Source organism: Prevotella sp. C561, assembly GCF_000224595.1.
Taxonomy (GTDB): domain Bacteria; phylum Bacteroidota; class Bacteroidia; order Bacteroidales; family Bacteroidaceae; genus Prevotella; species Prevotella jejuni.
Genome location: NZ_JH114147.1, coordinates 57,672 through 115,342, shown reverse-complemented (window position 1 = coordinate 115,342; position 57,671 = coordinate 57,672). Strand labels below are relative to the sequence as shown.

Sequence of the window (57,671 nt, the reverse complement as noted above, 5' to 3'; positions counted from 1 at the left end):
ATACCGCAGCAGGTGTGCGTCCTTTAATCGTTATACCCTTATCGGTCACCTGTAAGGTGTAAGCCTCATCATTGGTAAGCGACTTGTCAAGCGCAAGGCGCACCATCGGACCAGCTTTACGACTCTTCTTATAGACTGTTCGTTCACCAAGGATACGTTCTGCTTGCATCTTTTCATTACTCAGTTCCTGTGGAGCCTCTACCCCTGCAACATCTTTCCATTGAAGAGCAAGCTTGGATTTATATACCTCCAACTTCAGTGGACGGGGTACGAGGAGATGCTCTGGGTCGCATACATTCTTCGTTTCGTGATGGCCGAAGAAGTTACGCCAGCCCGATGCGTTACGATAAGCCTTCTTTGCTTGCGTCGGTACTATCAATTTCACACGACTAAGGTCAATACCATCGAAAGCATTGTCAGCACAAACAGGAGGAATGACAGCTGAGAGTCGTACCTCACGCAATCCTCTACAATTAGCGAAAGCAAAGGCCCCTATACGCGTAGTGCCACCGAAGTTCAATCCAGTCAATTGACGACAACCATTAAAGGCCGAGGCCTCTACGACACGTGTAGTTGCGGGGAAAGAGAGTTCACCACCTATTCCGTCGCAAGCAAAGAACGCTTGACTACCGATAGAATCAAGTTTTGTAGGGAGAATGAGAGAAATAAGTCGATGACAAGAGTGCATTGCGTTGCGTGGTATCACCGTACAATTCGTTTTCGAAAGGTCAAGTACTGTCTCGTTTACCTTCACATCTCGTAAGGTTCTAAAGTTCTGTGCATTGGCCATCTGACCTAACAACAGGCAAGCGAAGAGTATTGACACACCCTTACTTGCAACTCTTCTCCAAGAGAGGAGACTATTAAGTCTGTTCCTTTTATTAATAAACTGCAGAGGAGTCTGCCATAGATTTGACCATGAGATTACGCTCATTGTAGCCATTTTCTTGTTTGATTTAATTACGTAATACAATAGATTTTGGTTTTATCATCCCAATAGAGGAGACAAAGATACAAATAAGATTTGAGATAAAAACATTTTCCTTTAACATAACATATAATTCAACAAACTATTATAAACATTGCGAGATATTGAAGAAATTTATTATCTTTGCCCTACTCTTTACTCAAAGAAGTAGGGAAACGGTCTGTAATAGCCGTCAAATATAACCACTACTATTACTTGAAACAGTATAGAAACAAATATAACTAAAAACATAAAAGACATGGAAAAGACGTCTGAAAATCCTCAGCAGATAGAAACACAGGACAATAAGAATGACAAGAACAAAGCAACACCTGCCTATACACAACAACAGTTAGAGGCTAACACGCAGATTAAAGGGTTTCTCGCCATCTATCTCCTTACGGCTATCATTGGTGTTGTCTATAGCTTATTTCTTGGTTTGAAAGCCTATAATATATTAGGAGAAGACCTATCGAGCAATATTGCAATCGCAAATATATTTACCATCCTTACGCTTTGCTACACAGGAGTCTACACCATTTATGCCTTCATCAAACGCAAGGCTAATGCCGTGTTCTATGCTAAAGCCTATGCAGGACTGATGCTCTTTGCTAATATACTGATACTCATCACCTCCCTTACAGAAGGGCACTTGACGGCTGACTGCCTGGTTTATCTCGGTGGTCTCTGCCTCGGAATCATCTGGATGGGCTATTTGTTTGTCTCAACCAAGGTGAAAGAGCTTGTTCACTCAGCCTGTCGTAATGTGCCACAAATGAACCGAGCAGTCATAATAGGCCTGTTCACCACATCAGTCGTGCTATTCCTCTTAGGAACACCAGATTTAGTAATGAACTTTACCACCAAAGCTAAGCAGAAAAAAGAGATGCTTAGCAGGAAGCTACAGCCTAACCAACGTACCAATGGAGTGTTTATCTTTACAATTCCAAAAGGTTTCACCTGTAATAGACAACAGCCTAAAGAAAAGTTACCTATCGAGCCTTTGTTCGAATTACACAATAAATACGTTGGTGGTACGGGCCTAACTGCATTCTATTTATCTGATGAATATACTGAAAAAGTTTATTGGAGTTGGGAAAAGGGAATACTCAAAAGTTTCGATGACGTTTCTCCTCAACTGATTGCAGAGGGTGAGGAGAAGATTAATGGTAATACTTGTACATACCGTATCAGGAAGATTGAGAAAAAAGGAGAAACTATCTTCTGGCGTTACTGCATCCTTATTGATAAGAAGAAAGAGAAGGGTTGTATCATATCTGCCTTCGACAATGGTGTATCTGTCGGTTATATCACCGAACTTATCAAATCTATAAAATTCGAATAAACACCCTTCTGTCTAAGGTAAGAGGTGAGGACAGTGGGAAGGTAACCCCTACTTTCCCTCCTTTACATTATAGCGTAACACGCTGACAACCTGTCCCTATACGAACGCAACAGAACTTTTTGAAGGGTTATAAACCATCCTTACGATTTGTGCTAAGCCCCCGCACCGTACATGTTCAGCCTCCGCAACATGCGTGCTGGGGCTTTGTGCGATGAAAAAGAACTGAAAGGAATGATTATAGTGATGGTCTCAACGTATAGAGGGATGTACCCTCTCTTTAATAATCGTTATCCTACTGTATTTCAGGAGAAGCATGATAAGTTAAGAGTCTACCCAAGCCACAGATACATTCTATGGTTAGTCAACATCCAGCTCTCGACTTAGTCCTCAATAGAGAACGCCACCTACAATAGATAAACAGGATAAGAAAGAAATAAGTACACCTCTTTTAACAAAAAAAGGGACTGATAAACAGCCCCTTTGTAACAATGTTCTATGGTCGGGATGACCAGACTCGAACTGGCGACCACTGGTCCCCCAGACCAGCATTCTAAACCTACTGAACTACATCCCGTACCTTTTAAGCAGTGCAAAATTAGTTACTTTCCACCATATTAGCAAACTTTTGGACTTCTTTTTCTCTATTCCCAAGTTTATTTTGTACTTTTGTCGTAGTATAAATCTGCACTAAATACACATGCAATACATCGTAAGTTGCCCCGAACATATTGATACTTCTATCATGCTTCCAGCATCAAAAAGTATCAGTAATCGTGCCCTTATTATCCAAGCACTCACAAAGGGAGGAATGATGCCTGAGAACTTATCTGATTGTGATGACACTGAGGTTATCATCCGTGGACTTGGTAAACAATCGGAAATCATAGACATCAAGGCGGCAGGAACGGCTATGCGCTTTATGACAGCTTACCTTAGTGCAACGGAAGGAGAACACACGATTACAGGAACGGAGCGTATGAAACACCGTCCAATTGGTATTCTTGTGGATGCACTGCGCTATTTAGGGGCAGAGATTGAGTATGTTGGTGAAGAAAGCTACCCTCCCCTCCGTATTAGAGGTAGGCAACTTGAAGGGGGAACATTGCTGATAGCGGGTGATGTTAGCTCACAGTATATCTCTGCTCTACTGATGATTGCACCTATTCTGACGAAAGGATTGGAACTAAAACTAACGGGTAACATTATCTCTCGACCCTATATAGACCTCACATTGCACCTTATGCATGAGTTTGGTGTAGCTGCCGAATGGTCTGACTTTGATACGATTAGAGTGAAGCCACAGTCCTATCAGCAACGAGCCTATACGATTGAAAGTGACTGGAGTGCTGCAAGTTATTGGTATGAGATACTTGCACTGACAGATGACACCCAGTCAAAGGTAGCTTTACAAGGGCTGAAAGATGGGTCAAGACAAGGCGACTCAACGGTAAGATACATCTTCTCACTACTCGGAATAAAGACGAGTTTTAAGGAGAAAGGCGTTAACGGAATGCCTGAAGCACTCTTAACCCGCCATTCACGTATGTTGAATAGAATGGACTATGACTTTACCAATCAACCAGACTTGGCTCAAACGCTCATTGCCGTATGTCCTGTATTAGGAATACCATTCCATTTTACAGGCTTAGGAACCTTGAAGATAAAGGAGACCGACCGTATTGAAGCCATGAAAAGAGAAATGGAAAAGTTGGGATATATCCTCCATGAGGAAGAGGGGACGGCATTATCATGGACTGGCGAGCGCTGTGAACCCATGACACAGCCAACCATTGACACCTACGAAGACCATCGCATGGCTATGTCGTTTGCCCCATTGGCTATCAAGTTAGGCGAGATACGCATCAACAACCCAGAGGTTGTGTCTAAATCTTACCCTCATTACTGGGCCGATTTACGCAAAGCAGGATTCAAGATACAGCAAGTAGATTAAGCAACTTCTATCAGACTGTATCAAAGAAGCTAAAGAAAGCAAAGGAAGTAAAGAATGAGTATATTTCTTATTGGCATAGGAGCTCTATTTATATTAGCGATTATTGCAGCAATAGCGACAAAGTTCACTAAAAGAAAAGCAGGTGAACCTGATGTTATTATGCCCACCTCTGGCGACTGTTCATCCTGTGATGGGACAGATGACAAATGTGAACAAGTATGTATGATGGAGGCCGCAACAAAAGACATAGAGTATTATGACGATGAAGAACTTGACCGTTTTCGTGGTAGACCATCTAACCAATACACTGATGCGGAGGTGGAAGAGTTTGCTACCGTACTCTATACTATGCAGCCCCATGAGGTGAAAGGCTGGAATAGAAGCCTTATCCTTCGAGAAATCAATCTACCAGATCAAATCAAGGATGAGGTGATAACAATGATAGAAGGTTAAGTTCGTTATCTGTACCTATCGTAGTTTGAAGGCACTTACAATAGTACTGAACATCAAAGGAAACGTGAAGAAAAGAGTAATAAGACATATCATCCCCTCTTTGTTGGCATTCTGCGTACTAACAATTATCAGTTGCTCAACAAAGAATAACACTGCGCAAACGCGTTGGTGGCATGCCTTCAATACCCGTTATAACGTTTATTATAACGGTGCACAAGCCTATATTGACGGTTCGTTGGAGAAGGAGAAGGGGAATAAAGATAACTTCACAGAGCTCATCCCACTCTATACTGTCGGTAACAAGAATCGTCGTGACTTAGGAAAGAGCAACTTTGACAGAGCTATAGAAAAGGCTGAAAAGGCTATTGCAAAGCATAGTATTAAGAAAAGACCAGAATGGACTAAGAGCAGACGGAAGACTGAGAAAGACATAGAATGGCTATCGCGTCGTGAGTATAATCCCTTCTTATGGAAGGCATGGATGCTCATGGGGCGTTCACAGTTCCATAAAGGTGCCTTTGAGGAAGCGGCTGCCACCTTTGCTTATATGAGTCGTATCTACAAAGGACAACCTGCAATCTATGGCAAAGCAAGGGCTTGGTTAGCTAAGTGTTATATAGAACAAGACTGGCTCTATGACGCTGAGGATATCATTCGGAATATGCAACGCGACTCTTTGGATTGGCGAGCTGTGAAGGAGTGGGACTATACCTATTGTGATTACTACCTCCATTCGGGTGAGTTGGAAAAGGCTGTTCCCTATCTCCAAAAGGTTATCAAGCATGAAATGCGTAAGAAGCAGAAGGCTCGTGAGTTGTATTTACTCGGACAGCTGTTGGCCTCACTCGGTAGAAATGAGGATGCCTACAAAGCCTTCCAACGTGTTATTCGCACCAATCCTCCCTACGAATTAGAGTTCAATGCACGCATTGCTCAAACCGAGGTGACCGCTAAGGGACAGACGAAAAAGATGATTAGTAAACTCAAGCAGATGGCTGCTTCGGATAATAACAAGGAGTATCTTGACCAGGTGTATTATGCTATGGGCAACATACATCTTGCTGCTCAAGACACCCTTGCGGCCATTAATGCTTACGAGCAAGGTAATAAGAAGGCTACAAGAAACGGTATTGAGAAAGGCGTACTACAACTCCACCTCGGTGATCTCTACTGGGCTAAAGAGCGCTTCGGAGATGCTAAACGTTGCTATGACGAGGCTATCGGACTGCTTGACAAGGACCGAAAAGACTATGAACAACTCTCTGAACGCTCAAAGATATTGGATGAGTTAGCACCTTATACGGATGCTGTACAACTTCAAGACTCCCTTCAACATCTTGCTAAATGCTCTGAACAAGAACGGAATGCAGCCATTGACCGTGTCATCACAGCCCTCAAGAAGAAAGAGAAAGAGGAACGAGCACTACAAACAACACAGGACAATGGACAGCAACAAGACGTGTATGGCAACTTTGGGAACAATAACCTTGGAACACCTAAGCGTGTAAACAATAGACAACAACAAGGAAATACGTGGTATTTCTATAACCCTACGGCTGTTCAACAAGGTAAGATAACCTTCCAACAACTATGGGGTAAACGCGAGAACATTGATAACTGGCAACGTAGTAACCAAAGCGTTGTGGGGAGAATAGGTAGTACTAACATGCCTACTGACCTCACAGATCAACAAAGAGACTCTATCATGCGCGCTGAGGCACGCCAGGACTCTATCAATCAAACGACCGACTCGCTCAAAAACGACCCCCATAAACGTGAATACTATCTATCACAGATACCTTTCACTACGGAACAGTTGGAAGCAAGTAACAAGATATTAGAAGACGGACTACATCATTCTGGTGTTATCTTTAAGGACAGACTCGACAACCTTCGATTAGCCGAAAAGGCCTTAAGGCGTGTGAGTGACAACTATCCCGACTATGATCAAATGGATGATGTGTACTATCATCTATACTTACTCTACATGCGCAAGAACGAACCACAGCTTGCTGAGAACTATGTTACACGTCTAAGTCAGAAGTTCCCAAAGAGTAAGTGGACCACGCTCCTTACTGATCCTTACTATAAACAAAACCTTCGTTTCGGTGTACAGATAGAAGACTCCCTCTATGCGGCTACCTATGACGCCTTCAAACAAGGCCGATATAGTGAGGTAGCAGGTAATACTCGCATCTCTGAATCACGCTTCCCTATGGGTGCCAACAGGGATAAGTTCCTCTTCATTGGAGGCTTAGGTAAGCTAAACAATGGCGACCCTACGGGCTGTGTCAACGACATGAAGGAGGTTGTGAAGAAGTATCCAAGCAGTCGTATCAGCGAGATGGCGGGTATGATAGTCAATGGTGTACAAGCTGGGAAGAAGCTACGTGGAGGCAAGTTCGACCTTGACGACATCTGGAACTATCGTGCAAACGTAATGAACGATAACGATAGCATACAACAAGCTAAGTTCTCTTCTGAACGTGACATAGACTTTAAGTTCCTGTTAGTGTACCACCCTGACTCACTGAAAGAGAACAAGTTGCTATTTGAATTGGCACGTTTCAACTTCACAAACTTCCTTGTTCGTAACTTTGAGATAGAGGTAGAAGACCTCAATGGACTACATCAGATGCAGGTATCGGGCTTCCGCAGCTTCGATGAGGCTTATCAGTATGCACGTCAATTGTTTGCTTCCAAGCTCGTTGTACAACAGATGGGTAAGTCGACTAAGGGGATTATCATCAGTGATAAAAACCTTAAACTAATAGGTACTACTTATAGTTATAAGGACTATGAGACGTTCTATGCAAAGCATTTTGCACCATTAGTCGTGACGCAAAGATACTTACTCAGTGAGCCAGCTGAGGTTACAACACCACGTGAACGCGACCTACAACAGGAGATTGAACAGAAGCATGCAAATGACCCTGACCTCTATCCAGACACACAGGACGTACCTGTTGACAACACGATGACTATCCCAATGGAGGAGGCAAAGCCTACGAAGACGGAACAGAAGGTGAATGAACAGAATAACAACACCTTTGAAGTTCCCGTAGAGGAGAAGAAGTCGGCTGTAGAAGAGAAGAGGGAAACAACGAAACAGAAGCCCGTTGTTGAGGAGAAGAAGCCTCTACCAGAGGAGAAGAAGCCTGTCTTAGACGACAACAGTACTTACTTTATCCCTGACGAGGAACCTGTAAAGGACGTTACTCCTAAGACACCAGCCAAGACTACGAGTTCAACGACTCCTGTGAAGCCTGTCATCCCGACAAAAGAGACAGCTCCCGTCACTCCGAGCAAGCAGTCTACTCCTGTCATGCCTACCAAGCCAACGACTCCAGTAGCACCTGCAAAGACAACAAAACCAGTGGCTAAGGACAAGCAGACTAAGCCTACCGTAACGAAGACGCAACAGCCTTCTACGCAGAAGCCGCAGACCACTCCTGTGCAGAAGAAGAAGATTTCAGATGACGGTCCGATTATCTACTTCGGCGATGACGTACCTCAACAAAACAAGACAAATAATAAGAATAATAAAAAGAACCAGCCCGTCCAGAACGATATCGAAGATGAATACTACGATTTGGAGGGCTTCTAAGGAAAGGAGATAACAGCTATGAGCAATGGATTGTTACTTTGGGTAGATGATGAAATAGAGTTGCTGAAGGCGCACATCATCTTCCTTGAGAAGAAAGGATACGAAGTGGTGACGGTTAGCAATGGTGCTGACGCCATCGACCAATGCCAAACACAGACCTTCGACCTCGTTCTTTTGGACGAGCAGATGCCGGGTTTGTCTGGTTTGGAGACTTTACAACGAATTAAGGAAATTCAACCTGCCACCCCTATCGTCATGGTTACGAAGAGTGAGGAGGAGGATATTATGAACCAAGCGATAGGTGCTAAGATAGCAGATTACCTTATCAAGCCTGTTAACCCTAATCAGATACTCCTTACACTGAAAAAGAATGTTCATCAGAAGGAGATTGTCACAGAGGTGACTCAAAGTGGTTACCAGCAGAACTATCAGCAGATAGCTATGCAGATAGCCGACTGTCGCACATTCGACGACTGGAAGGACGTGTATAGAAAACTTGTTCATTGGGAACTGGAGTTGAGCAGTGCGGATAGTAACATGACTGAGATGCTGAAGATGCAGAAGGAGGAAGCCAACAACGGCTTTGCTAAGTACATCGCTAAAAACTATCTTGACTGGGTTGCCCCACAGGACAATAAACTAAGTAACAGCTTCTCTAAGCTGACAGGACATAAGAAGAAACCATCCAACAACAACGATAGTCGTCCGCTGCTCAGTACTGACATCTTCAAAAGTAAAGTTTTCCCACTCATAGACAAAGGTGAGAAAGTATTCCTCATCGTCATCGACAACTTCCGACTCGACCAGTGGCGTATTCTCTCAAAGGAGATTGGTGACATGTTTGATATCGATGAAGACCTCTACATGAGTATTCTCCCAACGGCCACACAGTATGCCCGCAACGCCATCTTTAGCGGTCTTATGCCGAAGCAGATAGCTACGATGTTCCCTGATCTATGGGTAGATGAGGACGAGGAAGAGGGTAAGAACCTTAACGAGGAACCGCTTATACAAACACAGATAGACCGTTATCGCCGTCACGACAAGTTCTCTTATCATAAGATTAACGACTCTACTGGTGCCGACAAGTTCATGCAGCAGTATAATAACCTTGCACAGAACGATCTCAATGTACTTGTAGTAAACTTCGTCGACATGCTTTCTCACGCTCGTACAGAGATGAGAATGATACGTGAATTGGCAAGTAACGAGAGCGCATATCGCTCTATTACGCTTAGCTGGTTCCAACACAGCGTGTTAGCAGACGTATTCAAAGAGTTGGCACAGTCGGACTATAAGGTCATTATCACGACCGATCACGGGTCTATCCGCACCACCAATCCAGTAAAGATTATCGGTGATCGTAATACGAATACCAATCTGCGTTATAAGTTGGGGAAGAGCCTCAACTACGATGCACGGCAAGTATTCGCTATCAAGAATCCTCATCTTGCACAGCTCCCTGCGCCAAATCTCAGCACAAGCTACGTCTTTGCTACTGGCGACTCGTTCTTTGCTTATCCGAACAACTATAACTACTACGTCTCTTACTATAAGGATACATTCCAGCATGGAGGCATCTCTATGGAAGAGATGATTGTCCCACTGGTAACATTAAGTCCGAGGAAGCGGTAAGAGGGACCTCCCCCAGCCCTCCGAAGGAGGGGCGAGTCCCCTAAAATACACTTAAGACTGGGACAGAGGATATGTCTTATTAAAGACAAGCATACTGAATAGCATAAACATCGGTTGTATCGTAATTGTTCGCACATCGCAGTCTATAAGGATCACTGAAACCTATAGCTCAATCCAAAAGAACGAACGACTCACAACCAACTATCACATAAACAAAGTAAAAACAAAGCAATATGGAAATTACAATCAAAAGTCTCGACACCATCCATGAGGCTGCAAAAGAATTTGTCAAGGAGATGGGCGAAGGTAAAGTATTTGCTTTCTACGGAAAGATGGGAGCTGGTAAAACAACTTTCATCAAGGCTCTTTGTGAGGTCTTGGGCGTAGAAGATGTCATTACCTCCCCTACTTTCGCTATCATCAATGAATATACTGATGGTAAGGGCGACCCAATCTACCACTTTGATTTCTATCGCATCAAGAAGTTAGAAGAGGTGTATGACATGGGATATGAGGACTACTTCTATAGTGGTAACCTCTGTCTGCTTGAATGGCCAGAGCTTATTGAGGACATCCTACCAGAGAATGTCATCAAGGTTACGATTGAAGAGCAGCCTGATGGGACTCGTAAGCTGTCTTGCTAACGAAAGATAGCAGGTGAGAAAGAACCTTACAAGGGCATGAGATGTCTTTCCTTTCTTCGTGATTGATAGCTTCAAATGCGGAGAAAAGGAAGATATCTTGACGTATTGACGTCGAACGGTGATGCTATGCTCCACAAGACAGCTCATAGAAATCACAGAGATAATCCCCTTGGAAATGCTCGCAGAAGTCGAAAGGAGCTTTCTTGCCCACCAACAACACAGATAGAAAGAGGTCTATTTGTACACATGTAGAGCCTGAGAAGGCGTTTCATCCGACAGATACCACAGCGTTCGTCTACTATAGTTGGTCGCTATGCCCTGTGAAGTCGTGTACCAGAACAAGCCTCTCGGAGCTCTCCTTGTAGACAAGAGATTGTCTGGTTCCATGAGAAAATAGCACTGAGACACTACTACAAGGAGACTGACAAAGAGTGAGAAAACGCTAAACTTGCAGGCATATATTGTCAAGATATTTCAGAGATCACACTCCCCTCTATTCGGAAAGAGGCTGAGCTTGATAGAAGAAGACGCCCTTCAACGTTCGAGAACATGCCCTTCTTGATGCAAGAAGACGCCTCTCTTGGAGCAAGAAAGGCGTCTTCTTCGGTATAGCTTGTAACCTACTGACCAGCTGTATGTTATAAACTAAGTTTTAGGAAACATTCTTCTCCCATCTTGAGAATGTTTGGATTGATGCTGTATAAGGATTTTTTACCACATTACAGGCAATCTCGACATGAAGAGATATGCCTCATTTCATGTCCTATCAAGCTGCAATTAAGAGAGAGAAGATAACAAAAAAGGACAAATCAAAGCGATTTGTCCTTTATTGTTTTGTATATAATAGGGTGTTATCTCTTATTCTGATTTAGTGTCATCGTCCTCCGTAAAGTCAACATACTCGCCCTCGCTGTCTGGTATCACTTGTTTATGGCGTTCCTCTATAGGCCGATTATCGATGATAGTATTCTCTGTTGAGTTTGCTTCCTGCTGTTGGTAGTCGTAAGGATTGAACTGCCGACGCACACGAGTCACCTGCTTATAGAACCTGTAAGCCAACCATAAGATGAAGACCAAGAAGGCTATAAAGAGGAAAAAAGCAAACTTGAAAAGGAAAGCAAAAAATGTCATATCTTTGAAGTTATGCCCCTACTTTTGTGTAGAAGACTGTTGTACGATAGCTGATAATATCACATACCATGCGACGATGATAGCGAATGCCGAGATACCGAAGATGGCCACCAATGGACAACAGGTTATCAAAAAGATATACTTCACCTCATTACCCTTAAAGCCCCAGTGCTTGAACTTCAAAGCAAACATTGGTATCTCTGATACAAGCAGCCATGAACTGATAAAAATACCCGCTATGATAAAGTATAATACCCATGAATGGTTTTCTAACCTATCCCCTACTCCAACAATGAGTGACCCCCAGAAGAGTGCGTTGGCAGGTGTTGGCAATCCGATAAAACCTAAGGCTTGACGCTCGTCAAGATTGAACTTTGCAAGACGCAATGCCGAGAAAGCAGCCATGATAAAGGCTCCGTAAGGCAGATAGTCACGCAGTGGCTCAAGGAAAACAGGATAGGACATCACATGCAACATCGAGAAGATGATAGTAGATGGTGCCAAACCAAAGGTGATAACATCTGCTAAAGAGTCTAACTCCTTGCCGATTGGCGAACTAACATTAAGTAAACGAGCCACCATACCATCAAAGAAATCAAACACTGCTCCTATGATAATAAACAGCAAAGCCATCTCTATGCTGTTACCAAAGGCAAGGCCAGTAGCAATACAACCTGAAATAAGATTGCAACAGGTGATGCTGTTAGGAATATGTTTCTTCATCTTTACTTATTATTAGGCTTCAACTTAGCAATAACCGTTTGGTCGCCTGTTGTCGCCTGACCCATCTTTACACATACCTCAGAGCCTACAGGCAGGAAGATATCAACACGACTACCCAACTTAATAAAGCCGAGATGCTCATCAATATAACAATCCTCACCAGGCTTAGCGTAGGTCACGATACGACGTGCCATCGCTCCTGCAATCTGACGACAGAGTACATCTGTGCCATCAGGAGTTGTGATAATAGTGTCAGCGTGCTCGTTCTCCTCACTTGCCTTAGGTAGCCAAGCTTTGTGATAATTACCATCAAAGTGCTGTACGGACTTTACCACTCCGTCAACAGGGAACCAATTGGCATGCACATTCCACAGACTCATGAAGATGGATATCATCAATCGGCGATCATGGAAGTATTCATTCTCGTCTACTTCTTCAATGACAACGATATGTCCATCGGCTGGAGCCACGACAATACCATCTGTCTCCTCACTACCAAAGTATCGGATAGGACACCGATAGAAGTTTAGTACTATACCATAGACGGTACCGAAGACTACTGCAAATATCCAAAATGGTATCTTAGTTGGAACTGCAAACCAGAGAATCAAGGCGATCAGGACAAGAGCGATGCCTCCGTAGAGTAGCGTATTAGTCCCTTCGTGATGGATTCTAATCTTTTTGAGTTTCTTTTTTATTTTTCCCATGGTCGATAAACGACGTATTTGTTTTGTTGCAAAGGTACTTCTTTTTTGTCATTTCCACAAATTTTCACTCTCAATCTTTTGTTATGTCGCCTTTTCATAGTAACTTTACAGCTCAAAAACGCATAAGTTCAATGGAAGATTTCGTACATTTACACGTCCACACCAACTATTCTATTCTTGATGGTCAGTCGAAGGTCACACGTCTTGTTGATAAGGCTATTGCTGACGGAATGAGGGGTATGGCGATTACTGATCACGGTGTGATGTTTGGCATAAAAGAGTTTGCTGACTATTGTGCTAAGGTCAATAAAGGTAGGAAAGAGAAGGGGGAAGAGCCTTTCAAACCGATTTTTGGATGTGAGATGTACGTAGCCCGTCGTACTATGCACGATAAGGATAAGAGCATGCATGATAATTCTGGCTACCACCTTATCGTATTAGCGAAGAATTATACAGGTTATAAGAACCTTATCAAACTGGTATCCAATGCGTGGGTGGATGGTTATTACTATCGCCCTCGTACGGACCGTGAGCAGCTTGAGAAGTATCATGAAGGGTTGATTGTATGTACAGCTTGTATTGCAGGTGAGGTACCTAACAAGATTATTCATGATGATATCGAGGGTGCAAGAGAGGCTTGTGAGTGGTATCATCGTGTGTTTGGAGATGATTACTACCTTGAGCTACAGCGTCATGAAGTAAAAGATCCAACCTTGATGGCTAACCGTGAGGCTTATCCTCTACAGCAGAAAGCCAACAAGGTGCTCATGAAGTTTGCACAAGAATATGGTATAAAGTTAATATGTACCAACGACTGTCACTTTGAAGACAAAGAGACTGCCGAGGCTCATGACCATCTACTCTGCCTTTCAACGAATGAGGATTTAGACGATCCAAAGCGTATGCGCTACTCTAAACAAGAGTGGTTTAAGACGAAGGCGGAGATGAATGAGGTCTTCTCTGATGTCCCTGAAGCAATGGCGAATACGTTGGAGATTCTTGACAAGGTAGAGACGTATAGTATTAATCACGGTCCTATCATGCCGTTCTTCCCTATCCCAGAGGACTTTGGAACCGAAGAAGAGTGGAGAAAGAAGTTCACTGAAGAAGACTTATACAAGGAGTTTACCACCGACGAGAACGGTGAGAACCCACTAACAAAGGAAGAAGGACAGAAGGTTATCGACCGTTTAGGCGGCTATGAGAAGATATATCGCATTAAGTTCGAGGCCGACTATTTAGCTAAGTTAGCCTATGATGGTGCAAAGAAGCTATATGGCGATCCTCTATCAGATGAGGTTAAGAACCATATCCGATTTGAGTTACACGTGATGAAAACCATGGGTTTCCCTGGTTATTTCCTTATTGTGCAAGACTTCATCAATGCTGCACGACAAGAGTTAGACGTGATGGTGGGTCCTGGTCGTGGCTCTGCTGCAGGCTCCGTAGTGGCTTATTGCTTGGGAATAACACAGATTGACCCGTTGAAATACGACCTTCTGTTTGAGCGTTTCCTCAATCCTGACCGTGTCAACCTACCTGATATTGATACTGACTTTGATGATGATGGGCGCGGACGTGTGCTGCAGTGGGTAATGGACAAGTATGGACACGAGAACTGTGCACATATCATTACCTACTCTACCATGGCTACAAAGAACTCTATCAAGGATGTGGCACGTGTAGAGAAACTACCGTTAGATATGTCTAACGCTCTTTGTAAGGCTATTCCAGAGCGCTTACCTGATGGTATGAAGATGAACTTAACGAATGCTATCAAGTGTACCCCAGAGTTGCAAGATGCTGAGGTTAGCGAAGACATAAGGGAGCGCAACACCATTAAATATGCCAAGATGTTGGAAGGAACAGTGCGTGGAACAGGTATCCATGCCTGTGGTTTCATTATATGTCGTAATCCTATTGATGAGTGGGTACCAATCTCTACGGCAACAGACCCAGACTTTCCAGAGAAGAAAGTACCTGTAACACAATATGACGGTCACGTAATTGAGTCTACAGGACTTATCAAGATGGACTTCCTCGGACTGAAGACTCTCTCCGAGTTAAAGGAGGCTTGCAAGGTTGTTAAGCAGACAACTGGCGACGTGATAGACCTTGAGAAGATTCCTATTGACGATGAATTAACCTACCAACTCTACCAACGTGGACAGACCGTTGGTACTTTCCAGTTTGAGTCGGCAGGTATGCAGAAGTACCTCCGTGAGCTTCATCCAACCGTATTCGAGGACCTCATCGCCATGAATGCGCTCTATCGTCCGGGGCCAATGGACTATATCCCAGACTTTATCAAGCGTAAGCACGACCCATCACTGGTGAAGTATGATATCCCATGTATGGAGAAGTACCTCAAAGACACCTACGGTATCACTGTCTATCAAGAGCAAGTAATGCTCTTGAGTCGCCAGTTAGCCAACTTTACACGTGGTGAGAGTGATGCTCTTCGTAAGGCGATGGGTAAGAAGATGAAGGCTATCGTCGACAAGATGAAGCCTAAATTCATCAAGCAAGGACAGGAGAATGGCCACGACCCACAGATACTTGAGAAGATATGGAGCGACTGGGAAAAGTTTGCCAGCTATGCTTTCAATAAGTCACATGCCACTTGTTACTCATGGGTAGCTTATCAGACAGCCTATATGAAGGCGCATTATCCAGCCGAATATATGGCTGCGTTGATGACACGTCGCTTCAGTCAGATTACCGAAATCACCAAGTTAATGGAGGAGTGTAAGGCATTGAAGATTGCAACCCTTGGTCCTGATGTCAACGAGAGTCGGATTGGCTTTGGTGTAAACAAGCATGGAGAGATTCGCTTCGGACTATCTGCTATCAAGGGAATGGGTGCAAGTGCTGCAGAGAGTATAGTACGTGAACGTGAGAAGAACGGCCCTTACAAGGATATATACGACTTTGCAGAACGTGTCGACTTCAGTAATGTCAACCGCAAAGCATTTGAGAGTTTAGCCTATAGTGGGGGCTTCGATAGCTTCGGATTGCAGCGAGAACAATACTTTGCTATTACTGGGAAAGGTGATTCCTTCTTAGACACCATCGTCCGTTATGGGCAGCTTTTCCAAGCAGAAAAGGCCCAACAACAGAACTCTCTCTTTGCTGGTATGGATGCTATTGATGTAGTACATCCTGTCGCACCAAAGGCTGAGAAGTGGCCAGTCATTGAGAAATTGAATAAGGAACGAGAGTTGGTTGGTATCTATCTATCGGCCCATCCCCTCGATGAATACAGTGTTGTACTGAACAATATGTGTAACACTCACTGTTCTAAGATAGGTCGCAATGCTGACATGACACAATTGGCAAAAGCTGACGAAGTGACATTCGGCGGTATTGTCACATCCGTTAACGAACGCTTCTCACAAAAGACAGGAAAGCCATTTGGCTTTGTCACGATAGAAGACTTTGGTGGAACGGGTGAGTTAGCACTGTTTGGTGACGACTGGGCACGATGGAACAACCTCTTGAAGATGAACTATACCGTTTATATCACAGCCAAGTGCCAACCTCGTTATCGCAACAATCCAGAACTGTTAGAGCTGAAGGTGCAGAAGATTGAGCAACTCTATGACGTGAAAGAGAACCGTTTAGAACGTCTCACCATCTCTATGGATGCGACAGCATTAGACGAAGCCTTTGTTAAAGAACTATCAACAGTCATCGAGCAACATACAGGTAACACACAACTCTACATACAGTTGCGAACGCCTGACAGCACAGTACTTATGCTAAAGAGCAAGAAAGGCGGTGTTAACGTCGACCGTAAGCTGATAGACTTTATCTCATCTAATGAGAAGATGGAGTTCCATATCAACTAAACCGAAAGTGGCACAATCTTTGATAAGAGGTTATAAACAGAAAAGACAATATTTATAAACATATAAAAAGAATAACAATGGAAGTAGTAATTACTAACGAGAATTTAGAGACTTATAAGAATGGTGAGTTACCATTGGTAGTTGATTTGTGGGCAACATGGTGTGGTCCTTGTAAGATGATTGGTCCAATCATCTCAGAACTCGCCGAGGAGTACGACGGTAAAATCGTCGTTGGCAAGTGCGATGTAGAGGAGAATGACGACGTAGCCATCGACTTTGGCGTACGTAACATCCCTACCATCCTCTTCTTTAAGGGTGGTAAGTTGGTAGACAAGTTTGTTGGTGCTGCCTCAAAAGATGTTTTGAACGAGAAGTTCAAGGCATTGCTCTAAGCTAAGCCCGATAAGTATAAAGCCATATCAGACTATCCTCCTACAGGATGTCTGATATGGCTTTTTTCATGCAACAGCATTTCCCAAGTCCTCTTCTATTGCTATACATTATATAGTAAAAGGTTCTGAACAACCATATAATACCAAGGCTCTCAAAAAGCAAAGGGTAATCCTATAGCATGAAATCACACATCACTGACACGCATCATTATACTCATATTTCGTATAAAGTTTCATTTATAAACCGCCTTACGCCTAAGAAAAACGTACAAAACTGAAAGTTTTTCCTTTTATTTTTATTGGTTTCCATATCTTTTCATACCTTTGTAACTGAGATTTGTCGCTTTTTAAAAGTGCAACTGAGTTTGAACCTTTCGTTTCACTTAGCTTCATTAGTTATGAAAAAACTATTACTTATCCTCCTTCTGTTCTGCACTGGACTTCGAGCCAGCGCACAATCCGTATCTGGAAAGGTGCTTGATGAAAACAAGAAGCCTATCCCCTACGCAAATATCATTATTCTTTCAGCCAAGGATTCTACCTTCATTGCTGGTACAACAACCGCTAATGATGGCAGTTTCAACTTCAAGGAGGTTACAGTAGGTAATATCCTTAAAGCCTCCTTTGTAGGTTATGAACCCTTTACTACGGTTCTTTCCAACCAAGATAACCTGACTATCGTTCTGAAAGAAGATGCAAAAATGATGAAAGAGGTGGTCGTCAAAGGCAATGCTCCCCTACACAAGATGACAACAGAGGGTATACAAACGAACATCGAGAATACCATACTAAGCAAACTCGGCACTTGTGAGGATGTCCTTGCACATGTTCCGGGACTAACAAAGAATTCAGCTATCTCACGTCTTACCTACACGAATCTTCCAAGCATCAAGACAATATCTACTCAATTAGCTTTTTCGCCAACAATCGGTATCTGGACGCCTGAGTTCACAGCATTAATGAAGAAGCAATGGCTCACATTACATACAAGTACAAAGACCTATAAGTTGGACAAACCAATCTGGCAATTCAGTTTTAATAACACATTCGATTTTGGCAAAGGCTGGTTACTATCAATGGAGTCCTACCTCGTTACAAAAGGCAATAGCGAAATTAGCTCATTAGCAAGCAATAGAGGTTCGCTTGACATCAACCTTACCAAGTCTTTCCTAAAGGACAGACTCGCACTTCGTATTGGTGGAACAGACTTGTTCCATACCCAAAAAGAAGGAGGAATTAGCTACACAGAGTCTATGGAGACTCAATATATTGGTACATACGACAGCCGTCAGTTTGTTCTAACTGTTACTTATAAGTTCAATACTTCACGAAGCAAATACAAGGGTACAGGTGCTGGACAGGCTGAAAAGAACAGATTATAGCCTTCATTAAAGGCGTAACCTATCAAGCCATCAAGCTACCAATCAACTATAAACGACAAGCCCCTCGCAAGGAGAAAACTACCTACGAGGGGCTTATTTTGTGTCGAAACCAAATTATTCTCATGAGTAGAAAGAATTATTTTCATGACAAAAAATATTTTTCTTCACGACAAGAAATATTTATTTTCATGAAGATAATTCGGTAAGAAGGATTAGGAAGGAGAGAAACAACCTGAGGCACTATATCCTCTGTCGTAGTTTACTATCTGCCGAAAGTGCTCGTTCGTAAAGAGAAAGCATTGGGTTAGATCGTAGAAAACGACGTTTTCGTTCTTATAAAACTATTGGATGGTAATAAATTAGAATTATTCATTTATTCTATCAAAAAACAAAATAGATAGTCGGAATAACTCACTTAAAGTTGTACCTTTGTATCAAGGAGTCCTTCGCCATAGTAGATACTCATGGACGAAGGGCCACAGAAACGATAACAAAACAATATTTAAGATGCCCAATATGGAGAAAAATCGTGCAACACGAAACCGTACTATTGTCTTGTCTGATAGCGAACGAACAGACTTGAAGAAGGATTTATATCAACTTAACACGTCGTCATCGGTCAATGAAGTACTCAATAAAATTTATAATCAAGATTTATTTGAGGCTATAGATTACCTACCCAAACATTTTGTAGACCTGCTTATCATAGATCCTCCTTATAATCTATCGAAAGACTTTGCAGGATTTAAGTTCAAGGCTATGGACGACAAGACCTATATTGAATATGTAAGATGTTGGCTTCCCAAGGTGTTAGAGCTATTAAAACCTAACGGGAGTATATATGTCTGTTGCGATTGGAAAAGTACAAGTGCTATCTATCAAGTCATGAGTGAGTATGTAACCATCAAGAACCGTATTACATGGCAACGTGAAAAGGGTCGTGGAGCGAAAACAAACTGGAAGAATGCTATGGAAGACATCTGGTTTGGTGTCCTCAATGATAAAGACTATTACTTTGACGTAGCATCCGTAATGCAGAAAAGAAGAGTTTTAGCCCCTTATAAAGTAGACGGGAAACCCAAAGACTGGATAGAGACTGAAGACGGAAACTTTCGCCTTACCTACCCATCTAACTTCTGGGATGACATCAGTATCCCTTATTGGTCAATGCCAGAGAATACAGACCACCCAACTCAAAAGCCAGAGAAGCTGATAGCTAAACTCATTTTAGCTTCATGCCCAAGGCAGGGTATCGTGTTTGACCCTTTCCTTGGAAGTGGAACAACATGCGTTGTTGCTAAGAAATTAGGTAGACACTATTGTGGTATAGAAATCAATGAGGAGTATGCCTTATTGTCATCTAAGCGACTACGTATGGCTGAAGAGAACAAAGACATTCAAGGTTACTCTGACGGTGTCTTTTGGGAACGTAACACATTAAGCCTACAAAAGAAATCGCAAAAGGCATCTGCAGAACAATAGAAACACATCATTATTTGTCTAATCTCGCCCTAAAATAACCTAAATAGAGAATTAAAAAGAACGGAGAACAATATCATAAAGGCTCATTGAAAAATCACTTGAAAAAAATAACAAACTGTAGTGATGGCATAAAGATGAAGTTTTCTAAATCAAAAATCATGCGTTAAAACAAGAGACCATAGTAACCTAATTTTACCAAAACCAATTTTCCTGTCACTCCTGTCACCATCTATAAGCATATAACTAATTAATTCCTATGCACTTACACGAAATGTTAAAAATGACAGCAAAGTAAAATTAAAAAATATAGTATATAGGGAGATTGGCTTACGTAAGCAATTTATGGCTAACAAAGGACATTATCATCACACGTTAACAAGACTTTCCATATCATGCCATAAAGCTACATCAAACCTCACAGAGAGATATAAAGATTTACGGAGGGACACTCAGTACCACCATAAAGAATAACAACAAAACGATACTCTATCCTAACACTGAACAAAAAGAAAGAGGGTATATCCAAGACACAGACGCCTGAGATATACCCTCTGAGATGTATGTTAACACGGTAGATTAACCATTCATATAACGCTGGACACGTGCATACATCAACTCATATTGAGACCTTACAGTCGTGTCCTTTGTTGTCTTAATGCGTTCCTGAAGAAGTTTCTGAAGCTTCTGTGCATAGTGGAACACATATTCAGCTGTACGGTCGATGGTCTCCGTCCACATTGTGTCTGGTTCACCATAGCCAACACCGAAGCCGAGGAATGCTACATCCTGCTTATCATCACGCAAGCTGCGCACCTTACCGACCTGTTTAACTTCGACAATGTTTTCCTTCAGACGCTCAACATAGAGTTGCTGCATAGCGATATCATCGTCGTCGAGGTTTTCATCACCTGCAATTGTCTTAGCCCAGACATTGTTGTAAGTATCTTCGCAATACTCCAAAGGAGAATAAGAAGTAGAGTCAGCATAATAGCTCAGTGCTAAACGTGCTGTTGCAGAGAGTGCCATCTCTTGGATACCACTTGCCAATGTCTTGTAAGGATGAGAGTTGATTTGAGGTAAACGGTTCTCGATGCTCTCAACACCACGCTTACCAAACTTGCGTGCTTCCTGTAACAACCACATTGCGGCAGCACGTTGTTTCTCCTTAGGCATGACCTCATAACGAGGAATACCAGATGACTCTGTGCTCTGATTCAGCTTGATACCACCAATGACAGCATAGACATTACGTGCATAACCGTAAGCTTGAGAAACCATCTGACGATAGAGTTTTGCCTTACGTGTGCCATCAGCACCATCTGGAATCCACTCATCAAAATGTTTGAGAATATACTCAAGGTTCTTCAGACCGTAAGTACTTGACTTCACAGCATCGTCACCGAGATCCTCCTCAATGGCAGTTGGGTCATAACGATAGCGTGACTGCTGGAGAACATAACGATACATTGGGTCGTCAGCATGGGCAGCGACGAGTGCCATCAACGGTTTCACATCATCCCTAAAACTCTTTGAGTTAGGGAAGACACGGTAGCCCCACTCTATTGCATACTTGTCATAAACGCCAAGTTCAGGAGGAGTAAGCGACACGCCCTTGTCCGTTGGCTGTGCAACATAGTTGAAACGAGCATAGTCCATGATAGATGCTGTCGTACCATACTTCTGTGTGAAGCTTGCAGAACGTAGCGAATCAGTTGGTATAGCAGCCGATGAAGCCATGTTGTGCATTAGTCCGAGTGTGTGACCCACCTCGTGCGTAACAATATACTCCAATGTTGGAAGCATAATACTGTCAGGCATATCCAATGTACGAGCAGCCGGATCAATCTGCGAAGTCTGGATAAAACGCCAGCTGTTGATGACATTTACGACATCATTATACACCAGTACGGTAGCTGTGATAATCTCACCTGTACGTGGATCGACCCATGATGGTCCCATAGCATTCTCTGTTGCCGTAGGCAGATAACGAATACAAGAATATTGGAAGTTATCTGGATCAAAGTTTGGATCATTGGTTGGGAAGTCTACAGCCCGCATCACATTCTTAAAACCAATACGTTCGAAAGCCTTATTCCATCTTAGGACGGCATTTCTAATCGCTGGCTTCCACTTTTCAGGGAAGGCATTATCGATATAGAACACGATTGGTTTTACAGGTTCACTGAGCTGACCAGCAAAATAAGCAGCAGGATCCTTAGGTTCTACACGCCAACGATTGATAAAGCTTGCATGGTCGATAAGACTGTCATTAACGATTGACTTCGGTGTAAGGAAGTAGCCAAGACGAGTATCACTCAGACGAGGTGTCATCTTGTCCTCTGGTAGGAGTGCTAAAGTAAACTGTACGCCGATAGAAACAGGATGATTGCTAATAGCAACACTACCACTATTACCAGTCATATTGGTAACGTAGTTGCGTATCATTGATATGCAAGCATTGTTAGCAAACGACTTCAAAGACGTTACCTTAATCCACTCTGGCCTCAGGTCAGCATCCACACGATATGGACCAGCAATCTTTGCAATCACTGGGAAATACTTACTTTCTCTCAAGAAAAAAGAAGACGCATCAAAAAGAATACCACCCGTCTTCTTGTTTCTCGCCTTGATAGGGAAACTATAGAAGTCGAGGTTACGATAGTTCGTGGCTTGTGCTTGCTTCGCATCACCTGTAGGCAGTGCGTCAAGCAACTCTGAATTGATAGCCTGCATAACGATAGAACTATCTTTCTCTATAAAGCGTACGTGAGAGACAGAACCAGCACGTGTACCAACCTCAGCAAATTGTGGACTTGAAACAGAGGATATAGTAGCACCGATAAGCATGTCACGACCGATAGAAGAAGGTGGCAACTCCATGAGGAGTTTCTCACCTGTCCTGTAGAAGGAAACGAATGGTCCCTTAGCAGAGTCTGTCTTCTCTTCAGTCAGAATGCGCTCATAGGCATCCTTCTTAGCCACCGTAGTAGTGGTGGTAGCCTTCTTTTTCTTCTTCTTAAAGAAAGGGAAAGCCTGTGCTGACAGTGAGAGACCTAAGAAGCCCACTGCCAGTAGGGTTACATGAACCGATTTCATGGATATAAATGAAGTTTTTCTCATTTCTTCACCTCCATTGTCTTATTGAGTTTGAAGAGCATCATCTCATAGTGTGTACGTGCCTCAAGTGGCAAATTAGCCTTTAGACACTTCTCTAAAGCCGTTCTTAACTTCAACATACAGTTGTAGAAATAAAGCTCAGAGTTGTCAGCAAGCGAGATGTCAACTGTTGGAGCAAGATTCTGAGAAGGGTCGCCAAAGCCTGGAGTAGCACCGAGATCATCACCCTTCAAAGCTGTACCAGCACCAGAACCACCGCCAGAACCACCGTTTCCAGTAGCCTTAGAGACAACACTCTGTGCCTGACTCATGAATGCACGCTGCAAAACACGCTCGCCCTGAGAAGGTGCGCGCATCTCAGCAACACTCTTGAAGAGGGTGTTATAGATATCATCAAAGTACTCTTTCTGTGTGTAACTGTTTGGATTCAAGTAAGAAGTGATAGCCACACGCATACGTGCTGCCATCAAATCGTAACCCATAAACTCTAAACTCTGGTCATAATAGCTTACTGACAAGTAGCCCTTACGCTCGTAGTTACGATTAGCATACTTCTTAAAGCTCATTGCCTCTTGTAGACACCACAGGAGAGAACGACGCTGAAGATCCTTTGGAACAACCTGATACTGCGGTACTCCTGCTGAAATCTTCATGTTGTTGAGGTACATACCACCAACATTACTTAACACCTGCTTGAACAAAGCGTAACGATTCTGTGATATCTGCAGGTACAACTGATCCTTGATACGAGTATCTTCATCGTTCTTAATCCACTTAGAGAGATTGTTCTCAACAATAGTATAGTTCTTATTTGCAAGGTTTGCACTCGCAATCATATCATTACCAAGTGCACCAGCAGCAAGACGTGGGTCCCATCTTGAGTTGCGTTCAGCATAATAACGAAGACGTGGGTTGGTCACCTTCTTGTCAACAAACGCCTCAAGTGTATTCTTCTCATCATTGATAGAAACCTTATCAGTATCAAAATAACGATAGTTCCAATCAATTGTGAAGTAGTCGTACATGCCAAGTCCTGTTGGAGCAAGGCGTACACCACTGTCTGAAGGCTGTGCAACATAGTTGTAATGAACGTCATCCATAACAGAAGGAGCAAGTCCCATGGTTGTAGTGAAACGTGCATTACGCAGAGAGTCTGTAGAATAAGTAGCAGAAGCACCGAGGTTATCCAAAAGTCCTAACATACTACCAGTTTCCTTTGTAACCAACATCTTCAAACCTTCAGCAAACTTAGCTGCAGACAAACGATTGCTACGTACTGATGGGTCAACGGCACCTGTTTCTATCAAACGCCACTTATGTAACAACTTCTCGACATCAGAATAGATGAACATAGAGGCTGCCATAATCTCACCTGTATTAGGATTGACATGGACATCACTCTTAGGAGCAGATGAAGAGCCACTTGGTATGTAGCGAATACAAGAATACTGAATGTTATCTGGGTCGAAATCACCCTGCTTCTGTGGGAAATCAACCACCTCAATAGCATTCTTAAAGCCTATTCTCTCAAATGCTTTGTTCCATTCAAGGATACCTTCACGGATGGGTTGCTTCCATGACTCTGGGAAAGTATTGTCCAAATAGAAACGGATAGGACTGACAGGTTGAGTCAACTTACCCTTTGCATACGCCTTCTTATCCTTTGGGACGAGGTTCCAACGATGTGAGAAGAAGATGCGCTTAGTACTTGCACCTTCCTGGGGAATACCCAAACGAACAGAATAATCCACACCGATACGTGAGTCCATGATACGTGGACGCATTGCAGACTCAGGCACAAGTGCTACGCTATAACTAACACCTACAGTTGTAGGACGCTCGCCACCGATAGGCATAGACATCAGAGAGGTTGACACACCATACGTAAAGTCATTGTTAACTATAACGTTTGTATCAAAACTCTTTATCCCACGAATGAACGAAAGTTCTGATTTTGGAGTTGCCTTAAGGCTATAATTACCATTCTTCGTTGGCATAACCGAAATAAGGTTGGTTGGCTTACCTAACAAAGAGGTTACATCAAAGACAACAGCAGAGCTGTCATTGTTGTAAGCTAAGATGTTAAAGCCCTGCCAAATACCATCACGATAGTTCAAGGCCAATGCACTATCAAGGTCTGCTGAGTTCGTATTCTCCTTGAAAAGAACATTGTTAGGAGTCTTCATAACGACCGAGCTATCCTGTATGTCAAAGTAGAACAAGACAGGGTTAGAACTTGTAGAACCAACAGTGACTGTAGATGCATCAGTGGTAGAGGTTATTACTCCACCAAGCATCATCTGTTTTTTCAACAAAGTACGTGGCAACTCAAAGTAAATCTTGTTGTCAAGCTTATGAACGGTAATAAACTTACTGCGTGCAGTCTCTGTCTTCTTATCCTTAAAGAGTCTGTCATACTTCGTTTCCTTCTTAGGCTTAGCCTTAGACTTGTCATCATCAGCTTTTGCAACAGTACTTTGCAATACAAGGAGGAGCAATAATGCCCCTCCAAGTAAAGAGTTCTTAAATGAGAAATTCATTCTTATCATTAGTGTATTATTTGTTTCTGAATAATGCCTTAACTATGCGTCCTGTTATATTCTGCTTAGACCAGCGTAGTGTATTGGTCTGTGTATCGTAGCAGTAGAGGCTACCTTGCATAGCGGCTGACGCATCATTGGTTGCGACATAGATGAGATTATCATCATCTGAGAATGTCATATCAACTATCTTCTCCGTACTATTCCCTACTGTAAACAGTGCAGAAGTTGGGAAATTACTATTGGCAAGAACGTTGTGAGCATAGACAGCATTACCATTGGTATAATAAACAATATTCTTACTGCGTGCAGAACGTACGACAGAACCGTTAGCAATACCAGAAGTAGAAGGCATCGCAACACGATAAAGCACATTTGCGGCAATTCGCTTATCCGCAGAAGAAGAGTAATAACCTGGGAATATATATGTAAAGTAGAATGTGCCAGTGCTTGTCTGATTGGTTATCAAAGCAAGGTTACGCTGCTTATTCACACTACCCATACCTACCAACGTATCACCTGTGAAGGTTCCCTTTAACACTTCTGCAGGAACTGACGTATTCTCGATAGCCATTGCCAACAGAGAACCATGTGCGTTGTCGAAGTAAGCATCGCCATGAGCATAAAAGAGGTCGTCTCTCCACCATGGTGTCATGCGGTCTGCAAACTTTACGGAACCTCCTACTGCGCTTGTGAAGCGTGATGTCTGTGAAATCAAATTGGTTGAGTTCAAGCCCAAAGAATACAAGTTGTTCTTTGTGATCGCCATTACCTTCGGTGAACCTGGGTCAGAGTTTGCCTCTACCTGTATTACCTTCTCACCAACAGGAGTTTGGAAAAGTGATAGCATCTCATAGCCATCAAGCTGATAAAGTGTTGATGGATTGCCTGCAGCAATGATGAGAACATTATTTGTCTGACTACCAATCGTCTTGTTCCATGCCATTGAGCAAGGTGTACCGAAGTTAGTATTCGGATTGTTAGCACCCAACACATCAAGTTGGAAACTCTTATTCACATCCTCTGTTGGTACGTAGGAAAGGATTGCCTTGTTGTCCTTTTCAGCCAAGAGGAAGACACCCTTCGTATAAGCATACTCTACGTTCACATTGAACTCATAGATCTGAATATTCTGACCATTGCTCAGACGCAGACGTCCAGTATAGGTTCCAGAGGTCTGAATAGGATAAACAAGTGCAGAATCACTCGATACCAACTTATGATTTATCTCCCATTCGTAAGTGAGCTTCTGCTTACCATTACTTTGTAATACCGTAGGATTAATCTTCAATGTATCTCCTTGATTAAGCGTATAGCTACTGTTCAGAGGTGTCTGCAGGCTGATTACAGACACATTATCGCCTCCTTCTGTCGAATCATCTTTAATACATGATGAGAAGGTAAGGGCTGCTATAGCCAAGAGATATAAATATTTCTTTACCATATTTCGTGTAATTATATTAATGGTTATACCAATGAATGTGATTACTCAGGGTTAGCTGCAAAGTAAGCTTTCAACTTCTGAATATTCCTGTAAAGCTGTGTCCAACTTCGTGGGTTACTTACAGCCTTCTCTATCGCTCTTGCATCTGAATTATACAAGGACAGTAGATAGCGATACTTAGCTGGCGTATAAGCAGGAAGTCCCATTGCTTGGAGTGTAGGATTTGACCACCAATAAGGCTTTTCAAGTACATTATCGAAGGTGATTATCCTCTTTATCTTGTCAGGAAAACGAACACCAAGGTCGTCAGATGCTTCCAAACGCAGAACAAGACGAATACTGTCATTCTTCGTATCACTAAGGTTCTGACGCAAAAGTACTACTGGGAAACTCGCTGAAAGACTGTCAGCTGGTATTGTCTGGTCACTATTGATTGCTACAAAGTGAACCCCAGCCTTTGCCGAACTACTTGGGTCAACAACCACCTTATAGTGCTGTACCTGTGACTTTCTTACTCCTGCGAGTTTCACCTTCACATTGATTGTGTCAGAGGTCACGCTGGTAGGCAGTGTTCCGAATGAATAATTATATAATGTGTCAGAAGCATTATTGAGGTCGAAATAAACCTGATTTGCCCCTTCGAAAGTACCATCTTTTGAGTATTCTCCCTCGTAGTTATCGTTTGAACACGCTGTCAACGATAGAGCTATAGCACCGATAGCGAAGATGTTTGTGATTGATTTATACATAATCATTTGTTTTTTAGTGTTGTCCGATAAGTAATTCTCATGGTAAATCTGTCTTTTTGCCCTACTGCATAAGACCATCATAAACTCACCATACCATATTCTACTCTGGTGTTAAGACTTATCATACACCATGTAAAGGGTAAACATCAATGGAATAGTATATTAGTCAGCCCTTCTAAAAGTATATCCTATTTAAGTCTTTACGAACTACAATATCTGTCTATACGTTTATATCTTTTCTTTTATACACTTAAGTCTGTGATTTAGCATAGCTAAACGCTTATTACAAATCGCCTTGCTCTTGTCGTTTAGCAGTGCTAAACCATACAGACTGCTTGATATGTATTATTCGTTATGAACTGCCTGATCGCCATACTCATTCTCTCTATCTGGCCAAGGGAGATTAAAGATGGCATCTGAAGGCTGATATGTGTCAATATTTCTAAAGTCAGTAAAACTACGGTTGTAGTGCTTCAACGCATAGAAGGTCTGACCCATACCAGGGAACTCACGCATACGTTCACGCATCATCTCCTGCTCGAAGAGTGTACGTGTAGCTACCTTAGCTGCATCAACATCGCCTAATCCCCTACTCTTTCTAACCTGATTGAGCAGACTGATTGCCTCTGTCTTGTTTGAATCATAAAGACTTTCACTCAAGATGTAATACATCTCTGGCAAACTAATTAACACAAAGCCTTTCAATGCACCTCTTGTAGCCTCAGCATCATTCTGGATTAGACGAATAAAGCTGAAAGAAGAAGCTGAACCCGACGTATTTTCTCTAAAGAAAGAGGTGTATCGGAGGTCAGAGCTAAGAGCCGTGAATTGGTCGACCTCATAGAGACTACGCAAATCACGACGGCCTTCAACGAAGGAACCATAACCTGTTGAACGCAGGAATGTTGAACGAATAGTTGTTGAACGGTCGGCTGCATAAACTCCAAAAATCATCTCTTTGTTAGCAGGAAAGCGCATCACAGAATCGAGTGATGTACTTGTATTCAACTTAAAGTTCTGTGTTGCATTGATAACCTCACGGGCATATTTAGCAGCTTCAGTGTATTTACCCATAGCGTAATACACACGAGCTTTCGTAGCTTTAACGGCAAACTTATTGAAAAGTATCACACGTCCCTTGCTATAATCACGTACGAAATTGTTATCGTAGGTAACATCATTGTCGTCTGTCAACAATGAGTCAGCCTGATTCAAGTCCTTAAGAATAAGGTTGAACGTTGCCTGCAAGGTGTAACGAGTGCGGTTCTTCAGATTAAACTCTGTTGCGTATGGTAATCCAAGAGTATTTGCATCACTGCGCGTATAGTCTGTACAGTAAAGACGAGCAAGGTCGAAGTGCATAAAGCCACGCAGACCCAAGGCTTCACCGTGAATCATCTTGCGTTCTTGTTCACCTGCACTAATATCATTAATGTGCCTCAACACATTGTTGACATTAGAGATGTTGTTATACATATTACTCCAGACAGCATCTACAACGTTGCGTGCTTGCTGGTTAGTATATTGATAGCGGTTCAAGTAGTAACTTACGTCTTGTGTATTGTCATAACCGAACTGCTGGCCTAACTCATCCACCATACCCCATGAGAGATTACTTCCATAGAGGTTAGATGAAGCTAACTTACCATAAATACCAAACATAGCATCCTCATAACCAGTAATATCAGTGAACATCTCGTCATCTGTAAGCTGCCCTTTAGGCTGTACATCCAAGAAGTCGTTACACGATGTAAGCAGCGCAACCACCATGGATATTCCTATATATTTCGTTATCTTCTTCATTGTTATCCTAATTTAGTTTTAGAGTGAGAAACGTACTGAGAACTCAAAACTCCTATCGTATGGATAGTTCAGACCACGTTCCCTCTTCGCTGTTGACAGATAGAAGAGGTCGTTAGTGAGGAGTTCTAAGAACATACGCTTCAAGCCGTACTTCTGAATAAAGGTCGTTGGAACCTCATAAGAGAGCGAGAGACTGCTCATACGTAGGAAGTTATTCTTCTCTACAAAGCGTGATGTCTGATACGGAGTAGTTGTATCGTCAATACGCTTGTACTTTGCTATTGTTCCAGGAGTCTTCCATCTGTCATTCAATACACGCTCATCAGCATTGTATTTAGGATTAGCTCCCTCAACCTTTGTTGCTAAAGTTTCGTTGTAAAGAGAACCTCCGAAGGAGTACAAGAATGAGCAGCTCAAAGCAAAACGCTTATAGGTGAGATAAGAGTTGATAGATCCTGTACCTATAGGGTTGGTATCTCCGAAGATTACCTTATCATTTGAATCATAAACAAAGGTGTATGTTCCATCACGCTTAATGAAGATTTCCTGACCTGTTACAGGGTCGATACCTGCAGAAGGAACAACCTTCAAAGCAGTTAAAGACTGACCTTCTTCATAGATAGGAAGTGGTGCAACACCATTATCAGCCTTGTTCTTCTCATTTTGTTCACGCAGAGAATTACTGATCTTCTTAATCTTATTCTTGTTATAAGCGTATGTTAAACCGAGCGACCACTGCCAGTCTTTATTCTGAATTGGGAAGGTGCGCAGACGGAGTTCAAATCCTGAGTTCTGCACCTCACCAATATTTTCACGTGAAGTAGTCACACCCACTGATGGTGCCTTGGTGATATCCAAGAGCAGGTTATCAGTATTCTTGATATAGTAATCGGCTGAAAGGTCGACACGACCACGGAAGGCAGTGAAATCAACACCGATGTTGGTACTCAGCGTACGCTCCCACTTCAAATCTGGGTTACCAATAGTAATTGGCGTAGCACCAGTTCCCTTACCATAGAAATATGAACTATTATAGCTATAAGTAGTCAGTGCTTGATACGGGTTAAAGTTGATGTTACCCAAATAACCTACACTGGCACGGAGCTTCAAGAGCGATACTTGCGAGCCCTTCATGAACTTCTCGTTGTGAATATTCCATCCACCACCGACACTCCAGAATGGGGCAAAGCGCTGATTCTTACCGAAACGAGATGAACCCTCATAACGATAGATAAGATCGAGGAAGTATTTATTATCCCAGATCGTATTGGCATTAACGAAGAAACCTACTCCTCTCGTCTGTGTATCAGAGCCACTTGGACGCGTTGCAGCATACGCTGTAGCGAAAGCAGGGTGTCCTAACTTATCAGAATAGAATCCTATTGAAGTATAGGAAGCCGCATCTGTTGACGTAGACTCCATACTACTACCTCCCATTGCAGTAAGGAAGAGCTTCTTAAAGAAGTAGTTGTTGTATGACAACATAAGTTTTCCCTGCAATGTAGTGGTGTTTACCCAACTATCAGTCAATGAACCACGTTGATCAGCCGTCTTGTTACGAATCTCATTATAGGCAAAAGGAGATGTAAAAGTACGTCTATCTTGCTTGCTACGGTCGATTGTGAAATCACCATCCAAACGTATCTTTTCACCGAACCACAACTGAATATTAGTTGTATTGAGGAAGTCGAAGTTGTTTGAATTACTATAACTACCCAACGAAGCATCGTATAATGGGTTTGCTAAGTCATGATATAGCGAAGAACGCAACTGTCCATCAGAGTTATATGGGTTCTCATAAGGATTCATCTTAACCCAGTCTGAGAAATCACCATAAGGTGACACGTTACTCGTTACAGACGAGAGTGTCGAACTGTTAGACACGAAGAACTTACCTGCAATATTGTAAGAGAGGCGGAAATTAGTTGAAAGACGAGTACGATCAGAGCCCTTCATAACACCAGAATCCTTTCCATAACGTACACCAAGATTATATTTCGCACGATCGTCACCACCATCTACACTCAAGCTATGTGACTGAGAGATGGCATTACGCAATGGCTTAGACAACCAATCAGTCTCTACACCTCTTTGGATGTCATTATATATACGTGCATAATCCTTATCAAGTGTATATTGAGTTGCAGGACTTGTATCTGTAAACAAACCTGCAAGGCGCTCATACTCAAGTTTCTGACTTGCATTCAACAAGTGATAATCATGTAAGTCAGGCGTTGACAGACGTACTGTACCGCTATAGTTCACTTTCAGCTTACCACCTTTCAGTGTCTTTGTGGTAATAACGATGACACCTGCAGAAGCCTTCGCACCATAAAGAGCAGATGCTGAAGCATCCTTCAATACGGTTACGGTCTCAATATCGTTCATATCCATATCGGCAACATACTCTGCTGTTACCTGTGCACCATCTACCACATAGACCGGTGTATTGGCCTGTCCTTCGAAAGTGGCACGTCCACGAATATTGAGTTCTGCCACCTTATTAGGGTCAGAACCTTTGAGGTTATCATCTGCGATGACCATACCAGGGACGAAGCTCGCAATACTCTGCAATACATTCTTCGTACCTACATTCATCAACTGGTCACGACTTACAGCTACCTGAGAACCTGTAAACGAGTTCTTATTCTTAGTCTGATAACCGGTCACAACCACTTCTTGCATTTCCTTTGAGTCTTCACGCAACGTGATGTTAGCTATAGCACCATTCTTTACAGTCTTAGTAACTGTCTTATAACCAATATATGACACGGTCATGTGCACCTCTTTGAGGTCGGTCACAATGTCGTATTCACCATTAATATCGGTCACATAACCACCATTCACACCATCCACACGGATAACGGCACCAATGATAGGATCACCGTTATTATCGGTAACCTGACCACGAACACCACCTTTACGTTGCACCGTTTCCTTCTTTGCAAACGTCAAGGTGTTGCCCTCAACGGTATATGAGAGTGGGAACTGGTTTGCCAAGTTCAGTAACAAACTTGAAACTGACTGATCGCGTACATCAAGGGACACACCCTTAAACGCCTTCACATCATCATCTGCAAACTTTACATTCAATCCTGTCTGCTTAGCAACTTCATTAGCAAAATCCTCTACTGTCGCATCATGCATAGAGAGAGTTACTTTTGCACCATTCAGTTCTTGCGCTGACATAGGGAGACTTAATGGCCCAATGCATAACAGGTTCAGTAGAAGAACACATATTACGCGCTGGAGGAATTTAATCTTCTGCATCGTTCTCTAAAATTATGAAATTCTGTTACTTGAAAATACAATCCTTTTTTAACTCGAAAACTCTTACGTTAATAATTGTTCAGAGAGAAGAAATGTCTTCTTTATAACTATTTATACTATTAATTAGTCACCTTCACAGGTAGACTATACCTTTTTACCTATTATTCTGCAAAAGTACGAAAAAAAACAAAAATACAAGTGACTTTATTATTAAAAATAAAGAATTCTATTCATTATTATTGTTTTTTGATAGCCAAATGTACGTTTTAATGGTATTTTTTCACTTAAGATTAACATCTACCAAACCAAATGACATATACTCACAGACTACCCTCTTACGATCTTCATCCTTACACCTTTTTATTCTTAAAAGCATTAAATAACATGGAAGAAACTAATGCTTTATCTGTACAAGGTACATTTACCAAATAGTACGTATCCCCTCGTGCGTTAGTAAAGGCTTCAGGTATAAATAGAACAAAGGGTTGTATCAATCAAGACCTTCCAATGGTCTTTTTGATACAACCTCTTTCAGAACACATGACTATGCGGCTCTATACTATCTACGAGATAGTTAAGCGCAATGTTGTCAGCCTATATCATTATTGCTGTTTGGCGTGATAATTCTCCAAGCCCTTATCGAGGAATTCAAGATAAGCAGGTACATCCTCCTTAAAACTGAAGCTACCATTCAACGGCTTACCCGCATTATCCAATGGTACATAGAATGGCTGAGCCAGGTAACCGAACTTAGTCTGTTCCAGATAACTCCACTTGTCACCAATAGTTCGCAGTGTACGTGACGTTCCATCAGGTAGTTTCACCTCAACAGGCTGCTTCAATGGAGTCTTGTCGTCTACATAAAGCGAAATAAGGACATAGTCTTTATTCAGCTTCTCAGCGACACGTGAGTCTGTCCAGACAGATGCCTCCATCTTACGACAGTTAACACATCCGAAACCAGTAAAGTCTATCAAGACGGGTTTACCAGCTGCAGCCGCTGCACGCATACCCTCATCATAATCCGTATAAGCAGCATGCACGGTCTGTGGAGCAAGGTTGAAATCCTGTGTATTAATAGGTGGTGCGAACGCACTAACCGCTTTACAAGGTGCACCCCAGAGGCCTGGAAGCATGTAAACAGAGAAAGCTAACGAGCAAAGGCCCAACATGATAGCTGGTACTGGCATTGCCTTCTGTTCGAGATCATCATGAGGAAATTTGAGTTTACCAATGAGGTATAATCCCAAAAGGCCAAAGAGAACAATCCAAATGGAAAGGAATGTCTCACGATCAAGGACATGCCAACCGTAAGCGAGGTCGGCTACTGACAAGAACTTCAGTGAGAAAGCCAACTCGATAAATCCCAACACTACCTTAATCATGTTCATCCATGAACCTGACTTAGGTGCTTGTTTCAGCAAAGATGGGAAGAGTGCGAAGAATGTAAATGGTAGGGCAAGAGCCAAAGCAAAGCCAAACATACCCACAGCAGGTGCAACCCAGTCGCCACTTGTCGCTGCCTGAACAAGGAGAAGTCCAACGACAGGAGCGGTACAAGAGAAACTAACCAATGACAAGGTAAATGCCATGAGGAAGATAGAGAGTATACCTGTAGTGGCAGAAGCCTTATTATCTACCGCATTACCCCATGAAGAAGGCAATCGAAGTTCAAACCATCCGAAGAAGCTAAAGGCGAAGACGACTAACAAAAGGAAGAAGAACACATTGAACGGAGCGTTTGTTGCCAGTTCATTCAACTTCTGTGGACCGAAAGCCCACGTAACAATCGTTGCCAAAGCCATATAGATAACAATGATTGACAAGCCGTAGGTGACTGCATCACGTATTCCTTTCTTACGGTCGTCCTTTGCTCTTTTGAGGAAGAAGCTGACAGTCATTGGGATGATAGGCCATACACAAGGGGTGAGCAAAGCGATGAAACCACCGAGGATACCCATAAAGAAGATACTCCAAAGAGAGCTGTTAGTGCTATCCTTAGTGCTATTGAAGGCTGCTAACTCTTTGATTACAGGCTTCCATAGATTAACATCAGCGTTTACTTGTGTGTTTGCCTGCTGTACAGTCCCTGCGGTGTCCGCAGACAACACATCAGCTTTCTTAGCTGTATCTGCGCCCATTGTGGTAAGGGCAGATAAACCATCAGCTGCTACATCAGTAGCAGCTGTCGTTGTTTTCTCGTTTTCTGCACTTGCAGCGGTGGGTGCTGCTGCGGGGGCAGAGGCGGGTCCATTACCTTTGAAATTAAACTCCACCTGTGTTGGTGGTAAGCACATCTCATCATTACAAGCCCCATATTCCAAATAGCCCTTTATGCTATAGGTCTTAGCAGTTATCTTGTAACGCTGAACAAACCCAACGCTATTCTCGAAATAACGTAGCTTCATCTCGAAAGTCTTATCATAGACATTCAACTCTTTACCACGTGTTGTGAGCTTACCTACTGGAGTTACGCCCTCTGCTTTGTCTACATGTAAAGATGCAGATGTAGGACCATCAGCTGGAAGATTCGTTGAATATACATGCCATCCCTGGTCGATCTTCGCTGTGAAGACAACCTCTACCTCTGTTGGTGAAACCTGCTTCTGTTGTACAGAAAAGTGAACAGGGTTCTGCTGTGCCATAGCTGTGAGGCTAAACAACAGTGTAAAGAGGATAAATAGTGTATTTCTTCTTTTCATCGTTTTATACTATTAGAATTTGAACTGCAAAGATAAGAAAATTATTTTTATATCATTACATAATGTATATATTTAATATTTATATTCAATAACTTTTTATCAATCTATGTTCAAAAGGTTTTCAGGATTAAGATGAGTTCTCTCGTCGATTTTTATTTTACGTATATTGTTGCAGACAGGTAGTCACCTACCTGCTGCAACAGCTATTCATTTAAGAATAATCAGCATTAATTATGCACCAACGTACCTATATCTTCACCGTCCATAACCTTCTTCAGATTACCGACAACGTCCATATTGAAGACATAAATAGGTAGGTCATTTTCTTTACACATGGTCGTTGCCGTGAGATCCATTACCTTAAGACCCTTATTATAAATCTCATCATATGTGATTTCAGAGAACTTTGTTGCCGTTGGATCTTTCTCAGGATCGGCAGTATAGATGCCATCTACACGTGTACCCTTAAGCATTACGTCTGCCTCAATCTCAATACCACGCAAGCTTGAGCCAGTATCAGTAGTAAAGTAAGGACAACCAGTACCAGCTGAGAAGATACAAACATAACCTGCCTCCATAGCCTCGATAGCCTTCCACTTGCTATAGAACTCGCCGATTGGTTCCATACGGATAGCTGTCAAGACCTTAGCTTTCACACCGATTGCCTCAAGTGCTGAGCTAAGTGCAAGAGAGTTGATAACGGTAGCACACATACCCATCTGGTCGCCTTTCACACGGTCGAAGCCTTTCTGACTACCGCTCAAACCACGGAAGATGTTGCCACCACCGATTACGATACCAATCTGTACACCCATTTCATGTACTTCCTTAATCTGCTTAGCATAATCGCTAAGACGCTCAGGGTCGATACCGAAGCCCTGTTTTCCCATCAAACTCTCACCCGAAAGTTTCAAGAGAATTCTTTTAAATCTTGCCATTATTTTTGGAGTTGAAGGAGTTGAAGGAACTTCTTTACTTTCCCAAACACCTTATTATATAATAAATTCTACTTCTTTAAATTGATATTCACGAATCATACCCTTGCTGTCACGGAGGATGAGATGTCCATCGTCTTCTACTTCAACGATAGCGCCTTCAAAATCACCATCAGCATCACGGAACTTATGAAAGCCTCCACGTCGGTACAAAGCTTCGTGATACATTGCACTGATATCATTATATCCGCCCATCTCTAACAGCTGATAGAGTTCTGAGAACTTATTGATAATCTTTTTCAACAGTTCTTCTTTGTCTACTTCATGCCCTAAAATCTGACAGAGAGAAACAGGATTAGGAGCATCACTATGGAACGTTTCCTGATTTACATTCAGCCCCACACCGAAGACACAGTCTTTTATACGTCCCGCAGCAAGCTTTGTTTCAATCAGTGTTCCGCTCAGTTTCTTATCTTTCCAATAGATATCATTGGGCCATTTCAGGCTGATATCTTCTTTCACATAGTCTGCCAAAGCTTCTTTCAATGCCAAAGCACCAGCTTCAGAGAGTAGAAACTGACTACGAACAGGCAACATCGTCGGATGAACAAGTACCGAAAACAACAGGTTCTTACCTGCTTCACTCTCCCAAGTGTTCGTCCCCTGCCCTTTTCCTGCAGTCTGATAATCGGCAACAACAACTGTCATTGCCTCATCTTCAGCAGGTGTGTAGGTGCGCAGATAGGCGTTTGTACTATCGACAGCATCTAATCTTACGACCTTCACCTCTCTTTCTTTCTCTACTACTGTTGGCTTGAAAAAGCCTAATACGGCATCTATTATCTTCATTTACAATCTATTCTTTATATGAATGGAAGAAAGGCATCCTTCACATGGCGCACTTCATTGGTTCCTGTTGGCTGCCCTACGACAGTGATGATATCAAAGCGGATATCCAAATTGATGTTATATCGCTTGACATATGCATTGGCAGCAATCGAGAGCGAACGCACTTTCTGCACGGTGACAGCCTCATCAGCATCAGCAAACTGCTCATTCTTTCGAGTCTTTACCTCAACGATAACCAGCGTACCATTATCTATAGCAACAATATCTAAGTCTCGATGATGATAATCCCAATCACGATGAAGAATGACATAACCCAACTGTTGGAGATAGCTTACCGCCACATCCTCTCCCCATTTACCTAATTCGTTATGGTATGCCATGCGTCTTTCTTTCCTCAACTTGCAGAAGTTTTAGAAGTTCAGACTATTAGAAGGAGATAAGATAATTCTTTATACGTATCAAATCGATTTACGGATGAAACAAAGGTATTGCCTACTTCTTCTAAAAACCTTAAACTTTATCACTCCCGTCAAGAATTGTGTACATTAATATTCACGCACAAAGTTAGAATAATCTTTCGTAAAATCAAAATAAAACCCGTATTTTTGCAGTATGAGTACAGAAGAACAAAGCAAGAAAGACATATACTATATGCAGCGTGCATTGGCTGAAGCCGAAGCCGCTTATAAAGAAGGTGAAATCCCTGTTGGTGCTATTGTGGTATGCCGCGACCGTATCATCGCTCGTGCCCATAACCTGACAGAGACGCTCAATGACGTTACTGCACATGCAGAAATGCAAGTAATAACCATGGCAGCTAATGAGTTGGGAGGAAAATATCTGCAGGATTGCACGTTATATGTAACTGTAGAACCTTGCATCATGTGTGCTGGTGCCATCGGTTGGGCGCAACTCCGACGCATTGTCTATGGTTGTCCCGATGAAAAACGGGGCTACCACGAGTATGCACCCAAGGCTTTCCACCCTAAAGCTAACGTCACCTATGGCGTTATGGAAGAAGAATGTCGTGCCTTGATGCAACGATTCTTCCAAGAAAGAAGGTAGGGATCGAGGAGTTAAGGAGTGAAAGGGAGTGAAAGGAGTTAAGACATCACCTCTGTTCCTGATACTAATAAAGATATAGAAAGGAAGGAGAAAGGATTTTATCGATGCCCTTTACAGACATTAAAGATAAGAGGTAAGCAGCTGATAGATGCCCTTTTAACTTCTTATAGCTACATTCCAACGAATTATTTTCATGAAAATAAATATTTTTATTCATGATAAAAAAGAATTATTTTCACGACAATAAATATTTATTTTCATGTAAATAATTCGTACAAAAGCTGCAGTAAGCATAAATAAAACCGTTATCAGAAAAACAATTAATACCATAAAACAAATAAATTTGCGCCTTTGATGTCACCTTTTACAAATCAATAACGTTATACAAGTGAATCGGTTCAGAAAGAAAACCAAATGTATAACATACTTAAAAGATTAAGATTATGAACATTTTATTACTCGGCTCGCTTATTAGTGACCTAATCCCTATGGGGCTTGTAGTTGTTTTTCCAATCCTATACGTCTGGCTTACCCAACGAAACAAGCAACATGAAACAGATAAAAGAAGTGAAATAGCAATGGCAATTATCGAGAAGAACCCTGACATAGACATACAGGAGTTCCTCAACAAACTGAATCCTCCAAAGGAATCGTACAAAGAGAAAATGCTTAAAATAATGCATTACGAAGTTCTTTGGGGAACCATTTGCACGATTGGTGGTATAGCAACCATCTTAGTTACCATAACCTTGAGTACTCTGCAAGGCTTTGATAGCTCCGTTATTCCCCTTGGCTCTATATTTGGTGTTGTCCCATTGGCAGTAGGATGTGGGCTATTGGTCGCCTACAACAATGCCAAAAAGACATTGGAAAACTTGAAAGACAACGATTAGGTTATTATGACAAGAGAACAATTCGTCGAACAGGTCGGTCGGGAACAGGCACATCTACGCCGGTTCCTGACGGCTTTATGCTGTGGCAACAGTGCTGAAGCTGACGATATTGCTCAAGAGGCTCTCATCAAAGCCTACCTCCGCAGCAGCCAATATGACGAACGTGGACAGTTTTCGGCTTGGCTGATGAAAATTGCTTATCGTGTCTTCATCGACTCACGTCGCAAACAGAAACACCAACAGGAACTACCCCTTGAGAAGGCTATCACGCTCCAAGGGAACAGTAAGAGTGATGAAGCCTTCCGCTATCAGGAACTACACACTGCGTTGGCAACGCTCTCGGAGGCAATGCGTACAAGTATCCTGCTTTATTATATGCAGGGTTATCAAATAAAAGAGATTGCAGAGATAACCGAAAACAGTGAGGATGCTATTAAGAAACAACTATCACGTGGACGGCAAGAACTTAAACACTTATTGGAAAGATGAACGAAGATAAATTCTTGAAAGACTTACTCTCGGACTATCATCCACAACTGTCGGATGACAATGCCTTTATGCAAAGACTGCAACGACAGATGGAACTCATCGAAGAAGTTAAGGCATATCAACGTGCGGAGAGCCGAAAGAACAAACTAATGTCGCTTAAACTGCTTGTTGTCGGGGTTGTTTTGGGCTGTATTGTGACGCTTGCAAGCTTCACGCTGCCTACTATCTTTGATAGATATATCAATGGAACTGAATCAGAATTCATCCTTACCTTGCTTCACAACGTTCAGTATATTGGATTGGCAATAGGTGCAGCCTTCATCACGCTCAGCCTATTGTTTACCACGAAATTAGTAAATCTAAAAGATGAAACACCACTTCAATAGTGGCTACTTTGGGTTTTGTAGAAGTTGACATAACAGATAACACGATTACAAAAAAGGTAGACCTTTTTGGGCAAAAAGGTCTACCTTTTTTGAAGAAACCGTCAACCTTTTTTGAAGAAATAGTTACCCTCTTCTGAATATATCCAATTGTGAGACTGGAGTAAGTTTGGAGAAATAAAAAAGGAGATGTGCTGTTATAACACATCTCCTCTTTCTTATTTTGTATTTTATGATTATCTAACCTGAATAACCAAGTATTTGCTTGTGCTCCAGAATGTCTGTGGGTCAGTGATACGGAGTACATACTGTCCATTTGTATCAGTTGTCAGCGTGTAGCTGCTGCTTGGATGAGCAGTCAACAGACGAGCACTCTTGCTGTAAAGCTTGATTTCCTTGTTAACACGGATATCAATCTTTGTGAAGTAACCCTTGTTGAAAGAACCCTGAAGAACCTTACCACCATCGAGGATGCGCTGTGCCTTCAACTCGCTCTTAGTACCGAATACATACCAACCAGTATTCAACTGCTTGTCCTGTGTATTGATAGTCTCAGTCTTCTGGTTGCTCTCTGTCTGGAGATTCTCTTTCTCCTTGGTGAGGTTTTCCTTCTCTGCTGTAAGGTTCTCCTTATCAGTCTTGAGATTAGTAACATCCGTATTCAAACCAGTGATCGTCTCATCAAGTTCCTTGATATGGATATTCTTTGACTCCAACTCAGCACGCAACTGCTTCAACTCAGTCTCCTTTGCGCTCAATTGACTTGTCAGACGGCTAAGAGTTTCCTTCATTGCATCACCCTTAAAGCCTGTCTCGCGTAACTGCTGTTGCAACTTCTTAATGAGTTCACGGTTTTCCTGCATACGCTGAGCGATGAACTGGATATTCTCCTTCATCTGTTCTGTCTTGTTAGCAGCCTCACCATTCTTAGCAATCGTCACACGATTCTCAGCCTCATTGATAGCAGCAAAACCCTGCTGAATATCATTCAGCGTTCCCATCATATCGTTAATCTCATGATCACGTGCGTCGATAATATTGCGCAATGAATCACTCTGTATTTCGGATGGGTTCAAAGCCGACTTCTTGTCTCGGTTGCAGGATGCCAGTGCAAGTACTCCACATACTGCGAAAACTAATAGTTTATTCATACATTATACTTTTTTATCCGTTTGTTTCTTCCTATCAGAAGACTTTACTTTTTCTTTTCCTGCCACTACAATGACAAACTCACCACGTGGTTCTGTCTCTTTGAAGTGGGCTATTACTTCTTCCAATGTACCTCGAACGCTCTCTTCATGCAGTTTTGAAATCTCACGACAACAACTTACTTGTCGATCAGCTCCAAACACCTCAGCAAACTGTTCTAAGGTTTTCACAACTCTATAAGGTGACTCATAGAATATCATTGTACGCGTTTCATCAGCCAAACTCTCTAAATGAGTCTTACGTCCTTTCTTCTGAGGGAGGAATCCTTCAAAGCAAAAGCGGTCACATGGTAAGCCACTTGACACTAATGCAGGTACAAAAGCGGTTGCTCCAGGAAGCGTCTGAACGGTTATCCCGTTAGCAGCAGCCTCACGAGCAAGGAAGAAACCAGGGTCGCTAATGCCCGGAGTCCCCGCATCCGAGATAAGAGCAATCGTCTCTCCAGCCTTCAGTCTATTGACAATATTGGCAGTACTTGCATGTTCATTAAACTTATGATGAGACATAAGACGGTTCTTAATCTCAAAGTGCTTCAATAGAATACCCGATGTTCGAGTATCCTCACACAATACTAAATCAGCTTCCTTCAGGACTCTGATGGCACGGAGCGTCATGTCCTCCATGTTTCCAACCGGTGTCGGTACGAGATATAATGTTCCCATTGTTGAATGCAAATGTAAAGCAATTGTGTAGAAGAACAAAATAAATTAGCTTTTTTTACATAACAAACATCTCCATTTGCAAGGGACAAAACTTAGTAACAATGATGTTATAATTTTAACCCAAAAGCGTTATTAAACATCATACTTATCATCTCATCCTTTCAAGCGTAAAGTCTTCTAAAACACAGTCTGTCAGTATGTTTTATAACAACAAGGCTAAAACAAACTCTTAATAAATCCTTTACTTTCCAAGAAAACTTAACAGACAAAAACCTTTCCAACAACATTTAATAACGCATTGAAAGCTAAATAAAGTTGATATTCAGTATGCCCACCACTCCTATTAAGCCTCATCACGACCATAGAGAACGGTTGAAGAAAAGACTATTCTTGTCGAATAACACTGGGAAAAACCGTCGAGTTGCCCAGTTCTCTCCCTCAAAAGAACAAAGAATAGGCCTACACAATAACTTTTAACGCTTATAGTATGACTATTCCTCGTAATTTATCTATCTTTGCAATAACTATGGCAAAGATAGATAATCATAATGGAGAAAGACGTCGTCAAGGGCGTATTGAAGTGATATGTGGCAGTATGTTCTCTGGTAAAACAGAAGAACTCATCCGTCGTATGAAGCGTGCTAAGTTCGCAAAGCAGAAGGTTGAGATATTTAAACCTTCTATTGACACACGTTATTCGGACGAGGATGTAGTCAGTCATGACCAGAACTCCATCCATTCCACCCCTATTGATTCATCTGGAAACATTCTCCTTCTTGCCTCAGACATTGACGTCGTGGGTATTGACGAGGCCCAATTCTTAGACGAAGGACTAACAGAAGTGTGCAACAAGTTAGCATACAACGGTGTGCGTGTTATCGTTGCAGGACTCGACATGGACTATAAGGGTGTTCCTTTCGGCCCTATTCCAGCTCTTTGCGCTATTGCAGACGAGGTAACAAAGGTGCATGCAATCTGCGTGAAGTGTGGTGCCTTGGCATACGTTAGCCATCGTCTCATTGCCGACAATCGACGAGTGATGCTCGGAGAGCAGCAGGAATACGAGCCTCTATGCCGTGAATGCTACAAGAAGGCGACACAGGGAGAAGCAAACAAAACGTTTAAAAGACTTATGAGACAAACAATTACTTTCGATAAGTTCATCCGTTGGGCACTTATAGCACTTGCTGTTCTAACAGTTGGATTTATCATCAACGAACTATCTGAGGTACTCCTACCCTTCTTCATAGCATGGTTATTAGCTTATCTCCTCTATCCGATTGTTAAGTTTGTACAGTATAAACTCCACGTACCAGGCAGAGCTTTAAGTATTATAGTCACCCTACTATTTGTTATAGCCATCTTTGCTGCTATCTTCTACTTCATTGTTCCGCCAATGATAGACCAAGTAGATCGATTCATGCACATAGCCAATCGCTATCTAAACGAGACGACTCACACAAACAATGTATCGACAATGGTACAGCAGTGGATAAAGGAGAACCAATATGAAATCGAACGATACCTGAAGAGTCCGGACTTTAGAAACACCATCAGGACCGCTATGCCGAAGCTCTTCTCAGTAATAGGACAGACGGCGAGTGTCATTCTCTCCGTCATTGCCTCATGTATCACCCTGCTGTATATGTTCTTTATTCTGCTCGATTATGAGGTTCTGACTGATAATTGGATTAAGATATTCCCTAAGAATGCACGCCCTTTCTGGGCCGGACTGGCACAAGACGTAGAGCGAGAACTCAATAACTACATCCGTGGACAAGGATTGGTATCACTCTGTATGGGAGTACTCTTCTGTATTGGCTTCACCATTATAGATTTCCCAATGGCTATCGGACTGGGCATACTCATCGGTATTCTCAACCTTGTACCTTATCTTCACACCTTTGCCCTCGTCCCAACAGCATTCTTGGCACTGCTCAAAGCGGCTGATACAGGGCAGAATTTCTGGATTATCTTTGGGTCGGCTTTGGCCGTGTTTGCCATCATACAGGCCCTTATGGACATGGTGATAACACCGAAAATAATGGGTAAAGCCATGGGACTTAACCCTGCTATCCTACTCCTCTCACTCTCTGTATGGGGTGCTCTCTTGGGTTTTATCGGACTTATCATAGCCCTTCCACTCACCACACTCATCATTGCCTACTGGCAACGATACGTAACAAAGGATATCGACAAAGACGGGATAGAGGTACTATCAACCTTCACTGAGGACGCAAAAGAGACGAAAGAGTAAACTTATCATCCATTAGTTATAAAGAAAACGGCTCTCCTTTTCATTCGAGAAGGAGAGCCGTTTTCTTTATAATCACCTCACAGATGATGCTTCAGAAACGTTACTTGTGTCATTGATTACACGTATGACTCCAAGAATTTGATAGTTCCTGAAACCTTGACAACCGTTGTTGTAGCAGGAAGGAGCACACTCTCACCTGCACGGAATGAGATAGTATTGCCCTTGGCATCGGTTATCTCACCTTCACCCTTCAGTCCAACGAAGATAACAAAAGAGTCTAAGTCACTGTAATCGAGTGTCATTGGCTCGGTAAGGTCATAGACAGAAGTAGTGAAATAAGGACAGCTAACGAGCTCTACTGGCTCATTCTGGCGTGCCTCATACTGTGTACGATAGTCTGGATAGACAGTATAATCAATACACTCAGCCGCCTCCTTGGTATGCAACTCGCGATAATTACCCTCTTTATCCTTACGTTTGAAGTCGTAGATACGATAGGTTACGTCACTTGTCTCCTGTATCTCTGCCAAGAAACAGCCTGCACCGATAGAGTGGATACGACCTGCTGGCAAGAAGAATACGTCGCCTTCCTTCACAGGATATTCCGACAAAGCCTCAGTAATGGTATCATTTTCAACCATTTCCTTGTATTGTTTTGGTGTAATCTGCTGCTTCAGACCACTGCGAAGAGAGGCATCTGCGTCGCTTTCCATCACATACCACATCTCAGTCTTACCACGACCCAAGCCCTGTGCCTGCGCCTGCTCGTCTGTTGGATGAACCTGTATAGAGAGTTGCTGACGTGCGTCTATAAACTTGACAAGCAGGGGGAACTCATTGCCAAAGCGTTCATAGTTCTCTTTACCTACCAGTTTATCCTTCAAAGTCTCAACAAGTTTGTTCAGTGTCCAGCCTTTATACTTGCCATCAGAGACAACACTCTCATTGTCCTTAACGCCAGATACTTCCCAACTCTCGCCCACCTGCTTCTGATCAGAAGTCAGATGCTTGAAAGGTACTATCTTTTCTCCACCCCAGAGGATAGACTTCAAAAGAGGATTAAACTTAAACATTTCCATTTTTTATTGCTTTTTTAATGTTTCAAACGTCCTTATGACGAGGCCTACACATGGCCTTCATTCGTACTGCAAAGTTACACTTTATTCCGTAGATAACCAAAGATTATACTGAAAGAAGACAAGTGTACGTCTTTAAGTAGGCAATTGCTTAATATCAGTAACTAAATGTCAAGACCCTTCCACACGTCTATCAAGTAGTGTAAAGCTCGTTTTTACACGCATTAAAGACCAAAGATACTCTACTTGCTATCGGTATGATAGATAGCGAAAAACCGTCGGGTATAAATTATTTTCACGAAGAAAAATATTTTTCTTCATGATAAAAAATATTTTCTTTCACGATAAAAAATATTTTTCTTCATGATAATAATTCGCAGACCAGAGACGAGAGAGCATGAAAAAAGGTGCCTAACTGAATCTCAATTAAGCACCTCTATCCCTTCTATCGAGCATTGACGGCAACGCTATCAAAGCCTGATGATAATATAACTAAGCATTCTTTAACGACAAGAACACCATCGTTTATTGACTAAAAATAGTTCTCAGACAATCCAAACTACTTGATTTCAGACATACGTTTCGTATGCTTTTGAATAATCTTCAAGGTTGACTTGTCTGATGCAAACACACTATAAAATCCTTGTGGTTCATGTGCTGGGTCGCAAGTGAAGTCATCTCCTGCCTGCCAACGCTCATGTCGAGGCTTTGCATAACCTCCCCAACCCCAGAAGTTGCAAGCAACAAGGAGTCCACCATGCGCTGCATTCTCTGCAACAGCGTCCATAACATACTTGTAATAAGCATCGCGAGCCTTCGTCGAACTCTTCAATGAGAACGAAAAACCGTCCCGAGGATAACCGAACTCTTCAAGTACAAGTGGCTTATTAAGGCGCTTACAGATGGCAAGATGGCTGTCGATATATTCTTGTGTCTGCTTAAAACTTGCCTTGAGGTCCTCCTTCAGATGTGTCTTTCTTGCCCATTGCCAGTTATAAGGCCAGATATGAATATTACAGTAGTCAACGTTCTTGTCAGCACAGATACGCTCAAAGCAACCATAATCACGCTCACAACCGAAGGCACCTTCGCTTCCAAGACTGATAAGATGGTTCTTATCCAGACTGCGAACAAGTGCTGTAGCCTCTGAAAGCCACTTCTCAAACTCTGGTAAAGCTTCCTTCGAGAAAGCACGAGGCTCGTTACATATCTGCCAAGACATGATGGTTGGGTCGTCTACATACTTCATTCCAGAGTATCTATTAGTACGGCTAAGGATGAAGCGGATATGGTCATAGAACATCAAATGAGCCTTCTGATTAGCAGCAAACTTACTGGCAAACTTCGTGTAAGCGCCATAGCCGTCCCTACGTGGTATCAAAGCTGGTCCCTCATCAGCCCACTCCAAATAAGCACCATAGCCTCCACTCCACTCCCAAGAGTTAGTGAGATAAAGCACAGCAACCATCTTTCGCTTGCTCATCTCCGTCAGGAGATAATCAAGACCAGCGAGGATAGAGTCGTTATACACCCCCGGACGAGGCTGTAAGACAGGTTCAACCTTATCTTCAACACCAGGCAGACCATCCGCACCCACCAAGATGCGGAGGTTATCTATGCCTAAACGCTGTAGCTCATCAAGCTCCCGACAAAGGCGCACACGGTCGCCCCCCGGTCCTTCAGAGCCAAGTATGGCCCCATACCAGAAGTTAGCTCCCACGTAATAGTAGGGTTTTCCACCACGGATAAAGCGTCCGTTCTTTACTTTCACAAAGTCTCCGGCCATCATATTTACGGCCATTGCTAAGGCAAGAATTGCCATAAAAACTCTTTTCATATATTAGTAGTAATTCTAAATAATACTCATTCGTCCTGCTTTATACCCCTCTTTGAGAAGAAGCATCTACTTATTAATACACTTGAAGCATGTTTTTCCCTTACACAGAGAGCTACTTTTAGAAGAACAAATAGGCTTTTACTTTTTTACTCTTTAAGTGTTTTACTTATCCAAACCTGCCCCTTTTCTCACAATTATTTACTAACTTTGTAGCCAAATGGACAACAACATAACATATATAAAGCAAATACTAAATGACGAGACGGGCGAGAAACATTTCTCATTTGAGGTTCTTCCCCCTTTGAAAGGTAGTGGAACAGCGTCTCTCTTTCGCAATATTGACCAGCTCAAGGAGTTTAATCCGAGCTTCATAAACATCACTACTCACCACAGTGAGTTTGTCTATCACGAGCGTGAAGACGGTCTGCTGGAACGCCAGAGTGTACGTCGTCGCCCGGGGACAGTGGCTATCGCAGCTGCTATTCAGCAGAGGTATGGTATTCCTGTCATCCCTCATGTTATATGCTCAGGCGCTACGAAGGAGGATATTGAGTACGAATTGCTCGATTTACAGTTTCTTGGTATAGAGAACTTGATGCTTCTACGTGGTGATAAAGCACGTGAAGACCGCTTCTTCACACCGACCGAGGGTGGGCATAGTCATACAACAGAACTGATTGAACAGGTGAACAACTTCAACAAAGGAATATTCACTGATGGTTCTACAATGAAACATCCTGGTAAGCCTTTCGTATATGGTGTAGCATGCTATCCAGAGAAACATGAGGAGGCACCGAACCTCGAACAGGACCTACGATACCTCAAAGAGAAACAGGATCTTGGTGCTACTTTTGCCGTAACACAGCTTTTCTACGATAATGAGAAATTCTATAATTTCGTAGATCAGGCTCGTAAGATGGGTGTTACCATCCCTATCATACCGGGAATCAAGCCGTTTGCAAAGCTGTCTCAGCTGCATGTCGTACCAAAGACATTCCACTGTGACATCCCAGAAGAGCTTGCTGGATTGGCTTTACTGTGTAAGACGGATGAAGAGGCACGCCTGTTAGGTATTGAATGGGCCGTTAGGCAGGTGAAAGACCTTTATGCACATGGTTTCAACAACGTACATTTCTATACCGTTTCGGCAGTGAGCAGTGTGCACGAGGTGATGAAGCGGATAGTAGAAAGTGGTCTTCTGCAACAGAACAGCAAATAAATAAGAATATTAGAGAAGATGGACTTTTCAGAAGTTATAGGACAAGAAGCAGTTAAGGAACGGCTTATTCAGATGGTCAAAGAAGACCGTCTGCCTCACGCCTTGCTCTTCTGCGGTCCTCATGGAGCGGGTAAGATGGCGCTTGCAATGGCTTTTGCCTGTTATTTGCTCGCTGGTGATGATACGAAGGGAGAGTCATCTCCATCCGTATCTAATGCTCGTGCCATGCTTCGCAACTGGGAACATCCTGACCTTCACTTCTCTTATCCTACCATCAAACTGCCAAGCATGAGTAGTGAACACCAACCCGTAAGTACTGACTTTGCGAAGGAATGGCACGGACTCATCATGCAAGGGACTTATTTCACCATGAATCAATGGATGAGTCAGATGGGGGCTACCACACAGCAGGCTATCATCACGGGTGCTGAGAGTGACGAGCTGTCACGTGTCTTGGCGTTGAAATCAAGTCAGGGAGGCTATAAGGTGTCTGTTATCTGGCTGCCAGAGCGAATGAACCTCACATCAGCTAACAAACTATTGAAGCTGTTGGAGGAACCACCACAAGGCACTGTCTTCCTCATGGTATGCGAGGAACCAGAGAAGCTACTCGAGACTATCGTCAGTCGTACACAGCGTATTGATGTGAAGCGGATAGAAGACAAAGCGATAGAAAAGGCCCTCGTCGATAAGAGGGGGATTGATGCTGATGCGGCTCACCGCATTGCCCGCATTGCAAATGGTAGTTGGTTGAAGGCATTGGAATCACTGGACGCTGGTAATGAAAACCGTGAGTTTCACAACATGTTTCAGATGCTTATGCGCTTATGTTACCTCCGTAACGTAAAAGACCTTAAGCGTTGGAGTGAGGTTGTGGCTGGTTATGGGCGTGAGAAAGAGCGTCGTATGCTCACTTACTTCCAACATCAAGTGCGTGAGAACTTCATGTTTAACTTCCGAACTCCTGAACTTAACTACATGACACTGGAGGAGGAGAACTTTGCAAAGAACTTTGCTCGATTCATCAACGAGGCTAACGTCATTGAAATCAACGAACTCTTCCAACGTGCCAATCGTGATATTGGACAGAATGCAAACGCTAAGATTGTCTTCTATGACATGGCTCTGAAACTCATTGTGTTGTTGTTGAAGAAGTAGACGAGTTGACAAGTAGACGAGTTGACAGGTGGACAAGTTGACAAGTTATATGCTTGAAAGCTGTACAATATAATTTATCATTGCTTATCACAGCCTACCATCCCTCTCTATCAGAGGTCAGCATGGAGGCTTCCAATATATATATAAACAAAAAGAAACAATCAATGGATTACAAAGATATGAAATTCAAGGTCTGGCATGGGTGTGACCGAGGTTTATGCCACAAAGGGTGTGGCAGACAAAACCACCAGCTGAACACCTTCGACTGGCTGGCTGACGTGCCTGGCAACAACCAGACAACCGACCTTGTTGAGGTTCAATTTAAGAATACTCGTAAGGGTTACTATCACAATGTCAACAACCTTGACTTGAAGAAGGGTGACATCGTGGCTGTTGAAGCTAATCCAGGACATGACATAGGAGTCGTTACACTGACAGGAAGACTCGTCAAACTGCAAATTAAGAAATCGTCGACAGTGAAGTCACCTGACGATATCAAGCGTGTCTATCGCCTTGCTAAAGAGGTTGATATGCAGAAGTATTATGAGGCTAAAGCACGTGAGCACGCCACAATGATTGAGAGTCGACAGATTGCAAAAGGCTTAGGTCTGAAGATGAAGATTGGTGACGTAGAGTATCAGGGAGATGGTAACAAAGCTATCTTCTACTACATTGCGGACGAACGTGTCGACTTCCGTCAGCTTATCAAGGACCTTGCTGCAGCCTTCCACGTACGAATTGAAATGAAACAGATTGGAGCACGACAGGAAGCAGGCCGCATCGGAGGTACAGGACCTTGTGGTCGTGAACTTTGTTGTGCTACTTGGATGAAGAATTTCTCAAGTGTCTCTACCACTGCTGCACGTATTCAAGATATCTCACTCAACCCTACTAAACTGGCGGGAATGTGTGCTAAATTGAAGTGTTGTCTGAACTATGAGGTTGACGACTACATGGAGGCTGGTAGGAAACTACCAAGTAAGGAGGTGATATTGGAGACTATGGATGGTGAATACCATCTCTTTAAGACTGACATACTCAATGGTCTATGCACCTACTCTACTGATAAGAACCTTGCAGCCAACCTTGAGACTATCAGTGCTGAGCGTGCTAAGGAGATTATCGAACTGAACCGACGTGGTGAGAAGCCTCTATCGCTACTTGAAGATGGTAAGGCCAAACCGACGAAGAAGCCTGTCGACCTCCTTGCAGGTGCTGATCTCAGTCGATTCGACAAGGCTAAGAAGCGCAAGAAGAACAACCAATCGCGCAATAACAACGGTCAACAAGGGGGTAGACCACAACGTGAAAACCGTCGTAACCAGCGGGATGGACAGGATAACGGCCGTCAGCAGAATGACAACAGACGTCCACAGAACGACAACCGTCGCCCACAAAATGGTAATCGACGCCCTTATAACGGCCCTCGCCCTGCTCAACAACAGAACGAAGGTGGACCTCAGAACAATAGAAATGAAGGCAGACAGCCTTAGCAAACGGAAAGAACACAAGAATGAAACATAAGGTTTCCACCTTATTATATATAATAGTACTCATGATTACCATCATGAGTACTACTTCATGTAACGACCCACGCACCTACGACCAATACAGAGGTGTGTCGCTACAGGGATGGTTGCGCAATGACACACTTACTTTTGATATTCCTCGACAATGGGAGGGTAACTACCAGTTAGACCTTTGTCTACGTGCTGCGCGAACTTATCCTTACCGCAATATAAGTATGATTATTGAACGGAAGGTTATCTACTTCAAGCAACGTAAGAAACAAGAGAGAACATACAACGATACTGTTAACTGCGAGATTGTCAATGACAAGGGTACTTTGGTTGGTCAGAAAGGTATCACAAGCACTGAGATACGTCAGCCTATCACTTCCTTCCAGCTCAATCGCAACGATTCGTTGCATGTCACAATACATCATATCATGAGCCGTGAGTCCGTCCCAGGAATTAGTGACGTTGGTATCAGACTTCTTAAGAAATAAGTAGTAAAGACAAATAATAAAGGCTGCTTTAAGCTCCACACATCGGAGTCTTGAAGCAGCCTTTATCTATACTATAATCTGTCCTTAGCTGAACAAAATAAGAAAGGGCGATAAACCGCAATAAACAAGTAATGCTAATCAAAGTGACATTACTATGCTTGACAGTGTTGCTATTATTGGTGTATGGTAAATCTAATGTCCTATTAGATAAGCACTTACATTATACTTTCTTTCATTCAACGGCGATTAATCCTCTTACTCACCATATTCTACAATGATATAGAGTATTATATACCTTACAAAGAGCCATGACTCTTACAATATTATGACCTATGATAAAGACACACAGATACATACTTTCAAAAACAACAGACACCCAAAAAGGGTTCTTCCGTTAAATGTGTAGATTGTTAATAGAATGAGATTAATCCACATACATGGTAAGCTTACCTCCAATAAAATTGTTTTATAAGGGGGGGTAAACTATATGATAAATGTAATTAGGTGTGATGTCTATCTGTCATCTATAACCTACTTATTCCCTTATTAAATCATGTTTGTAAACTATTTTTGTACAGCTCAGACCCAATACATGCTCTTTTGGCTTCTAAAAGACGCCCTTCTGGCTTGCAAAAGATGCTCTTTAAGACCCTTAGTAACGCCCTTTTGAAGTCCAATTAAGCACCTTTTACTTTACTGCTTATAACTAATTGATATTCTGTTGATTGTAAACCTGCTTCATGTGTGTATTTTTGTCGTTAGTTATAGGTATTTTCCTTGAAATTATGTAATGATTTTTTAACCCCTATCTGCAGGTTTTCGATGTCTTAAAACGAAAAGATTTTCAATGAAAGAGGATGAAATAGGATAAATAGTTGACGACTTTCTCAGCTATATTTTTGTTTTATGAGTAACTTTGGCTCTTACGTTAAAGCACTACGAAAAGCGTCCACACATTTAACAGAAGAACTCCAAAAAGGGCTATTCCACATACAACAAGAGTAATGGAATATCCTTTTATCAGCATAAATCATAAAAGGAAAATCATCTAAGCGTAATCTTATCTTTTACTGACGGATAAGATTACGCCCAGCATCAATGCGGAGGAAGATAAATAAGAGTAATGTGAAACCCCAAAGAGAAGAACCTCCGTAACTAAAGAATGGTAACGGAATACCGATTACAGGCGTCAGACCAAGTACCATTCCAACGTTTATAAACACGTGGAACAGGAAGATTCCTGCCACACAATAGCCATAGACCCGTCCGAACTTAAAGGGTTGTCGGTCGGCAAGATACATCAGTCGAAGAATAAGACAAAGGAACAACACAAGTACTGAGGCCGAACCAAGGAAGCCTTCCTCCTCTCCTACGGTACAGAAGATAAAGTCGGTGTCTTGCTCAGGCACGAACTTCAACTTTGTCTGCGTCCCATTCAAGAACCCTTTGCCCTGCAGACCGCCAGAGCCAATGGCTATCTCACTCTGATGCACATTATATCCCGCTCCTGCAAGGTCCTCATCCAAGCCTAAAAGTACGTTGATACGTACTCGTTGGTGGGGCTGCATGACATCGTTCAAAACATAGTCTGCTGAATAGAAAAAGGCTATTGAACCTAAAGCAAACAATGCTATATAGAAATAGTTGGCAAAGCGAGTGTTCATCGCATTATAGACTAAATAGCCTATGACACATGCTGATATAATCAACTGAACCCAAACAACATCAAAAGGTATGACAAATTCAGAGAATAATAAGGCAAGGGCTGTAATACCAAAGACGTAGGTTAATAACAAGCGCATACGTCCCTTGTCGCCCACATAAACCCATACCATAACGGATGAGAATACCTGAACAAGCAAGAGGACCACAAACTTTCCTAAAGACGTTGGTGTGTCCCACAACAATATATCCTCATACTTGATTCCAACAACAAAATAAATAATCATTGCCAGTCCCGTAAAGAGAAATGCACCAGACATTCCTTCACGATAAAGCATGAGGAAGAAGGAAAGATAAACCAATGCTGAACCTGTCTCGCGCTGCCCTACAATACATAACATCGGTAGGAAGATGATTCCACAAGCACCTGCGAAATGCTTCCAATTCTTAATTGTAAAGCCGTAAGCAGACATAAACTTGGCAATTGCCAATGCCGTTGCGAACTTAGCAAATTCGGCAGGTTGAAGTCGGAGTGGACCAAGCACAATCCATGAACGTGAACCTTTAATACTATGAGGATTAAAGATTGTGGCAAATAGGAGGAGCACTAATAAACCATAGATTACGTAAGCAAAGGTGTCATAGAAGCGGTCGTCCATCATTAGAAGCACAAAGCCTAAACAGATAGAAGTACCAATCCACACGATTTGCATACCCGAACGAGTTGAAAGTGAGAAGATCTCTGTATCTCCATAAGTATAACTCGCACCGCAGACGCTTACCCACCCGAAAGTGAGTAACGCTATATAGATACCAATCGTCCACCAGTCTAATGAACGAAGAACACCCGGCTGTCTGTCTGCTGTATAATTACTTGGCACGATTTACTTTCTCCTTACTATTTTGTTTCGCCTTGGATTGACCCTTAGACTTATCTTTGGTCTGCTCCTTAGGCTTATCTTTTACTTGCTCTTTAGTTTTATCCTTCGACCGTTCCTTAGGCTTATCTTTTGCCTGTTCTTTGGACTTCACCTTGGTTTGTTCCTTGGGTCTGTCCTTTGGTTGGTCCTTAGGCTTTTCCTTGTCCTTGGACTTCTCTTTACTCTCCTTTCGCGTTTCCTTATTCTTTTCTTTATCTTTTTCCTTCTTATCGTCGCCCTTATCCTTGTCTTTCTTCTCTGTCTTGACCTTCGTATCAGGCTCTACACGGATAGCAGGGTCGTTCTGAGGTTCCTTCTTCTTCTCCTTATCTTCTGCATCCTTCTTTGCCTTTACCTCTTTAAGTTTCTCGGCTACAGCCATGTCCTGCTTTTCTCTGACCTTCTTCAGTGAGTCGCGAATAACATTCACACGTTTTATTGAATCGAGACGAACTGAGTCTGCACGTGAGAGAGGACGCTTAAAGGAATAAGAGATGTGACGGCTCTGAAGAGCTGCAGCACGAGCTTCATCCCCTGGGGTCAGTTTACCGTTGATATACTGCTCTATCATGAGTGAGCCGATAGGCACACCGTAATCAGCACCAAACCCACCATTCTCAACATAAACGGCAATGGCAATCTTCGGAGTATCGACCGGTGCAAAGCCCATAAACACTGAGTGGTCCTTACCACGGTTCTGTGCTGTACCCGTCTTACCAGCTAACGAGTAACCAGGATGGACAGCATGCGCACATGTTCCACCACGAACGGAGGACATCATACCCGCTATTACCTCTTGATAAGCTTTGATGCTTCCCTTTGTACGATGCTTCTCAAGATACTTCTTATCCAGTTTCTTGCCTTGAATATTACGTACAACGTGTGGCGTAATGAAATATCCACGATTGGCAATCGTAGCACCCAAGTTGGCAATCTGTAATGGGGTAAGGTTGACCTCACCTTGTCCAATAGAGATAGAGATTACTGATAATGGGTTCCATTTCTTAAAGGCATTATCATAGAACTTTGCATTAGGAATCATTCCTCGCTTCTCTCCTGGAAGGTCAATACCGAGTTTATAACCAAAGCCCATTGATACCATATAATCGCGCCATACGTTCATCGCATCCTCCAACGTCTTATACTTCCTACGATTGGAGAGCATGTGATAGAGTCCCCAACAATAATAACTGTTACAAGAAGTACTAATGGAAGGTACCAAAGAGATTGGAGAGGCATGAGCGTGACAACCTACATGGAGTCCCTTAAAGTTAAATCCATGATGACAAGGATAACGAGTTGAGTCAGTAACAATCCCTTCTGTGAAATAAGTAACAGCCTGTCCGGTCTTAAACGTTGAACCTGGAGGATACTGACCCATTATCGCACGATTGAGCAGAGGCTTAGCTGGGTCTAAGGTCATCTCACGCTGATACTTACCACGCAGTTTACCTATCATAGCACGAGGGTCGAAAGTAGGTGCTGAGACCATTGCTAAGATCTGTCCCGTCTTAGGTTCAATAGCCACGATAGCACCGAGTTTTCCTTCCATCAAACGTTCGCCAAGGGCTTGAAGATTAGCATCAAGACCAAGCTGAATGTCTCGTCCGGGATGTGGACGCTGATCATACTTACCATTCTGATAGCGACCTTGTATCTGACCATGCGCATCTCGCAGGAGTATCTGTACTCCCTTTACACCACGTAAGTCTTTTTCATACTCACGCTCGATACCCATCTTACCGATATAATCGCCTGCCTGATAGTAGTCGTCATCCTCTATATCACTCTGACTTACCTCAGCAACGTCGCCAAGGACATGGGCTGCAATAGGTTGTTGATACTGTCGAACACTACGTTTCCTTATATAGAAGCCTGGGAAACGATAGAGTTTCTCTTGGAAAGCACTAAAGTCTTTATCACTTAACTGGCTCAAGAAGAGTTGTTGCGTGAAACGTGAGTATCCTGGATTCTTGTTTCTATCCTTGATATTAACCATCCGGTTAATAAAGTCGGCCTTAGTTATGTTCAAAGCCTTGCAAAACTCGAGCGTATCAAGATGGCCCCTCATCTCGTTAGTAACAACCATGATGTCATAAGCTGGCTGATTATAAACCAGCAGCTTACCGTTCCTATCAGTGATAGTACCACGCGATGGGAACTCAATCTTCTTTAGGAAAGCATTAGAATCAGCACTCTTCCGATAGTCGTCACTGGCTATCTGAAGAGCAAAAAGGCGTATGATGTATATCGCCACGATACCTATTGCAACAGCACTAAGCACGAGGCGACGTTTTTCTAAGTCATAATTCTTCATTTCTTATCGCCTCCTAACGTTCTCAACAACAAGAATAAGAATCACAGTGAGCAATGAACTACCTCCAATACACTGTAGCCATTCAAACACATTAAAGAAGCTGAACATCTCTAAAGAGAAGAAGACAACACAGTATATCAAGGTGAGAATGGCCACATACCACGTATATTGCGGTATACTTAACGTATCCATACCTGCTTGGAAGTTCTCACTACTATCACGAGGAATGAACAGCTGCAACACAAAAGGTTGTAAAGCAGCTATTAAAGTCAACGAACTTGCAGCTACACCTGGCGTATTCGAGAAGGTGTCAATCGTTAGTCCCATCACAAAAGCCCATAACAGAATAGCCCACTGAGGATAATTACGAGGGAAAAGAAGAATGAAATAGATATAAAGCAATGGCGTGGCAACAGCAAACAGATGGATGTGATTAAGTACAAACACCTGTGCTACCGTCAAAACAGTAAACCAAAGCAAACGTTTTAGAAAATCTATATTCATTCTTTCGATACGTGTATATAAAGGGGATAATAGTCACACAAAACGAAGAAATTGCTTATAAAGTGGACTTATCCGGCCTTTCTCCAAACTAATACTATTGATAGTCACAGCTTACTGTGCTTTATTTCCTATCTGCTCCTCAATAGGCTTGATAGAATCTTGTGCTGCTTTTATAACTTCTCGTTGGTCTCTTATAGAAGCATCGTCTATTACACAAACATCACGAAGATTACCGAAATCAGTTGAGAGCTGTATCTGCAAGCGATAAGAGAGACCATCCTCCGAATTATAGACATGCTTTACCTTGCCTACTAACACCCCAGCTGGGAAAAC

41 protein-coding genes, 1 tRNA gene and 1 pseudogene (2 of these 43 cut by a window edge) are annotated in these 57,671 nt (G+C 42.5%); 20 read left to right on the top strand and 23 right to left on the bottom strand.

The genetic code is table 11. From position 1 onward, the window contains the following. Nucleotides 1–943, bottom strand: the 5' end (the start) of a protein-coding gene (locus tag HMPREF0666_RS10200; RefSeq protein ID WP_009012295.1) for a family 20 glycosylhydrolase. It extends 1,223 nt beyond the left edge of the window; 943 of the gene's 2,166 nt are visible here — the first part of the coding sequence; its start codon is at nt 941–943; its stop codon lies off the left edge, out of view. Nucleotides 944–1,226: 283 nt separating this feature from the next. Between HMPREF0666_RS10200 and HMPREF0666_RS10195 the strand changes: the two genes are divergently transcribed. Next, nucleotides 1,227–2,312, top strand: coding sequence for a hypothetical protein (locus HMPREF0666_RS10195; RefSeq protein ID WP_009012294.1), 1,086 nt, complete (start codon nt 1,227–1,229; stop codon nt 2,310–2,312). Between the two features lie 496 nt (nt 2,313–2,808). Here HMPREF0666_RS10195 and HMPREF0666_RS10190 read toward each other — a convergent pair. Continuing rightward, nucleotides 2,809–2,886: transfer RNA gene (locus HMPREF0666_RS10190), tRNA-Pro, on the bottom strand. A gap of 123 nt (nt 2,887–3,009) precedes the next feature. Here HMPREF0666_RS10190 and aroA point away from each other — a divergent pair. From aroA to tsaE, 5 genes are all read left to right on the top strand, one after another. Continuing rightward, nucleotides 3,010–4,263, top strand: coding sequence for a 3-phosphoshikimate 1-carboxyvinyltransferase (gene aroA / locus HMPREF0666_RS10185; RefSeq protein ID WP_009012292.1), 1,254 nt, complete (start codon nt 3,010–3,012; stop codon nt 4,261–4,263). Between the two features lie 54 nt (nt 4,264–4,317). After that, nucleotides 4,318–4,716 carry a hypothetical protein gene (locus tag HMPREF0666_RS10180; protein ID WP_009012291.1) on the top strand — a complete coding sequence of 133 codons (399 nt, stop codon included), beginning with the start codon at nt 4,318–4,320 and terminating at the stop codon, nt 4,714–4,716. A 64-nt stretch (nt 4,717–4,780) separates the two neighbouring features. Then, the gene (locus tag HMPREF0666_RS10175) at nt 4,781–8,323 is read left to right on the top strand and encodes a tetratricopeptide repeat protein (RefSeq protein WP_042856284.1); all 3,543 of its coding nucleotides are present in this window, start codon (nt 4,781–4,783) and stop codon (nt 8,321–8,323) included. Nucleotides 8,324–8,341: 18 nt separating this feature from the next. After that, entirely contained in the window at nt 8,342–9,958 is a 1,617-nt protein-coding gene (locus HMPREF0666_RS10170) for a bifunctional response regulator/alkaline phosphatase family protein (RefSeq protein WP_009012289.1), read from the top strand. Between the two features lie 233 nt (nt 9,959–10,191). Further along, entirely contained in the window at nt 10,192–10,602 is a 411-nt protein-coding gene (gene tsaE, locus HMPREF0666_RS10165; protein ID WP_009012288.1) for a tRNA (adenosine(37)-N6)-threonylcarbamoyltransferase complex ATPase subunit type 1 TsaE, read from the top strand. An 858-nt stretch (nt 10,603–11,460) separates the two neighbouring features. On the opposite strand, the gene HMPREF0666_RS10160 is transcribed toward tsaE, so the two are convergent. The 3 genes from HMPREF0666_RS10160 to HMPREF0666_RS10150 are packed head-to-tail and all read right to left on the bottom strand — an operon-like array spanning nt 11,461 to nt 13,163. Then, nucleotides 11,461–11,733 (bottom strand): hypothetical protein, encoded by a 273-nt coding sequence (locus tag HMPREF0666_RS10160; protein ID WP_009012287.1) that lies wholly within the window; start codon nt 11,731–11,733, stop codon nt 11,461–11,463. A gap of 18 nt (nt 11,734–11,751) precedes the next feature. Continuing rightward, nucleotides 11,752–12,456, bottom strand: a complete 705-nt coding sequence (pssA, locus tag HMPREF0666_RS10155) for a CDP-diacylglycerol--serine O-phosphatidyltransferase (RefSeq protein ID WP_009012286.1) — start codon at nt 12,454–12,456, stop codon at nt 11,752–11,754. Nucleotides 12,457–12,458: 2 nt separating this feature from the next. Further along, nucleotides 12,459–13,163, bottom strand: a complete 705-nt coding sequence (locus HMPREF0666_RS10150) for a phosphatidylserine decarboxylase family protein (protein WP_009012285.1) — start codon at nt 13,161–13,163, stop codon at nt 12,459–12,461. A gap of 131 nt (nt 13,164–13,294) precedes the next feature. Between HMPREF0666_RS10150 and dnaE the strand changes: the two genes are divergently transcribed. From dnaE to HMPREF0666_RS10130, 4 genes are all read left to right on the top strand, one after another. Further along, nucleotides 13,295–17,014, top strand: a complete 3,720-nt coding sequence (gene dnaE, locus HMPREF0666_RS10145; protein ID WP_009012284.1) for a DNA polymerase III subunit alpha — start codon at nt 13,295–13,297, stop codon at nt 17,012–17,014. A gap of 77 nt (nt 17,015–17,091) precedes the next feature. Next, a complete protein-coding gene (gene trxA, locus HMPREF0666_RS10140) occupies nt 17,092–17,406 on the top strand; it encodes a thioredoxin (protein ID WP_009012283.1) in 315 nt (104 codons plus the stop codon). Nucleotides 17,407–17,804: 398 nt separating this feature from the next. After that, on the top strand, nt 17,805–18,788 hold the full coding sequence (locus HMPREF0666_RS10135) for an outer membrane beta-barrel protein (protein ID WP_050803242.1): 984 nt from the start codon (nt 17,805–17,807) through the stop codon (nt 18,786–18,788). Nucleotides 18,789–19,295: 507 nt separating this feature from the next. Then, nucleotides 19,296–20,270: a site-specific DNA-methyltransferase gene (locus HMPREF0666_RS10130; RefSeq protein WP_009012281.1), complete on the top strand. Its 975-nt coding sequence runs from the start codon at nt 19,296–19,298 to the stop codon at nt 20,268–20,270. 576 nt (nt 20,271–20,846) lie between these two features. Here the strand turns inward: HMPREF0666_RS10130 and HMPREF0666_RS10125 are convergent. From HMPREF0666_RS10125 to HMPREF0666_RS10080, 10 genes are all read right to left on the bottom strand, one after another. After that, nucleotides 20,847–23,366: a zinc-dependent metalloprotease gene (locus tag HMPREF0666_RS10125; protein WP_009012280.1), complete on the bottom strand. Its 2,520-nt coding sequence runs from the start codon at nt 23,364–23,366 to the stop codon at nt 20,847–20,849. A 20-nt stretch (nt 23,367–23,386) separates the two neighbouring features. After that, nucleotides 23,387–25,936, bottom strand: coding sequence for a zinc-dependent metalloprotease (locus tag HMPREF0666_RS10120; RefSeq protein ID WP_009012279.1), 2,550 nt, complete (start codon nt 25,934–25,936; stop codon nt 23,387–23,389). A gap of 7 nt (nt 25,937–25,943) precedes the next feature. Continuing rightward, a complete protein-coding gene (locus HMPREF0666_RS10115) occupies nt 25,944–27,371 on the bottom strand; it encodes a PKD-like family lipoprotein (protein ID WP_009012278.1) in 1,428 nt (475 codons plus the stop codon). 41 nt (nt 27,372–27,412) lie between these two features. Continuing rightward, nucleotides 27,413–28,120, bottom strand: a complete 708-nt coding sequence (locus tag HMPREF0666_RS10110; protein ID WP_009012277.1) for a DUF4843 domain-containing protein — start codon at nt 28,118–28,120, stop codon at nt 27,413–27,415. Nucleotides 28,121–28,465: 345 nt separating this feature from the next. Beyond that, on the bottom strand, nt 28,466–29,923 hold the full coding sequence (locus HMPREF0666_RS10105; RefSeq protein ID WP_009012276.1) for a RagB/SusD family nutrient uptake outer membrane protein: 1,458 nt from the start codon (nt 29,921–29,923) through the stop codon (nt 28,466–28,468). Nucleotides 29,924–29,941: 18 nt separating this feature from the next. Further along, nucleotides 29,942–33,193, bottom strand: a complete 3,252-nt coding sequence (locus HMPREF0666_RS10100; RefSeq protein WP_009012275.1) for a SusC/RagA family TonB-linked outer membrane protein — start codon at nt 33,191–33,193, stop codon at nt 29,942–29,944. Between the two features lie 602 nt (nt 33,194–33,795). Next, on the bottom strand, nt 33,796–35,895 hold the full coding sequence (locus tag HMPREF0666_RS10095) for a cytochrome c biogenesis protein CcdA (RefSeq protein WP_009012274.1): 2,100 nt from the start codon (nt 35,893–35,895) through the stop codon (nt 33,796–33,798). Between the two features lie 227 nt (nt 35,896–36,122). Further along, a complete protein-coding gene (gene pyrH / locus HMPREF0666_RS10090; protein WP_009012273.1) occupies nt 36,123–36,833 on the bottom strand; it encodes a UMP kinase in 711 nt (236 codons plus the stop codon). Between the two features lie 54 nt (nt 36,834–36,887). Further along, nucleotides 36,888–37,679 (bottom strand): biotin--[acetyl-CoA-carboxylase] ligase, encoded by a 792-nt coding sequence (locus HMPREF0666_RS10085; RefSeq protein ID WP_009012272.1) that lies wholly within the window; start codon nt 37,677–37,679, stop codon nt 36,888–36,890. A gap of 14 nt (nt 37,680–37,693) precedes the next feature. Beyond that, nucleotides 37,694–38,059, bottom strand: coding sequence for a YraN family protein (locus tag HMPREF0666_RS10080; protein ID WP_004360454.1), 366 nt, complete (start codon nt 38,057–38,059; stop codon nt 37,694–37,696). Nucleotides 38,060–38,291: 232 nt separating this feature from the next. Here HMPREF0666_RS10080 and HMPREF0666_RS10075 point away from each other — a divergent pair, with 232 nt between their 5' ends. The 4 genes from HMPREF0666_RS10075 (at nt 38,292) to HMPREF0666_RS10060 (ending at nt 40,512) form a co-directional block, all read left to right on the top strand. Beyond that, complete coding sequence (locus tag HMPREF0666_RS10075) at nt 38,292–38,744, top strand: nucleoside deaminase (protein WP_009012271.1); 453 nt, start codon at nt 38,292–38,294, stop codon at nt 38,742–38,744. Nucleotides 38,745–39,187: 443 nt separating this feature from the next. Next, the gene (locus HMPREF0666_RS10070; RefSeq protein ID WP_009012269.1) at nt 39,188–39,637 is read left to right on the top strand and encodes a hypothetical protein; all 450 of its coding nucleotides are present in this window, start codon (nt 39,188–39,190) and stop codon (nt 39,635–39,637) included. A gap of 6 nt (nt 39,638–39,643) precedes the next feature. Further along, nucleotides 39,644–40,126 carry an RNA polymerase sigma factor gene (locus HMPREF0666_RS10065; protein ID WP_009012268.1) on the top strand — a complete coding sequence of 161 codons (483 nt, stop codon included), beginning with the start codon at nt 39,644–39,646 and terminating at the stop codon, nt 40,124–40,126. Further along, nucleotides 40,123–40,512: a hypothetical protein gene (locus HMPREF0666_RS10060; protein ID WP_009012267.1), complete on the top strand. Its 390-nt coding sequence runs from the start codon at nt 40,123–40,125 to the stop codon at nt 40,510–40,512. Before HMPREF0666_RS10065 ends, HMPREF0666_RS10060 begins: the two co-directional genes overlap by 4 nt. Before the next feature lie 233 nt (nt 40,513–40,745). Here the strand turns inward: HMPREF0666_RS10060 and HMPREF0666_RS10055 are convergent, their stop codons facing one another. Both HMPREF0666_RS10055 and rsmI read right to left on the bottom strand, forming a co-directional pair. Beyond that, nucleotides 40,746–41,660 carry a hypothetical protein gene (locus HMPREF0666_RS10055; protein ID WP_009012265.1) on the bottom strand — a complete coding sequence of 305 codons (915 nt, stop codon included), beginning with the start codon at nt 41,658–41,660 and terminating at the stop codon, nt 40,746–40,748. Nucleotides 41,661–41,663: 3 nt separating this feature from the next. Next, nucleotides 41,664–42,380, bottom strand: coding sequence for a 16S rRNA (cytidine(1402)-2'-O)-methyltransferase (gene rsmI / locus HMPREF0666_RS10050; RefSeq protein WP_042856282.1), 717 nt, complete (start codon nt 42,378–42,380; stop codon nt 41,664–41,666). 526 nt (nt 42,381–42,906) lie between these two features. Here rsmI and HMPREF0666_RS16695 point away from each other — a divergent pair. Together HMPREF0666_RS16695 and HMPREF0666_RS10040 are read left to right on the top strand one after the other, a co-directional pair. Continuing rightward, nucleotides 42,907–43,494, top strand: a pseudogene (locus HMPREF0666_RS16695) (thymidine kinase); the annotation flags it as partial. Nucleotides 43,495–43,512: 18 nt separating this feature from the next. After that, complete coding sequence (locus HMPREF0666_RS10040) at nt 43,513–44,637, top strand: AI-2E family transporter (RefSeq protein WP_042856279.1); 1,125 nt, start codon at nt 43,513–43,515, stop codon at nt 44,635–44,637. 116 nt (nt 44,638–44,753) lie between these two features. On the opposite strand, the gene HMPREF0666_RS10035 is transcribed toward HMPREF0666_RS10040, so the two are convergent. Continuing rightward, nucleotides 44,754–45,716, bottom strand: a complete 963-nt coding sequence (locus HMPREF0666_RS10035) for a type I phosphomannose isomerase catalytic subunit (protein WP_042856267.1) — start codon at nt 45,714–45,716, stop codon at nt 44,754–44,756. Between the two features lie 556 nt (nt 45,717–46,272). Next, nucleotides 46,273–47,550, bottom strand: a complete 1,278-nt coding sequence (locus HMPREF0666_RS10030) for a cellulase family glycosylhydrolase (RefSeq protein WP_042856266.1) — start codon at nt 47,548–47,550, stop codon at nt 46,273–46,275. A 217-nt stretch (nt 47,551–47,767) separates the two neighbouring features. Here HMPREF0666_RS10030 and HMPREF0666_RS10025 point away from each other — a divergent pair, with 217 nt between their 5' ends. The 4 genes from HMPREF0666_RS10025 to HMPREF0666_RS10010 all read left to right on the top strand — a co-directional run bounded on the left by HMPREF0666_RS10025 (nt 47,768) and on the right by HMPREF0666_RS10010 (nt 51,935). After that, the gene (locus HMPREF0666_RS10025) at nt 47,768–48,769 is read left to right on the top strand and encodes a methylenetetrahydrofolate reductase (RefSeq protein ID WP_009012260.1); all 1,002 of its coding nucleotides are present in this window, start codon (nt 47,768–47,770) and stop codon (nt 48,767–48,769) included. An 18-nt stretch (nt 48,770–48,787) separates the two neighbouring features. Further along, entirely contained in the window at nt 48,788–49,927 is a 1,140-nt protein-coding gene (locus HMPREF0666_RS10020) for a DNA polymerase III subunit delta (RefSeq protein ID WP_009012259.1), read from the top strand. A gap of 164 nt (nt 49,928–50,091) precedes the next feature. After that, nucleotides 50,092–51,420 carry a regulatory iron-sulfur-containing complex subunit RicT gene (ricT, locus tag HMPREF0666_RS10015; RefSeq protein ID WP_009012258.1) on the top strand — a complete coding sequence of 443 codons (1,329 nt, stop codon included), beginning with the start codon at nt 50,092–50,094 and terminating at the stop codon, nt 51,418–51,420. Between the two features lie 20 nt (nt 51,421–51,440). Next, nucleotides 51,441–51,935 (top strand): gliding motility lipoprotein GldH, encoded by a 495-nt coding sequence (locus HMPREF0666_RS10010; protein WP_009012257.1) that lies wholly within the window; start codon nt 51,441–51,443, stop codon nt 51,933–51,935. A gap of 1,067 nt (nt 51,936–53,002) precedes the next feature. Here the strand turns inward: HMPREF0666_RS10010 and rodA are convergent. The 4 genes from rodA to mreC all read right to left on the bottom strand — a co-directional run. After that, nucleotides 53,003–54,478 (bottom strand): rod shape-determining protein RodA, encoded by a 1,476-nt coding sequence (gene rodA / locus HMPREF0666_RS10005; RefSeq protein ID WP_009012256.1) that lies wholly within the window; start codon nt 54,476–54,478, stop codon nt 53,003–53,005. After that, nucleotides 54,468–56,834, bottom strand: a complete 2,367-nt coding sequence (mrdA, locus tag HMPREF0666_RS10000) for a penicillin-binding protein 2 (protein WP_009012255.1) — start codon at nt 56,832–56,834, stop codon at nt 54,468–54,470. The genes rodA and mrdA overlap by 11 nt, the downstream gene beginning before the upstream one ends. Nucleotides 56,835–56,837: 3 nt before the next feature. Then, entirely contained in the window at nt 56,838–57,338 is a 501-nt protein-coding gene (mreD, locus tag HMPREF0666_RS09995; RefSeq protein WP_009012254.1) for a rod shape-determining protein MreD, read from the bottom strand. A gap of 111 nt (nt 57,339–57,449) precedes the next feature. Beyond that, on the bottom strand, nt 57,450–57,671 hold the end of the coding sequence (gene mreC / locus HMPREF0666_RS09990; RefSeq protein WP_009012253.1) for a rod shape-determining protein MreC. Its footprint extends 663 nt past the window's final position; 222 of the gene's 885 nt are visible here — the last part of the coding sequence; its start codon lies beyond the right edge, outside the window; it ends in the stop codon at nt 57,450–57,452.

Excerpts from the sequence above, each read along its gene's own strand:
- mrdA (WP_009012255.1), bottom strand. The coding sequence starts at position 56,834 with ATGAAGAATTATGACTTAGAAAAACGTCGCCTCGTGCTTAGTGCTGTT.
- HMPREF0666_RS10095 (WP_009012274.1), bottom strand. The coding sequence starts at position 35,895 with ATGAAAAGAAGAAATACACTATTTATCCTCTTTACACTGTTGTTTAGC.
- tsaE (WP_009012288.1), top strand. The coding sequence starts at position 10,192 with ATGGAAATTACAATCAAAAGTCTCGACACCATCCATGAGGCTGCAAAA.
- HMPREF0666_RS10195 (WP_009012294.1), top strand. The coding sequence starts at position 1,227 with ATGGAAAAGACGTCTGAAAATCCTCAGCAGATAGAAACACAGGACAAT.
- HMPREF0666_RS10115 (WP_009012278.1), bottom strand. The coding sequence starts at position 27,371 with ATGGTAAAGAAATATTTATATCTCTTGGCTATAGCAGCCCTTACCTTC.
- HMPREF0666_RS10130 (WP_009012281.1), top strand. The coding sequence starts at position 19,296 with ATGCCCAATATGGAGAAAAATCGTGCAACACGAAACCGTACTATTGTC.
- aroA (WP_009012292.1), top strand. The coding sequence starts at position 3,010 with ATGCAATACATCGTAAGTTGCCCCGAACATATTGATACTTCTATCATG.
- HMPREF0666_RS10060 (WP_009012267.1), top strand. The coding sequence starts at position 40,123 with ATGAACGAAGATAAATTCTTGAAAGACTTACTCTCGGACTATCATCCA.
- HMPREF0666_RS10100 (WP_009012275.1), bottom strand. The coding sequence starts at position 33,193 with ATGCAGAAGATTAAATTCCTCCAGCGCGTAATATGTGTTCTTCTACTG.
- HMPREF0666_RS10120 (WP_009012279.1), bottom strand. The coding sequence starts at position 25,936 with ATGATAAGAATGAATTTCTCATTTAAGAACTCTTTACTTGGAGGGGCA.
- HMPREF0666_RS10035 (WP_042856267.1), bottom strand. The coding sequence starts at position 45,716 with ATGGAAATGTTTAAGTTTAATCCTCTTTTGAAGTCTATCCTCTGGGGT.
- HMPREF0666_RS10040 (WP_042856279.1), top strand. The coding sequence starts at position 43,513 with ATGAGACAAACAATTACTTTCGATAAGTTCATCCGTTGGGCACTTATA.
- HMPREF0666_RS10010 (WP_009012257.1), top strand. The coding sequence starts at position 51,441 with ATGAAACATAAGGTTTCCACCTTATTATATATAATAGTACTCATGATT.
- HMPREF0666_RS10075 (WP_009012271.1), top strand. The coding sequence starts at position 38,292 with ATGAGTACAGAAGAACAAAGCAAGAAAGACATATACTATATGCAGCGT.
- HMPREF0666_RS10135 (WP_050803242.1), top strand. The coding sequence starts at position 17,805 with ATGAAAAAACTATTACTTATCCTCCTTCTGTTCTGCACTGGACTTCGA.
- HMPREF0666_RS10085 (WP_009012272.1), bottom strand. The coding sequence starts at position 37,679 with ATGAAGATAATAGATGCCGTATTAGGCTTTTTCAAGCCAACAGTAGTA.
- dnaE (WP_009012284.1), top strand. The coding sequence starts at position 13,295 with ATGGAAGATTTCGTACATTTACACGTCCACACCAACTATTCTATTCTT.
- HMPREF0666_RS10065 (WP_009012268.1), top strand. The coding sequence starts at position 39,644 with ATGACAAGAGAACAATTCGTCGAACAGGTCGGTCGGGAACAGGCACAT.
- HMPREF0666_RS10110 (WP_009012277.1), bottom strand. The coding sequence starts at position 28,120 with ATGTATAAATCAATCACAAACATCTTCGCTATCGGTGCTATAGCTCTA.
- HMPREF0666_RS10150 (WP_009012285.1), bottom strand. The coding sequence starts at position 13,163 with ATGGGAAAAATAAAAAAGAAACTCAAAAAGATTAGAATCCATCACGAA.
- HMPREF0666_RS10105 (WP_009012276.1), bottom strand. The coding sequence starts at position 29,923 with ATGAAGAAGATAACGAAATATATAGGAATATCCATGGTGGTTGCGCTG.
- HMPREF0666_RS10080 (WP_004360454.1), bottom strand. The coding sequence starts at position 38,059 with ATGGCATACCATAACGAATTAGGTAAATGGGGAGAGGATGTGGCGGTA.
- rsmI (WP_042856282.1), bottom strand. The coding sequence starts at position 42,380 with ATGGGAACATTATATCTCGTACCGACACCGGTTGGAAACATGGAGGAC.
- HMPREF0666_RS10180 (WP_009012291.1), top strand. The coding sequence starts at position 4,318 with ATGAGTATATTTCTTATTGGCATAGGAGCTCTATTTATATTAGCGATT.
- HMPREF0666_RS10020 (WP_009012259.1), top strand. The coding sequence starts at position 48,788 with ATGGACTTTTCAGAAGTTATAGGACAAGAAGCAGTTAAGGAACGGCTT.
- pyrH (WP_009012273.1), bottom strand. The coding sequence starts at position 36,833 with ATGGCAAGATTTAAAAGAATTCTCTTGAAACTTTCGGGTGAGAGTTTG.
- pssA (WP_009012286.1), bottom strand. The coding sequence starts at position 12,456 with ATGAAGAAACATATTCCTAACAGCATCACCTGTTGCAATCTTATTTCA.
- mreD (WP_009012254.1), bottom strand. The coding sequence starts at position 57,338 with ATGAATATAGATTTTCTAAAACGTTTGCTTTGGTTTACTGTTTTGACG.
- HMPREF0666_RS10025 (WP_009012260.1), top strand. The coding sequence starts at position 47,768 with ATGGACAACAACATAACATATATAAAGCAAATACTAAATGACGAGACG.
- HMPREF0666_RS10070 (WP_009012269.1), top strand. The coding sequence starts at position 39,188 with ATGAACATTTTATTACTCGGCTCGCTTATTAGTGACCTAATCCCTATG.
- HMPREF0666_RS10055 (WP_009012265.1), bottom strand. The coding sequence starts at position 41,660 with ATGAATAAACTATTAGTTTTCGCAGTATGTGGAGTACTTGCACTGGCA.
- ricT (WP_009012258.1), top strand. The coding sequence starts at position 50,092 with ATGGATTACAAAGATATGAAATTCAAGGTCTGGCATGGGTGTGACCGA.
- HMPREF0666_RS10030 (WP_042856266.1), bottom strand. The coding sequence starts at position 47,550 with ATGAAAAGAGTTTTTATGGCAATTCTTGCCTTAGCAATGGCCGTAAAT.
- trxA (WP_009012283.1), top strand. The coding sequence starts at position 17,092 with ATGGAAGTAGTAATTACTAACGAGAATTTAGAGACTTATAAGAATGGT.
- HMPREF0666_RS10125 (WP_009012280.1), bottom strand. The coding sequence starts at position 23,366 with ATGAAATCGGTTCATGTAACCCTACTGGCAGTGGGCTTCTTAGGTCTC.
- HMPREF0666_RS10160 (WP_009012287.1), bottom strand. The coding sequence starts at position 11,733 with ATGACATTTTTTGCTTTCCTTTTCAAGTTTGCTTTTTTCCTCTTTATA.
- HMPREF0666_RS10170 (WP_009012289.1), top strand. The coding sequence starts at position 8,342 with ATGAGCAATGGATTGTTACTTTGGGTAGATGATGAAATAGAGTTGCTG.